General features: G+C 49.2%; 58 protein-coding genes (1 of these 58 running past the window's edge). 33 read left to right on the top strand and 25 right to left on the bottom strand.

Annotation, left to right across the window (positions count from 1 at the left end; all coding sequences use genetic code 11):
- Together MLAB_RS00285 and MLAB_RS00280 are read left to right on the top strand one after the other, a co-directional pair.
- On the top strand, positions 1–151 hold the final stretch of the coding sequence (locus tag MLAB_RS00285) for an aconitase X (RefSeq protein WP_011832435.1). Its footprint begins 1034 nt before the window's first position; the window shows 151 of its 1185 coding nt (coding positions 1035–1185); its start codon lies beyond the left edge, outside the window; the stop codon is at positions 149–151.
- Positions 152–844, top strand: a complete 693-nt coding sequence (locus tag MLAB_RS00280; protein WP_011832434.1) for a site-2 protease family protein — start codon at positions 152–154, stop codon at positions 842–844. It begins immediately after the preceding gene.
- On the opposite strand, the gene MLAB_RS00275 is transcribed toward MLAB_RS00280, so the two are convergent.
- Complete coding sequence (locus MLAB_RS00275) at positions 841–1800, bottom strand: biotin--[acetyl-CoA-carboxylase] ligase (protein WP_011832433.1); 960 nt, start codon at positions 1798–1800, stop codon at positions 841–843. The two genes, MLAB_RS00280 and MLAB_RS00275, sit on opposite strands and share 4 nt — an antisense overlap.
- Positions 1801–1806: 6 nt before the next feature.
- Complete coding sequence (locus MLAB_RS09785) at positions 1807–2577, bottom strand: hypothetical protein (protein WP_187146124.1); 771 nt, start codon at positions 2575–2577, stop codon at positions 1807–1809.
- 145 nt (positions 2578–2722) lie between these two features.
- Here MLAB_RS09785 and MLAB_RS00265 point away from each other — a divergent pair, with 145 nt between their 5' ends.
- From MLAB_RS00265 to MLAB_RS00240, 6 genes are all read left to right on the top strand, one after another.
- On the top strand, positions 2723–3610 hold the full coding sequence (locus tag MLAB_RS00265) for a type IV pilin (RefSeq protein WP_011832431.1): 888 nt from the start codon (positions 2723–2725) through the stop codon (positions 3608–3610).
- 102 nt (positions 3611–3712) lie between these two features.
- Complete coding sequence (locus tag MLAB_RS09315; RefSeq protein ID WP_011832430.1) at positions 3713–4600, top strand: type IV pilin; 888 nt, start codon at positions 3713–3715, stop codon at positions 4598–4600.
- A gap of 158 nt (positions 4601–4758) precedes the next feature.
- Positions 4759–5649 carry a thiamine pyrophosphate-dependent enzyme gene (locus tag MLAB_RS00255; RefSeq protein ID WP_011832429.1) on the top strand — a complete coding sequence of 297 codons (891 nt, stop codon included), beginning with the start codon at positions 4759–4761 and terminating at the stop codon, positions 5647–5649.
- Complete coding sequence (locus MLAB_RS00250) at positions 5646–6770, top strand: transketolase C-terminal domain-containing protein (protein WP_011832428.1); 1125 nt, start codon at positions 5646–5648, stop codon at positions 6768–6770. Before MLAB_RS00255 ends, MLAB_RS00250 begins: the two co-directional genes overlap by 4 nt.
- Complete coding sequence (locus MLAB_RS00245) at positions 6771–7301, top strand: 2-oxoacid:acceptor oxidoreductase family protein (protein WP_011832427.1); 531 nt, start codon at positions 6771–6773, stop codon at positions 7299–7301. It abuts the gene before it with no gap.
- Positions 7298–7552: a 4Fe-4S binding protein gene (locus MLAB_RS00240; RefSeq protein ID WP_011832426.1), complete on the top strand. Its 255-nt coding sequence runs from the start codon at positions 7298–7300 to the stop codon at positions 7550–7552. Before MLAB_RS00245 ends, MLAB_RS00240 begins: the two co-directional genes overlap by 4 nt.
- A gap of 22 nt (positions 7553–7574) precedes the next feature.
- Here the strand turns inward: MLAB_RS00240 and MLAB_RS00235 are convergent, their stop codons facing one another.
- From MLAB_RS00235 to MLAB_RS00210, 6 genes are all read right to left on the bottom strand, one after another.
- Positions 7575–8303 (bottom strand): AAA family ATPase, encoded by a 729-nt coding sequence (locus MLAB_RS00235; RefSeq protein ID WP_011832425.1) that lies wholly within the window; start codon positions 8301–8303, stop codon positions 7575–7577.
- Positions 8304–8369: 66 nt separating this feature from the next.
- Complete coding sequence (locus MLAB_RS00230) at positions 8370–8993, bottom strand: ABC transporter ATP-binding protein (protein ID WP_011832424.1); 624 nt, start codon at positions 8991–8993, stop codon at positions 8370–8372.
- Positions 8987–9910, bottom strand: a complete 924-nt coding sequence (locus tag MLAB_RS00225) for an ABC transporter ATP-binding protein (RefSeq protein WP_011832423.1) — start codon at positions 9908–9910, stop codon at positions 8987–8989. The genes MLAB_RS00230 and MLAB_RS00225 overlap by 7 nt, the downstream gene beginning before the upstream one ends.
- Positions 9907–10716, bottom strand: coding sequence for an ABC transporter permease (locus MLAB_RS00220; protein WP_011832422.1), 810 nt, complete (start codon positions 10714–10716; stop codon positions 9907–9909). Before MLAB_RS00220 ends, MLAB_RS00225 begins: the two co-directional genes overlap by 4 nt.
- Positions 10713–11669 carry an ABC transporter permease gene (locus tag MLAB_RS00215; RefSeq protein WP_011832421.1) on the bottom strand — a complete coding sequence of 319 codons (957 nt, stop codon included), beginning with the start codon at positions 11667–11669 and terminating at the stop codon, positions 10713–10715. Before MLAB_RS00215 ends, MLAB_RS00220 begins: the two co-directional genes overlap by 4 nt.
- Positions 11670–11720: 51 nt before the next feature.
- A complete protein-coding gene (locus MLAB_RS00210; protein WP_011832420.1) occupies positions 11721–13310 on the bottom strand; it encodes an ABC transporter substrate-binding protein in 1590 nt (529 codons plus the stop codon).
- Between the two features lie 153 nt (positions 13311–13463).
- On the opposite strand from MLAB_RS00210, the gene MLAB_RS00205 reads away from it, so the two are divergent.
- The 3 genes from MLAB_RS00205 to MLAB_RS00195 all read left to right on the top strand — a co-directional run bounded on the left by MLAB_RS00205 (position 13464) and on the right by MLAB_RS00195 (position 15935).
- Positions 13464–14288 carry a class I SAM-dependent methyltransferase gene (locus MLAB_RS00205; protein WP_011832419.1) on the top strand — a complete coding sequence of 275 codons (825 nt, stop codon included), beginning with the start codon at positions 13464–13466 and terminating at the stop codon, positions 14286–14288.
- Positions 14289–14350: 62 nt separating this feature from the next.
- Positions 14351–15640: an aspartate--tRNA(Asn) ligase gene (gene aspS / locus MLAB_RS00200; protein WP_011832418.1), complete on the top strand. Its 1290-nt coding sequence runs from the start codon at positions 14351–14353 to the stop codon at positions 15638–15640.
- 10 nt (positions 15641–15650) lie between these two features.
- Entirely contained in the window at positions 15651–15935 is a 285-nt protein-coding gene (locus tag MLAB_RS00195; protein WP_011832417.1) for a Dabb family protein, read from the top strand.
- A gap of 4 nt (positions 15936–15939) precedes the next feature.
- Here MLAB_RS00195 and MLAB_RS00190 read toward each other — a convergent pair whose 3' ends face one another.
- Together MLAB_RS00190 and MLAB_RS00185 are read right to left on the bottom strand one after the other, a co-directional pair.
- Complete coding sequence (locus MLAB_RS00190) at positions 15940–16146, bottom strand: helix-turn-helix transcriptional regulator (protein WP_011832416.1); 207 nt, start codon at positions 16144–16146, stop codon at positions 15940–15942.
- Positions 16146–16565 carry a hypothetical protein gene (locus MLAB_RS00185; RefSeq protein ID WP_011832415.1) on the bottom strand — a complete coding sequence of 140 codons (420 nt, stop codon included), beginning with the start codon at positions 16563–16565 and terminating at the stop codon, positions 16146–16148. The genes MLAB_RS00190 and MLAB_RS00185 overlap by 1 nt, the downstream gene beginning before the upstream one ends.
- A 118-nt stretch (positions 16566–16683) precedes the next feature.
- On the opposite strand from MLAB_RS00185, the gene MLAB_RS09780 reads away from it, so the two are divergent.
- A complete protein-coding gene (locus tag MLAB_RS09780) occupies positions 16684–16821 on the top strand; it encodes a hypothetical protein (protein WP_187146123.1) in 138 nt (45 codons plus the stop codon).
- An 83-nt stretch (positions 16822–16904) separates the two neighbouring features.
- On the opposite strand, the gene MLAB_RS00180 is transcribed toward MLAB_RS09780, so the two are convergent.
- Positions 16905–17357, bottom strand: coding sequence for a pyridoxamine 5'-phosphate oxidase family protein (locus MLAB_RS00180; RefSeq protein WP_245525968.1), 453 nt, complete (start codon positions 17355–17357; stop codon positions 16905–16907).
- A gap of 138 nt (positions 17358–17495) precedes the next feature.
- Here MLAB_RS00180 and MLAB_RS00175 point away from each other — a divergent pair, with 138 nt between their 5' ends.
- From MLAB_RS00175 to MLAB_RS00155, 5 genes are all read left to right on the top strand, one after another.
- The gene (locus tag MLAB_RS00175) at positions 17496–18389 is read left to right on the top strand and encodes a methionine synthase (protein ID WP_011832413.1); all 894 of its coding nucleotides are present in this window, start codon (positions 17496–17498) and stop codon (positions 18387–18389) included.
- A 269-nt stretch (positions 18390–18658) separates the two neighbouring features.
- On the top strand, positions 18659–20890 hold the full coding sequence (locus MLAB_RS00170; RefSeq protein WP_011832412.1) for an ATP-binding protein: 2232 nt from the start codon (positions 18659–18661) through the stop codon (positions 20888–20890).
- 108 nt (positions 20891–20998) lie between these two features.
- Positions 20999–21604: a sugar O-acetyltransferase gene (locus MLAB_RS00165; protein WP_011832411.1), complete on the top strand. Its 606-nt coding sequence runs from the start codon at positions 20999–21001 to the stop codon at positions 21602–21604.
- A gap of 63 nt (positions 21605–21667) precedes the next feature.
- Entirely contained in the window at positions 21668–22027 is a 360-nt protein-coding gene (locus tag MLAB_RS00160) for a hypothetical protein (protein WP_011832410.1), read from the top strand.
- A 133-nt stretch (positions 22028–22160) separates the two neighbouring features.
- Complete coding sequence (locus MLAB_RS00155; protein ID WP_011832409.1) at positions 22161–22448, top strand: HNH endonuclease; 288 nt, start codon at positions 22161–22163, stop codon at positions 22446–22448.
- Between the two features lie 5 nt (positions 22449–22453).
- On the opposite strand, the gene MLAB_RS00150 is transcribed toward MLAB_RS00155, so the two are convergent.
- Positions 22454–22660: a hypothetical protein gene (locus tag MLAB_RS00150; protein WP_048061926.1), complete on the bottom strand. Its 207-nt coding sequence runs from the start codon at positions 22658–22660 to the stop codon at positions 22454–22456.
- 649 nt (positions 22661–23309) lie between these two features.
- Between MLAB_RS00150 and MLAB_RS00145 the strand changes: the two genes are divergently transcribed.
- A complete protein-coding gene (locus MLAB_RS00145) occupies positions 23310–23948 on the top strand; it encodes a hypothetical protein (protein ID WP_011832408.1) in 639 nt (212 codons plus the stop codon).
- A gap of 193 nt (positions 23949–24141) precedes the next feature.
- Here the strand turns inward: MLAB_RS00145 and MLAB_RS00140 are convergent, their stop codons facing one another.
- From MLAB_RS00140 to MLAB_RS00125, 4 genes are all read right to left on the bottom strand, one after another.
- A complete protein-coding gene (locus MLAB_RS00140; RefSeq protein WP_011832407.1) occupies positions 24142–24879 on the bottom strand; it encodes a metal-dependent hydrolase in 738 nt (245 codons plus the stop codon).
- A gap of 521 nt (positions 24880–25400) precedes the next feature.
- On the bottom strand, positions 25401–26168 hold the full coding sequence (locus MLAB_RS00135; RefSeq protein WP_011832406.1) for an energy-coupling factor transporter transmembrane component T family protein: 768 nt from the start codon (positions 26166–26168) through the stop codon (positions 25401–25403).
- A gap of 1 nt (position 26169) precedes the next feature.
- Entirely contained in the window at positions 26170–28113 is a 1944-nt protein-coding gene (locus MLAB_RS00130; protein WP_011832405.1) for an ABC transporter ATP-binding protein, read from the bottom strand.
- A gap of 11 nt (positions 28114–28124) precedes the next feature.
- The gene (locus tag MLAB_RS00125) at positions 28125–29618 is read right to left on the bottom strand and encodes a class I adenylate-forming enzyme family protein (RefSeq protein WP_011832404.1); all 1494 of its coding nucleotides are present in this window, start codon (positions 29616–29618) and stop codon (positions 28125–28127) included.
- Between the two features lie 144 nt (positions 29619–29762).
- On the opposite strand from MLAB_RS00125, the gene MLAB_RS00120 reads away from it, so the two are divergent.
- Both MLAB_RS00120 and MLAB_RS00115 read left to right on the top strand, forming a co-directional pair.
- A complete protein-coding gene (locus MLAB_RS00120) occupies positions 29763–30443 on the top strand; it encodes a hypothetical protein (protein ID WP_011832403.1) in 681 nt (226 codons plus the stop codon).
- A complete protein-coding gene (locus MLAB_RS00115; protein WP_011832402.1) occupies positions 30433–31932 on the top strand; it encodes a hypothetical protein in 1500 nt (499 codons plus the stop codon). Before MLAB_RS00120 ends, MLAB_RS00115 begins: the two co-directional genes overlap by 11 nt.
- A gap of 165 nt (positions 31933–32097) precedes the next feature.
- Here MLAB_RS00115 and npdG read toward each other — a convergent pair whose 3' ends face one another.
- Positions 32098–32775, bottom strand: coding sequence for an NADPH-dependent F420 reductase (npdG, locus tag MLAB_RS00110; RefSeq protein WP_011832401.1), 678 nt, complete (start codon positions 32773–32775; stop codon positions 32098–32100).
- Between the two features lie 260 nt (positions 32776–33035).
- Here npdG and MLAB_RS00105 point away from each other — a divergent pair, with 260 nt between their 5' ends.
- A complete protein-coding gene (locus MLAB_RS00105) occupies positions 33036–34184 on the top strand; it encodes an ATP-grasp domain-containing protein (protein WP_011832400.1) in 1149 nt (382 codons plus the stop codon).
- Between the two features lie 86 nt (positions 34185–34270).
- Positions 34271–35752: a RecQ family ATP-dependent DNA helicase gene (locus tag MLAB_RS00100; protein ID WP_011832399.1), complete on the top strand. Its 1482-nt coding sequence runs from the start codon at positions 34271–34273 to the stop codon at positions 35750–35752.
- 1 nt (position 35753) lies between these two features.
- Here MLAB_RS00100 and ilvC read toward each other — a convergent pair whose 3' ends face one another.
- The gene (gene ilvC / locus MLAB_RS00095; protein WP_048061925.1) at positions 35754–36731 is read right to left on the bottom strand and encodes a ketol-acid reductoisomerase; all 978 of its coding nucleotides are present in this window, start codon (positions 36729–36731) and stop codon (positions 35754–35756) included.
- 127 nt (positions 36732–36858) lie between these two features.
- On the opposite strand from ilvC, the gene mptA reads away from it, so the two are divergent.
- The 9 genes from mptA to MLAB_RS00050 all read left to right on the top strand — a co-directional run bounded on the left by mptA (position 36859) and on the right by MLAB_RS00050 (position 46806).
- The gene (gene mptA / locus MLAB_RS00090; RefSeq protein ID WP_011832397.1) at positions 36859–37794 is read left to right on the top strand and encodes a GTP cyclohydrolase MptA; all 936 of its coding nucleotides are present in this window, start codon (positions 36859–36861) and stop codon (positions 37792–37794) included.
- A 191-nt stretch (positions 37795–37985) separates the two neighbouring features.
- A complete protein-coding gene (locus tag MLAB_RS00085; RefSeq protein WP_011832396.1) occupies positions 37986–39830 on the top strand; it encodes a hypothetical protein in 1845 nt (614 codons plus the stop codon).
- Positions 39827–40852: a nickel insertion protein gene (larC, locus tag MLAB_RS00080; protein WP_011832395.1), complete on the top strand. Its 1026-nt coding sequence runs from the start codon at positions 39827–39829 to the stop codon at positions 40850–40852. The genes MLAB_RS00085 and larC overlap by 4 nt, the downstream gene beginning before the upstream one ends.
- A 423-nt stretch (positions 40853–41275) precedes the next feature.
- Complete coding sequence (gene frhA / locus MLAB_RS00075) at positions 41276–42643, top strand: coenzyme F420 hydrogenase subunit alpha (protein ID WP_011832394.1); 1368 nt, start codon at positions 41276–41278, stop codon at positions 42641–42643.
- 9 nt (positions 42644–42652) lie between these two features.
- Positions 42653–43135 carry a coenzyme F420-reducing hydrogenase, FrhD protein gene (gene frhD / locus MLAB_RS00070; RefSeq protein WP_011832393.1) on the top strand — a complete coding sequence of 161 codons (483 nt, stop codon included), beginning with the start codon at positions 42653–42655 and terminating at the stop codon, positions 43133–43135.
- A 150-nt stretch (positions 43136–43285) separates the two neighbouring features.
- On the top strand, positions 43286–44050 hold the full coding sequence (frhG, locus tag MLAB_RS00065; RefSeq protein ID WP_222702369.1) for a coenzyme F420 hydrogenase subunit gamma: 765 nt from the start codon (positions 43286–43288) through the stop codon (positions 44048–44050).
- 20 nt (positions 44051–44070) lie between these two features.
- Entirely contained in the window at positions 44071–44943 is an 873-nt protein-coding gene (gene frhB / locus MLAB_RS00060; RefSeq protein ID WP_011832391.1) for a coenzyme F420 hydrogenase subunit beta, read from the top strand.
- A gap of 124 nt (positions 44944–45067) precedes the next feature.
- The gene (locus MLAB_RS00055) at positions 45068–45877 is read left to right on the top strand and encodes a hypothetical protein (protein WP_048061924.1); all 810 of its coding nucleotides are present in this window, start codon (positions 45068–45070) and stop codon (positions 45875–45877) included.
- A 116-nt stretch (positions 45878–45993) separates the two neighbouring features.
- Positions 45994–46806, top strand: coding sequence for a MerR family transcriptional regulator (locus MLAB_RS00050; RefSeq protein ID WP_011832389.1), 813 nt, complete (start codon positions 45994–45996; stop codon positions 46804–46806).
- A 79-nt stretch (positions 46807–46885) separates the two neighbouring features.
- Here the strand turns inward: MLAB_RS00050 and MLAB_RS00045 are convergent, their stop codons facing one another.
- Positions 46886–48139 (bottom strand): DUF1015 domain-containing protein, encoded by a 1254-nt coding sequence (locus MLAB_RS00045; protein WP_011832388.1) that lies wholly within the window; start codon positions 48137–48139, stop codon positions 46886–46888.
- A gap of 39 nt (positions 48140–48178) precedes the next feature.
- On the opposite strand from MLAB_RS00045, the gene rimI reads away from it, so the two are divergent.
- Positions 48179–48661, top strand: a complete 483-nt coding sequence (gene rimI / locus MLAB_RS00040) for a ribosomal protein S18-alanine N-acetyltransferase (RefSeq protein WP_011832387.1) — start codon at positions 48179–48181, stop codon at positions 48659–48661.
- 251 nt (positions 48662–48912) lie between these two features.
- Here the strand turns inward: rimI and MLAB_RS00035 are convergent, their stop codons facing one another.
- A complete protein-coding gene (locus MLAB_RS00035; RefSeq protein WP_011832386.1) occupies positions 48913–49347 on the bottom strand; it encodes a DUF3795 domain-containing protein in 435 nt (144 codons plus the stop codon).
- A 136-nt stretch (positions 49348–49483) separates the two neighbouring features.
- On the opposite strand from MLAB_RS00035, the gene MLAB_RS00030 reads away from it, so the two are divergent.
- Positions 49484–49813 carry a cupin domain-containing protein gene (locus MLAB_RS00030; protein ID WP_011832385.1) on the top strand — a complete coding sequence of 110 codons (330 nt, stop codon included), beginning with the start codon at positions 49484–49486 and terminating at the stop codon, positions 49811–49813.
- Positions 49814–49905: 92 nt separating this feature from the next.
- Here MLAB_RS00030 and MLAB_RS00025 read toward each other — a convergent pair whose 3' ends face one another.
- The 5 genes from MLAB_RS00025 to MLAB_RS00005 all read right to left on the bottom strand — a co-directional run bounded on the left by MLAB_RS00025 (position 49906) and on the right by MLAB_RS00005 (position 56523).
- A complete protein-coding gene (locus MLAB_RS00025; protein ID WP_011832384.1) occupies positions 49906–51990 on the bottom strand; it encodes a sodium-translocating pyrophosphatase in 2085 nt (694 codons plus the stop codon).
- 111 nt (positions 51991–52101) lie between these two features.
- Entirely contained in the window at positions 52102–53517 is a 1416-nt protein-coding gene (locus MLAB_RS00020) for a DNA-directed DNA polymerase II small subunit (protein ID WP_011832383.1), read from the bottom strand.
- A gap of 57 nt (positions 53518–53574) precedes the next feature.
- Positions 53575–54738 (bottom strand): aminotransferase class I/II-fold pyridoxal phosphate-dependent enzyme, encoded by a 1164-nt coding sequence (locus tag MLAB_RS00015; RefSeq protein ID WP_011832382.1) that lies wholly within the window; start codon positions 54736–54738, stop codon positions 53575–53577.
- 13 nt (positions 54739–54751) lie between these two features.
- On the bottom strand, positions 54752–55243 hold the full coding sequence (locus MLAB_RS00010) for an Lrp/AsnC family transcriptional regulator (RefSeq protein ID WP_011832381.1): 492 nt from the start codon (positions 55241–55243) through the stop codon (positions 54752–54754).
- Between the two features lie 2 nt (positions 55244–55245).
- Positions 55246–56523, bottom strand: coding sequence for an ORC1-type DNA replication protein (locus MLAB_RS00005; protein WP_011832380.1), 1278 nt, complete (start codon positions 56521–56523; stop codon positions 55246–55248).
- Positions 56524–57053: the final 530 nt, after the last annotated feature.

Genomic DNA, 57053 nt, shown 5'->3' with positions numbered 1-57053 from the left:
CACCTGCATGGTCGTCTCGCCGCTGATGGACAGAGCCGGAGTCGTCATGACGAACTCCGGAAAAGCATTCACGTATCTCCCGGGAATGTGCAAAGCGACGCCGCTTTTAGGCACTCTCGAGGATTGTGTCCGTGCAGGATGTGGTGAATAAATGAGTCTCTTAGATAAAATCTCCCCGTTTGAAAGAAAAGATCTTCTGATCGCCTGGCTTGTCCTCGGTGTTGCCTTTACGTTAGGCATCAACGGCGGATTTGCATTACTTACCGACTATCAAAATATAACCGTAGAAGGACTTCTGATAACCTTCCTCGTATCGCTGATCGCGGTCGGACTTTCCTTCGTGCTTCACGAACTTGCCCACAAATTCACCGCCATGAGGTTCGGTTACTGGGCAGAATTCAGAAAAAGCACGCAGATGCTGATCATCGCCGTTGTCGTTGCGGCCATCACGGGAATCGTATTTGCCGCACCCGGAGCAACACTCATCAACACGGCCGGTCGCGAGATGACCAAAAAAGAGAACGGACTCATCTCCATCGCCGGACCTCTGACGAATCTGGTCCTGATCATCCCGTTTATCATCATCATGATCATCGGATTCATGATGTCGCCTTCGACAGGAATCGTCCTCTTCACTCTCCCGGGATTTTTGTTCTATCTGGGATTGATCGGCTTCCAGGTCAATGCGATGCTAGCATTCTTCAACATGCTGCCGGTCGGGCCGCTTGACGGAAAAAAGATTATGAAATGGAACCCAGTCGTCTTCGGCGTTGTTATCGCCGTATCGCTTGTTCTGCTCTATCTCGCACTCGTGCCGACCGTGATTCTCTCGCTTTTTGTCTAAATGCGAACGCTGACCTCACCCGAGGTCAGTGTCCTGATTTTTCCGTCGGCTTCGACAACCAGCCCGCCTTTGTCGTCGATGTCAACTGCTTTTGCAGAGTGCCAGACATTTTTCTCGAGAAACATGATCTCTTTTCCAAGAATAAGAGATCTCTCACGGTACTCCCCGATGAAACTCTTCTCAGGAAGAGCGGCAAACATATCCAGCAGATGATTGATCAAAACTGCGGCAAACGCATTTCTCGTGAGCGGGAAATCCTTTGGAAACAGCGGACCCGCGATATCTTTTAGATCCTCCGGGAACTCTGAGGTTTTGAAGTTCACACCGACTCCGACGATCACCGACTCGAGCATTCCCGATTCGATATTGCTGACCGCCTCGGTCCCGATCCCGCAGATCTTTTTCCCGTTCAAAAATATATCGTTGACCCATTTGATTTTCGGATCAAGATCGGAAACGGATTCGATCGATCTGCAGACGGCAACGCCCGCCGCAGTCGTGATCATTACCGCGTCCGAAAAGGAGATCCCAAGCCGGGCGATGATACTCAGATAGATCCCTGTGCCTTTGGGGGAGTAAAAAGATTTTCCGTATCTCCCTCTGCCGGCAGTCTGCTCCTCTGCAAGGATCACGGTTCCGTGTTTTGCTCCGGCGGCGGCCAGAACTTTTGCGTCGATGTTCGTCGATTCAGTCGAAGTCTTGACGATGACGACCGTATCGGCATACTTCGGCAGAAGTCTGGAGCGAATGCCTTCAGCCGAGAGGACATCTGAGTTTTCCAGAAGATATCCTTTGTTGGATACTGCTGTGATATTATAGCCTTCACTCTGCAGTGTCCGAATCGCTTTCCATACAGCAGTTCTCGAGACCGAAAGCTCGGAAGCGATGTATTCCCCCGATACATACGCACCGGGATTTTTTTCCAGGATGCCAAGCACCAGGGTTTTTGTTGTCATTTTTCCTCAGACTGACTGAACCTTAACCCCGCTTGATGAGAGGAAGAGGGAAATAAGGAACTCCGGCAGCTGCCGATCGCTCGAGATCAGCATTCTGAACGCTGCTTGATTGTCGTTAGTGTTGCCGAGATACGTGAGGGCCACCTCATACTGTACCTTCATTACCGTTACTTTTCCCCAGAAGATGGTCAACGTACCGGTCTGATCTGGAACATTGGTCACCGTATTGACCTCAAGCGGATAGGTCACGCCGCCAAGGGAGATCATCATAGAGCCGCCTGATGAAGGAGAGAGAGCAATGACTTTGTAGCCGCCGATGTTCAGTTCTTTATCAAGCGGAATCCAGACATTGTAGGTCGTATCATACCCGTAGCTTTTATCCGTTCCTGCGGTTATCGTCACATCGGCAGAGATGAGAACGACACCTGCAAAAATAATGATCAGCAGGAGAATGATCCCGAATATCTTCAGACCTTTGTGGGATTTTGCCGGCTTTTTCTCATCAGGGCCAATGGATTTGGCTTCTCTTGCTTTTCGTTCCTTCTCAGCCTTGACCAGTTCCTCTGCTTTCTTAAGTTCTTCAGCTTTTTTAGCCTCTTCAGCCTGTCTGATCTCCTCTGCTTTCCTTAGCTCCTCGGCCTTCTTGGCCTCTTCGGCCAGTCGTATTTCCTCGGCTTTTTTGAGTTCTTCAGCCTTCTTGGCCTCCTGAGATTTACGAATCTCTTCAGCACGCAGAAGGATTTCCTCATCGGTCAATTCACCCGGAACATCCGTCATAATAAAGATTCTTGGGGTGGAGGAGATGATAATACTTTTTCTTGGGATCTTTTGGATGATTTTATCCTCATTAACCAAGAATATCATCCGGGTTTTGCCTTCAGGTATTGATTAATATAGTATAAAGATTCTGTATATCATTAGTATGATACTTCCTGGTTCGCAGAAGAATGATGCCGTCTCTCCTGTCATCGGGACGATTTTTCTCATAGCCCTCACAATCGTTCTTATCGGCGTTGTGGGAGCGGCAATGATGAGTTACGGCCTGCCGGAACCAGCACCAATTCTTGGAATATCAATAGGTCAGCAGGGAAATATCATTACGGTTACTCATCTGAACGGAGACGTTCTCCCGGCAGGCAGCTATAAGATCTTCATTGGGAGTGTGGATAAAACAGCCGCGTTCGGCGGGAACGTGGATTTTGGTCCGGGTATAACACTTAGCTGGGATTCAGGAACGGAGGCAGTCGATACGGTGTCGGTAGTATATACGAGTGATAAAGGAGTTTCGACGCTTCTGGCAGAGAAAAAGATCGGGAAAGCGGGAAGCGGAGGAGGGGGTAGTGGTAGCGGAGGGGGAGGCAGCGGGATTGCTTCATTCGAAGATACCTATACGATTATTACGAAAGTAGACTGGCAGACATTTCTTGATAACGTAAATGCAAGCATAAGCGGCCTTTCATTGGGTCACGGCATTGTGTATGTTGATAACGGTGAATACTGGGTTTCTCTTGATAACAAGCGTGTGTCTAAAGCAGAGGCTGCGACGAATCCATCTATCCAGGAATATATGGACATCTATCGTGACAACAGATTGGTAATGATCGATCTGTCGAAAAAGATGTACACGGAGGACGATATGGATCCAACGGATTTTAGCAAACCATGGAAATCAACGCCCTATCCAACAATCGGCTCTCTATACGAATATGGAGGAGCGTTATATATGGATGCAATTGTTGTTTCCAACATAATTAAACCATCACGTGATCCAAGTACAGCTGATTGGATTCAAATTGCAGATGTAAAATAATCCTGAAATTTTTCTCTTTTTGTGCTGAAATCAGACCTCGTTTTTGGATTTATCCCTACACAAAGGTAGATAAATAGAGGGGAATATATAAATGAAGTACATATGCTGCGTAATGTTCTTTCAAAAAACGAAGGAGTGTCCCCTGTTATCGGAACGATATTGCTCGTTGCTCTGACAGTTGTTCTTGTCGGCATTATCGGAGCGGTTTTGATGGGATTTGGTATGCCCGAGCCGGCGCCAATCGTTGGCATATCGATCGGAAGTCAGGGAAATACCATCACAGTTACCCAGCTGAACGGGGCCGTGCTTCCGGCAGGGAGCTATACGATCCTTGTCGACGGTGTTGACAAGACGGCAGAGTTTGGAGGGGATGTGGATTTTGGTCCGGGTATTACGCTTAGCTGGGATTCCGGATCGGAGGCGGTTGGAACGGTGTCAGTAGTTTATACTAGTGATAAGGGAGTATCAACACTTCTTGCGGAAAAGAAAATCGGAAAAGCGGGAGGGGGAGGAGGAAATATTAAGATAATTGAAATTGGGGGTGAAAGTTTTAATCTTTCCAATGAATGGGGCGATGAATGGACGAATATTGTAGCTCAGGCAAAAAATCTGACATATCCAGAAGCAAGCATACCCATAGCTCCCTATAAAGTCTATTACGACAGTGGAAATTACTGGTGGGTTCGAAACAGCGGCCTCAGTTTGACAAAAGCCGAGGCTGATTTAGATCCATCATTAGATACATTTACTGCATCACACGTAGGCGAGCTAATAAAAATTAAGCGTGACCGGCTTCTTACATACGATGACACGGAATTTGCGTGGGCTGGAACGGTGAAATTCCTCAATGCCGTCAAACCGGTGAACACTGGAACTCTGTTTACCAATGGACCAAACCTTTACGTTTGGGCACACGATGATGATGCTGAGTACTTCGGTCCGGGATATCTCAGAGCTTGGCAATGGGCAGAGATAGGAAATAAAATCTGATACATTTATTTTCAATCATCCAAACCCATTTTCTCAAACCAATATAATAACGTCATTTTGAAGATCTTTTTTCCGGTATTCGCGACGGCGGCATGCTACTCATTAGCATCTCGATTCGCAAGCCTCATTATAAATCGTGACAAATACATAAAGAACCCATGACGGAAATTCCCAAAGAAGAGATGCTTTTAAAGTGTCCATCCACCTGTGCTGGATGCGGCTCGTTACTTGCACTCCGCTATATCCTCAAGGCTGCAGGCAAAGATACGGTCCTCGTGATCCCTGCCTGCTGCAACAGTGTGATCCAGGGTGTCTATCCCTACATGCTTCACACGGTGCCCGTCTATAACATCGCATTTGCGGCCGCAGCGGCCTGTGCTTCCGGTATGAGCGAAGCTCTCCGCGCAAAAGGTGAAAAAACCAACGTCATCGTCTATGCAGGAGACGGAGGCACAGCCGACATCGGTATCCAGGCACTGTCCGGGGCCCTGGAACGCGGCGAGGACTTCCTCTATATCTGCTACGACAACGAAGCATACGGAAATACCGGAATGCAGAGATCAGGCGCGACCCCGCTTGGAGCAATAACCACTACTACCCCGAACGGAAAAACCGTCAACAAGAAAGATCTTGACAGGATCGTCGAGGCCCATAACCTTCCCTACCAGGCAACGGCCTGCTCCTCGTACCCCGCCGACATCTACAACAAAGTGAAAAAAGCCCTTTCGATCCCGGGACCGAAGTTCATCCACATCCTTGCACCCTGCCCGCCGGGCTGGAGGATCCCCTCGGAAAAGACCGTCGAGATCGGAAAGATGGCAGTTAAATCCGGCATCTGGGTCCTCTGGGAAAAAGAGTACGACAAATTCACGGTGAGTGCCCCATCACGTGCCGCCATGAAACGGCCGGCACCCGTAAGTGACTACCTCAAAGCCCAGGGACGATTCAGAAAAGTCGATGAAAAAACAGCCGCAGTCATCCAGGCAAACGTCGACAAAAACCTGAAGAAAATTGCTCTCGAAGCCGCACAATCGGAGGAAACAGAATGAGCGAACTTGTAATGTCCACCGGTAACAAAGCCGTAGCTTCAGCCGTAAAAATGGCAAAGCCGCTCGTCGTTGCCGCATATCCCATCACCCCCCAGACCGAGATCATCGAAAGCATCGCCGACTACGTCGAGTCCGGCGATCTCAAAGCACGCTACATCCCGGTCGAGTCGGAACACTCCGCCATGACCGCCTGTATCGGTGCTTCCATCACGGGGGTCAGAGTTTTCACCGCGACAAGCTCACACGGTCTTCTCTACATGCATGAGATGCTCCACTGGGCAGCAGGCGCACGCCTGCCGATCGTGATGGGGCAGGTCAACAGAACTCTTGCTCCCGGATGGAACATCTGGGCGGAGCACACGGATGCTCTTTCGCAGAGGGATACCGGCTGGCTTCAGGTCTACGTCTCGACCGTGCAGGAAGCATACGACGCTACCTTGATGGCATTCAGGATCGCCGAAGACAACCGCGTTCTTCTGCCGGTCATGATCAACATGGACGGATTCCTGCTCTCCCACATCATGCAGCCGTTCGAGATGACCGAACCGGGAGACTTCATCCCGCCGCTGGAACTCCCGCATAAAATCGATGTCAACAATCCGAAAGGCTACGGCGCAATGAGCCCGGCAAACGTCCACTACCAGTTCAGATTCGACATGGAAAAAGCCATGCGTGAATCACGAAACGTCATCGACGAAACCGAGGCAGAGTTTGCAAAACGCTTCGGCAGAAGCTATGCCCCGGTTGAGGAATACTTCTGCGACGATGCTGATGTTATTCTCATCGCAATGGGAACGCTCGGCAAAGAAGCCGAGGTCGCCGTTGATCTCCTGAGAAAAGAGGGAGTGAAAGCCGGAGTCATGCGGATCCGCTGGTTCAGACCCTTCCCGCTGAATATGAACATCAAAGGAAAAGACCTCGTCGTGATCGACCGTGACTACTCGTTCGGCTTCGGCGGCGTTGTTGCCGGAGAGATCCAGGCAAGATATCCGGATGCAAAAATCGCGAGCGTCATTGCCGGCCTCGGCGGCCAGGAAGTTACCTTTGAAGATATGGCAGAGTTCGTCCGCAGCCGCAAGATCGGAACAGAATACTGGTTCGGTATCAAGGAGGAAGAGTAAATGTACGAGATTCGTATTCACTCACGCGGCGGCCAGGGCGGAGTAACGGCGGCCAGAATGATGGCCACCGCCGCCGTGAAAGACGGAAAATTCGCAACGGCATGCCCGTTCTACGGTGCCGAACGCCGCGGCGCTCCGATCGTTTCATTCGTTCGAATCGACGATGCACCGGTGAGAATTTACTCCCAGATCAACAAACCCGATATGATCGTCATCCTTGATCCGACCGTCATGGACACGGTAAATGTCTTAGACGGTTTGAAAGAGGGAGGGTCGATCTTCATCAACACGCATGACGATGTTGATTTCCCTGCAGGCTTCAAGGTCTACAAAGCGGATCTTACCGGGATCGCGCTCCGCGAAAACCTCGTGGTCGCCGGAAGTCCGATCGTGAACACGCCAGTGATCGGAGCTCTCGCAAAACTCGGCCTCTTCAGCCGGGAGTCGGGAGTGAAGGCGATCACCGAGACGTTTGCCGATCCAAGAAACACTGCGGCTGCAAAAGCGGCTTATGAGGAGGTCATCGTATGAGCAGAATGCCGAAAATAACCATCAGCGTCCCCCATGAGGGAGGAGCCGGTCTTACCGGGACGTGGAGAACGTTCCGTCCGATCGTGGACAGGGAAACCTGCAATCACTGCGGGATCTGTGCGATGTTCTGCCCCGACGCGGTCATCGATCCGGATACACTCGAGATCGATCTTGTTTACTGCAAAGGCTGCGGCATTTGTTCCAACGAATGCCCGAAAAAGTGTATAAAAATGGTCAGAGAAGAACACTGACCTTTTTCTTTTTTTCTTTGTTTTAATCCTCGAACAGTGCATCGAGCATATGTTTCGGATCATCCAGAAAGCGTTTGGTGATTTGGTATGATTCGGTCTTATCATACGTCGTTTTCAAAATAGCCTCCGGCGTTATCTCGAAAATATCAGCACCGGGATACGTTATCAGGATCGGAGAATGGGTCGCGATCAGAAACTGGGAGTGCTCCTCTTCGACCAGCCGTTTGATCTCCAGCATCAGCGTCATCTGCCGCATGGGAGAAAGGGCTGATTCCGGTTCATCGAGGATATACAGACCGTTCCCTCTAAACCGGTTCTGCACAAGTGCCAGCAGACTTTCGCCGTGAGACTGATCGTGCAGGGATTTGCCCCCGTACCCGTCGAGATTGAGCTGCAGATCCGTCACCTGTGATGCCACATTGTAAAAACTCTCTGCCCGATAGAAAAATCCGTCCTTCTCCCGGCCGCGACGCGATAATGTCAGGTATGAATGCAGATTCGACTCGGTAGATTTCGTGGCAAACGAAAAGTTCCGGGACCCGCCTTCCGCATTGAACCCTGCTGAAATGGCGATGGCCTCCAGCAGAGTTGATTTGCCCGAGCCGTTTTCACCCACAAAAAACGTCACCGGAGACTCGAACGACAGCTCGCCCATATGTTCAAGATTCCGCACGACCGGCAGATCTGCAAGATACGAGGTGTCGTCAAAATGTTTCAGCATGATCTTATGCAGATAAACAGTCCCGGACATGGTAGTATTAATAGAATCGGCAGTACGAAATATCAATCTGCCCTTCAATATGGGTTGAGAAAATCATCACAGGTGGATCACCCGGTCCGCCATGAATTCAACAACCGACGGATCGTGCGAGATAAACACGTAGGATATGCCGTTTTCCTTCTGGATTTTTTTAAGCAGGTGCAGGATCTGGGCCTGGACCGAGACATCGAGCGCCGAGGTTGGTTCGTCCAGAATCATCACCTTCGGGTGAACGAGCATGCCCCGGACGATCGCGACCCTCTGAGCCTGCCCTCCAGAGATCTGGTCGGGATAGCGGGATAAAATTTCGGTCTGCAGCCCGGCATTCTGGAAATGCTCCGAAAGAAGATCGCGGCGCTTTGATTTAGGTACACCCTGCAGACTCAGCACGGAAGATAACGACTGATAGATCGTTCGAACCGGGTTGAAGGACCCAGCCGGATCCTGAAAGATCATCTGGATCTCTGGGGTGGGACCGGTCAGTTCTTTTCCGGCATATTTCACGAAACCGGTATTTGGGCGTTCGAGTCCTGCAAGGATCCTGGCACAGGTACTTTTTCCGGATCCCGAAAGACCGGTAAGCCCGACGGTCTCGCCGGCCGCGATCTCCATAGAGAGATCGTTTAGTGCCGCAAACTTCCCATATGATTTTGAAATATGATCGGCTTCTAAAATCAGCATCGGCGGCACCTCACTCCGTCAATCAGATCAGGGATTTCCGTTCTGCACGTTTCGTCAGCAAACACACAACGCGGATGAAAGACGCAGCCATTCGGCAGATCGCTGAGTGCTGGAGAGATTCCCGGGATCGGCACGAACCCGTTCTTTGGAAGACTGCCGAGAAGACCACGGGTATACGGATGCTTCGGTGATGATAAAACGGACTTAGTCTCCCCCTCTTCGACGATCATGCCGCAGTACATAACGGCAATGCGGTTCGAAAGACGGGAGGCTACATCCATATCATGCGTGATCAAAAGAAGACCAGTGCTTTTTCCGGCAGTGACCGTGGAAAGCATCGCTTCAAGATCCGTGACATTTGCGGCGTCAAGTCCTTTGGTCGGCTCATCGGCGATCACCAGATTCGGATGAAGAAGGGAGACCGCGGCAAACACGATCCGCTGACACATCCCTCCGGAACACATCCAGGGATAGGAGGACATAACCCGGTCTGCGTCCAGACCAAGACTCTGCAGGACACCTTTCGCCCGAAGCTCCGCATCCTTTTCCGAACAGAGTCCATGCATCACCTGCGGTGAGATCAGCTGTTTTCCAATCTTCATCACCGGATTGAGAGCTCTTTCCGGGCTCTGAAAAACCATCCCGATCTCCTGACCCCGAATATGATCCATCTCATTTTCAGAGAGATGCAGAAGATCCTGCCCCTGATACGAGATGCGGCCAAGAACCTCGGTCCCGGGGGGGAGGAGACGTAAGACCGCCTGGGCAACCACGGACTTCCCGCACCCGGACTCGCCGACGATCGCAAGACACTCTCCCGGTGCAAGCGAGAGAGAGAGATTTCGGACAGCGGGAATTTTTCCGTTCGGTCCCGGGAAGGAGACGGACAGGTCACTGATCTCGAGCATGTTTTTCATAACTGCATCACCTCGCGAACACCGCGTTCATGGATGAAGGCAAGACTCGTGATCGCCAGAACTCCGAGAATGATGCATAATGCCGGAGGGAGCCACCAGTACCACATGCCGCGAAGGAACCCGCTGTAGGTAAAGGCGTCCGAGATCATGCCTCCCCACGAAACCGTTTGTGGATCGGAAAGCCCAAGAAACGCGAGAGATGCCTCCGAGATCATCGCCGCCGCCGTAACCAGAACGAACTTCGGCACGATCACCGGAAAAACCACGGGTAATATCTCTTTGAACATGATCCGGCAATCCGAAAATCCCAGACACCGAGCGGCGAGAATATACTCGGACGACCGGATCTGAATAACTTTCGAACGCACGACCCGGGCGATCGATTCCCAGGACAAAAGCCCCAGAACGAAGATCAGAACCCATGGACTCGGGCCGAGATATGCGGCGAGAATAATCACCAGAGGGATCTTCGGGAGAATAAGAACGATATCCGTCGTTCCCATCAAAAACTCATCCAGGACTCCTCTTCTCCAGCCGGCAAGAAGACCAAAACCGGTTCCCACACACACGGCAAGAAGACCGGAGGCGAATCCGATCGTCAGCGTCCATCTGGCTGCATAGATCAGGAGGGAGAAGATGTCCTTTCCCATATTGTCGGTTCCAAGAAGATGTTCGGCACTCGGTGCCTGATAGGTAGCAGTTCGATCGCTGATCGAGTACGGAGCAAACATCCCCGGAAAGATCGCAACGATCAAGAATATCAGGATCAGAAGACCCGGAAGGATATACCGCCGGTCGAACTTCACTGATCGTCACCCCGTTTCACCCGCGGATCGATGATCCCGTAGAGAATGTCGGCGATCAGATTCGCACAGATCGCCATGAGAGCGATCACCAGAAACAGTCCGGAAAGCACCGGATAATCCAGATTCAGGACCGCCGTGTACATGACTCTTCCAAGACCATTGAGTGAGAAAATGATCTCGATAAAAAGCGCGCCGGATAAAATGAAGCCGAAGTCGATCGCAAAATGGGTAAGGATCGGCAGGATCGCATTCTTCATCACATGACCGTAGATGATTTTTCTTCGGGGAACGCCGAGACTTTTTGCAAACTGCGGATACAGCTGGTTTTTTTCCGTCAGAACGGACCCCCGCATGATGATCATGTTTCTCGCAAATACGAACAAGGCGAGCGTCAAAACGGGAAGCGCCATATGATAGCACACGCTGAAAAGATCCGGGGTCTCGTAAAATCCTTTGTAGGGGAACCAGCCGAGCTGGTACACGAACACCGAGAAAAAGATCAGACCGAGTAAATACGGCGGAATGCAGGACACGAAGACTCCAAATCCGGTCATGACCTTCGCACGTTTTTTCTCAGTCATCCACCCAGCCCAGGTACCGGCGATGATCCCAAACGTATAGCCGATCAGCATGGAAACTCCCGTGAGAAGAAGCGTCCAGGGAAGGCGGTCCCAGATCAGATCGGCCACATTCTGATGCCTTGTATAGGAATATCCCAGATTCCCCGTGAAAAGGTCCCCGATATAGATCTGGAACTGCTCGAAAAGCGGGCGGTCAAGGCCAAGTTTGACCGTGACCGTATCGAGAATCTCCTGAGTCAGATACACGTCCTCTCCGACTAGGCACTGGACCGGGTCGCCGGGCATGCAGCGGGGAAGAAGAAACACGAGCAGAACAACTATCAGCAGGCATACGGCATAGCGGACGATTTTTCTGGCAAGGATCTTATTCATACGTTTTTCGAAGTATGTATACTATTTGTCACAAAAGTAAAAAAAGGGAGATTAATTGGCCGGGTGAATCGAGAGGAGATTGATCTCGTTCAGGATTCCCGTTGCCTTGGAGATGTACCAGCCGTCGATCTCCGTATTGATCGGCGTCACATCCGTGCACCAGTAGAGAGCGATGCCTGGCATGTTGTCTGCATAATAGTCCTGAAGAGTGGAGATCAGGGCTTTCAGTTCGTCTCCATCCGGAGTTGTTGCGATTTTCGCACAGAGTTCAAGGAATGCCGGGTCGTCAACGTTCTGGAGTTTGCCGGCACCTACGGTGTTCGAGGCGAAGTATCCGGTTGCCCAGCCTGAATCCATCATCATGCCTTTGGCGGTGATTCCATTGTAGGCGATGTCGTATGCATGGGCATCCTTTAATTCGATCCAGGCGTTCAGATCGGAGGCGAATTTATACTCAACTTTCAGCCCGGCCTTTTCGAGGTACTCTTTGATGAGTTCTCCCGCGACTTTGTCACGAGTCAGGAGGGTGACGGTTAAAGCATTGCCGTTTTTGTCCTCGCGAATTCCATCCCCGTTTACATCTTTGTAACCTGCCGCATCAAGCATCAGTTTGGCGGTTGCGAGATTGTAGATGTTGGCCGTGGTATTCTTATAATACGGAACCCCGTTTGGAATGAAGCCGGAGTTTGCCGAGAGAGCATATCCCGAAGCACCGATCTCGACGAGTTCGTCATAATTCAGCGCATAGGCGATCGCTTTGCGGAACTCAAGATCGCTTCCGACATCGGAAGAGATCGTATTGAATCCAACATACGTCATCTTTAAGGACGGAGTTTCGACCGTGGTGAATTTTTTCGAGGAGTCAAGAAGCGCAACGGACGATGTGGGGAACGAGGCGCCGTACTTCCAGTAGGTGTCGCATTCATTCCCAAGCATGGCTAAAATCGCGGCATCTTCGGTCGCGAACCAGTGAAGCTCGACGGTTCCATAGTAAGGAGCATCTCCTTTCCACTTCGGGTTCACCGCAAGGACAAGGGTCGCCGAGTTGATATCGACCGACTTTACGTAGTATGCGGCAGAGCCGACATAGGGTCCTGCATTGACGTACTCTTCGGGATTATCGATCGATTCCCAGATATGCTTTGGAACGATGTTGATCGCAACAAGATCGCCGCACAGACGGTACACCGGATCGGCAAGACTGATGGTAACGACATTCCCGCTTGTCGTGATCGTGGCATTCTTTATCCACGACGGGGCCGTGGTGACCTTTTCAGATGTATATTCAAGAGAGAATTTGACATCCTCGGGGGTAAGCGCCGTTCCGTCGCTCCACTGATAATTCGGATCCAGGGTAAAGGTCCAGGTTTTTCCATCGGAAGAAACGGTCCAGCTCTTTGCCACTGCCCCGACATAGTCTCCGTTTTCATCGACCTGAATCAGGGGGGGCGTGGCGACACGCGTCATCTGGGCAAAGTTGTAGTTCCCGAAGTACGAGGCTTCGGTGATCTCGTTGGGCGTAGCGATTTTCAGCACTGCATCCTGATTGGTCTGTGAAGATGCGATACACCCGCTGGAAAAAACAATGAAAAGCGTGAGGAGAAGAACTCCTGCAACGGCAAAGTACTTTTTCGTATGCATAGTAACTACTCTTTTCTTTGTATTGATTCTATTAATATGTTAGTTTTAAAATTTGATGCACTTTAAATATTATAGTTATTAAAATTAGTATTACAAATTGGATGCGGAAAAAATATCAGTTCCCGCTTCCAAGAAAATTATCTTAGGAGAAATATGAACGACGCAGACAGTGAATGGCAGGAAATCACCAATAAGCAGAAGAACACGGCGAAATACAGGACCAGTGCGGAATTTTTCTCGAGCCAGATAATCGTCGACAAGATGATGCAGAATCTGAAAAACGGCGGAATGGCACGGGTAAACGACCAGCTTACGGCCATGGAAATACCATCCGGTGCATCGGTTCTGGATATAGGGGCTGGACCCGGGACACTCGCCGTGCCTTTAGCCAAAAACGGATGCCGGGTGACCGTGGTCGAACCCTCAAAACCGATGAAGCAGGCAATGGACGAATACAGGAAATTTTTACAGGTGGATGCCGATATCGGCGTGATCCCGGCGGTCTGGGAAGATGTTGAGGCGGAAAATCTCGACAAATATGATTACGTGATCTCGTCGTTTGCGCTGAGCGTGCCGAATCTGAAAGAGGCTCTTGGAAAGATGGATCGGACGGCAGCAAAAGAGGTGCATATCTTCTGGTTTGTAAACGACACCACCTGGGATGTGACCTACAGCAGTCTGTGGGAAAGCCTGCACGGGGAAAAGTACTGGCCGAAACCGAAGGCCGATGTGGTTTGGCACTGTCTGTACCAGATGGGGATCTACGCAGATATCGCAGTCTATCCTATGAAGGACGAACGGGGATATCCAGATCTGGCCTCAGCAGTCAATGATTACGCGGACCGAATGGATGCACACGAGGAGTGGCAGAAAGGGATCATCACCGGGTATCTGGATTCCATCCTTGTGAAGAGAGAAAACGGCAGCCTGGCTTTCCCGGACGAAGGGAAGTATGCCCATATCTCCTGGCGGGTGTGACCGAAGATTCCGACAACGGACAAACACTAATCTATCTCCACCGCAAATACTATAGAGATTTTATGCGCATACCAATAAAAGACGTGACCCCTGAAATTGGGCATGCACGCATTGCAGGCTGGGTCCACGAAGAACGTGACCTTGGAGGACTCACCTTCCTTCTCGTTCGCGACAGAACCGGGATCCTTCAGGTCACCATTCCGAAAAAGAAAGTCACCCCCGAAGTACTCGCCGCCGTCAAAGAGGCGACCCGCGAGTCCGTCATCGAATGCGAAGGCGTTGTCAAAGCAACCGAAAAAGCACCCGGTGGACGCGAACTCGTCCCCGACATGCTCCGCGTCGTTTCCCGTGCCGAGACCCCTCTTCCGCTCGACGTCTCGGAAAAAGTCCCCGCAGAACTCGACACCAGGCTCGACAACCGGTACCTCGATCTTAGAAAACCCCGCATCAACGCTATTTTCCAGATAAGAAACGCCTGTCTTCGCGCCATCAGCGAATACCTCTGGGACAACGGATTCACCCAGGTCCAGACCCCAAAGATCGTAGCTGCCGCAACTGAAGGAGGAACCGAACTCTTCCCGCTCGCCTACTTCGACAAAGAGGCATTCTTAAATCAGTCTCCCCAGCTCTACAAACAGATGCTGATGAGCGCCGGGTTCGACAGGGTCTTCGAGATCGGTGCGATCTTCCGTGCAGAGGAACACAACACCGTTCGTCACTTAAACGAAGCCACTTCGATCGATATCGAGATGTCCTTTGCAAATGAAGAGGACGCGATGCATGTACTCGAAAACGTCGTAGCTTCGGCATATCAATACGTCGCCGACCACTGCGGCGATGCTCTTGCAACGCTCGGCATCACCGATTTCAAGGTCCCGACCGTTCCGTTCCCGCGTATCACCTACAAAGAAGCAATCGAAATCTCCACCGCCGGCGGCGAACCGCTCGTTTTCGGCGACGATCTTTCGACCGCTGCCGAGAGGATCGTCGGAGAGAAGATGGGCACGATGTACTTCATCACCGAATGGCCGACCTCCACGAGACCGTTCTACACCATGCCGTTCGAAGACCGCCCCGAGGTCTGTCGTGCATTCGATATGATGCACCCGAGAATGGAGCTGACTTCCGGCGCACAGCGTTGCCATATCCACTCACTTCTCGTCGAACAGATCAAAGCAAAAGGTCTCAACCCCGACGCGTTCGAGTTCTACTTAAATCCGTTCAGATACGGTATGCCGCCCCACGCAGGCTGGGGACTTGGTGCCGAACGCCTGGTCATGACCATGCTCGATCTCCAGAATATCAGGGAAGCCGTTCTCTTCCCGCGGGACCGACACAGAGTCAGTCCATAACCCTTTTTTTATGATAAAACATCTCGTTCTCTTCAAACTCAAAGACCCGGCATGTGCCGAAGAAACACGCAATATCCTCCTTTCGATGAAAGGCGTTGTTGAACAGATCAGGGAAATCGAGGTCGGTATCGATTATGCCCACACCGAGCGGTCCTTCGATGTCGCGCTTTCGGTCATCGTGGATGATGAAGATGCCCTTCGCGGTTATGCCGAGCATCCCTATCACGCAGGCCCGGTCAAAAAATATGTGAGAAGCGTGAGCGAAAAAAGTGTGACTGCAGATTATTACATCTGATTATTCAGATCCCATCCTCTTTTCCGAAAAGGAACACCTCTTCGATTTGACACTCGAATACGAGGGAAAGTTTGTGCGCGAGAAGGACCGATGGATTATACTGGCCCTTCTCAAGGGAGATGATTGTTCTCGAGGATACGGAGATGATCTCGGCAAGTTCCGCCTGGGTCATGCCCCGGGCAGCCCGCAGTTCTTTAATCCGGTTTTCCATTAGAGCCTCTTGTCGTAATATATCTGTGAGCCGATGGAGAGAGCGGCGAGCAGAACGACAAGCCCGCAGGCCGCAAGCGTCACATATAATTCAACGCCGATAAGAGCCGTGGCAAGCGTCAGAAAACACAATACCGGCGTAAAGATCCGGACAGTGTTCCAGCCGGCACGTTCCCGGATACGGATATTGCGCTCGTCATTCATCTCGATCTCCTGTATTTTCCGGATCTCGGGCGTCTCGACCGATTTTACGACGGATTTTCCAATCAGATTTCCTCCGGAGAGGGCAATTAACGCGGCACCAACTCCATAGCAGGCACCATTCAACGTAGTACTTCCCGTAAATACAAAGACAGCGAGAAGGATCAGAACGATTCCAGCGGCAAGGCCCGCGAAGGAAATGAGTATTTCCTTTTTCATACTACATTATGTGAAGTTTATTTCATATGAAGTTTTCTTCACATTGAGGTCAAGGAGTGGCAGGGATATTATTAACAGGGAATAACTCTAAATAGAACCAGCCAAACGAGGTACATGTATGCCGACAAGTAAGAAACAGCTGGAAAAATTGAACAAAGTAAAGAAGGCAAAGGCTGAAGAACTCTCGAAGCTTGCAGAATCCGGCAGCAAAGACGCCAAAAAGAAGCTCAAGAAACTCGAGAAAAAACTCAAATAATCGATTGGTCGTCCCATACGGCCAAATGAGGCGTATGGGAGACCATCTTTTTTGAATGAATGCGTGATTTTGAAAATTGGAGATCATGCGTTTTTCAGCGCAACGATCTCCTTTACATCAACCAGTTTCCAAACCATTGTTCGTTCTTCGCCGACGATCTTCTCAGGGGACTCGGTGGGTGAGTGACCCAGGGCATAGAGACTGTTTTCCGAGATTTTTTTGTCTGAGATAAGCTGGACGAAGTGACTTTTTACCGCACGTTTCCTTTCATCGTCCGTCACCTCGGAAAGTTTGCCGAGCAGCGTCACGAACTTGTAGGTCGACATATCCGGAGCGACATTTTCTATCTCGACGGATACGGCCGGATTCTGGGAGAACAGCTCCATCTTTTTACCGTAGCGTGTCGAGAGGAAGTAGAGGTTTTTCTCGTCAAAGACGTAGAGGAAGGGTGCGATGTAGGGATATTCTTTCCCTAGGAAGGCAATCCGCGATACGACGTTGTCACGGATAAGTGAGTCGTATTCGCTTTTTTGCATCTTCGGAATTTTTAATGGTGCGGACATTGGTGATCAAGCAATAGATTCTCATACGAAAAAATAAACTCTTGGTTTGCGGCAGAAGAGATGGTCCCCGATCCAGAGGATTTTTATCTTCACGGGACGACCTAATTTATCATGGATCTCCCCTGTATTATGCCGACAACGGTCGTCGGATCGTTCCCTTGTGTGAAAGGAACGGGAATTTCGTCTTTAATCGACCCGTACAAAAAAGCAGTGCAGTTTGCCGTAGCCGAACAGATACGGGCAGGGGTGGATATTATTTCGGACGGACAGGTGAGAGCCGATATGGTCCAGGCATTCGTATCCAAGCTGCCGGGGATCTCGGATAAGACCGTTCTTGGAAAGATCGGAGCGGCGGACAAACCGATCACGGTCGGCGATACAAAGTATGCTCTGACGAAGACGAAATACGTGAAAGGGATCCTGACAGGACCCTGTACACTCGCCTACGCTCTGCATGTGGATACACCGATCTACCGGAATAAAGAAGAGGTGGTGATGGATCTCGCCGCCGCTCTGCACCAAGAAGCGAAGTATCTTGCAGAGACGGGCGTCGCGATCATTCAGGTGGATGAGCCGATCCTTTCAACGGGGGCGATTTCGGTGGATACGGCACGGGAGGCTCTCAAAATAATCTTCGCCGGGATCAAGACCCCGTCCTGCATTCATACGTGTGGGATGCTCGGGGAGATCGCAGATTCCTGGACGAAGCTTCCGGTGGATATTCTGGATTTCGAGTATGCGGTGTCGATGGAGAATCTGTCGGTCCTCTCGAAGAGGGATCTTGCCGGGAAAAAGATCGGCTGCGGGTGCGTGAAGAGTTCCGATCCGCACATCGAGTCGGTAAAGGAGATCGAGGAGCGGATCACTGCCTGCGTGGATGCGTTTGGGGCAGAAAATATTCTGATCGATCCGGACTGCGGTCTTCGGATGCATACGCCTGAGACGGCGTTCGAGAAGCTTGCACGGATGTGCGAAGCGACGAAGAACGTGCGGGAAAGACTCTAAAAACAACTATTTTACAATATTATATTAGCTATTATGGCAAAAACGATTCTATTCATCAGACAATTATTTCCATAATATTTCTTGTTTATAAAAAACTATTTTTCGACGATATTCGTCATGATCGTATCATACATGAAGGATTGATTTGAATAATATTCTTGGAATAGCTTTATCGTATAGAAAATTAATGGTATCAATCGAGTATTATTTGATTTTAGTCTTCTGAAATTATTTTCATTTTGGAAATGTTATACTGACAGGTAACTTCTATGATATCAGAAATATACATCAAGGATCTTGCGACCTATACTGGTGAAGGGGGATGCATGCTCCCCAAAAAAATCAATATGATCTATGGAGGGAATGGATCTGGAAAAAGTACTCTCGCTAAATATCTCAAGGATTGCTCAATATCAATAAATAGTAAAATTATCTGGGAAAATAATCGAAAAATACCTGTTTTAATTTACAACAAAGAATTTATTGAAGCTAATTTTAATAGAGATGATCCTATTAAAGGGATTTTCACCTTGGGAGTGGAATCAAAAGAAGCGCGGGAATTTATTGCAAAAAAACAGGGCGAGATAGATGATCATAAGAAGAAAATTGATGGTTGCAATAAGAATATTGAGGATTTAAATACTAGAAAACAGAAAAAAGTGGAAATATTTTATGAACGTTGCTGGAGGGAAGAAAAAAAATATGGCGAGACGTATAGTAAAGCATTAGTTGGAACTAGAGGAAGTAAAACAACATTTGCAATAAAATGCTTGGAAGAATCCGAAAATTTTGATGAGAATAATGTTAGTTCGTTGGATGACATCAAATCGAGATATATAGCAGCGTTCGATAATGATAATAAAAGAGAATATGGCACCATCAACAAAATTGACGTTAAAGATATTTCAGATATTGAAAAATGTCCATTATTAATGGAAGTAATCACTGGGACTTCAGATTCAGAAATCGGAGAACTAATTGAATATTTAAATAATAGTGATTGGGTGAGAGAGGGAGTAAGTTATGCTGAGAAATCTAATGGAAAATGCCCATATTGTCAACGTACACTTGACTCTTCAATTCAAAAAGAAATAAAGTCATTTTTTGATAAGGCATTTGATAATAAGTATAATGCTCTCAAGAACATGAAAGAAGATTATATATCTCATATTTCATCATGTCTCGAAAAATTAGATAGCATAATAGATAGCCCAATTCCGGGTTTAGATTATAACGATATCGAGAAAAACAGGGAGGCACTTTCTATAATATTTAAATCAAACAAAATAATCATTGAAAATAAAATTACATTTCCATCAAAATCAGTGGAAATTGAAAGTGTGATTCCTTTAATTAACAATATCAATGATAATATTGACAATATAAATGTATCAATTAATAAAAATAATGCTATTATACATGATCTGAAAAATGAGAAAGAGCATTGTAAAAAATTAATCTGGCAATATCTTGTTAATGAACTTATAGATCCAATTACCGAATATAAGAAGGAAATGAGTGGATTTGAAAAAGGAAAGGCTAGTTTAACTAAGAATATTGATGGGCATCAAGAGCGCATAAAAAATATCAAGAAAGAGATTTCAGAGAAACAAAAAAACCTCATAAATGTGACGAAGACGGTTGATGATATTGAGGATATATTAACGAAAGTTGGCTTTAGTGGCTTCAAATTAGATGTAAATCCTGATGATGAATATAAGAATACGTATCGGATAATTCGACCAAACGGAGAGAATGCTCATGATACATTGAGCGACGGGGAAAGAAACTTTATCACTTTTTTGTATTTTTATTATCTTATTCAAGGTCAAAGTGACCCAAATAATCTTGAAAATGACAAAATAGTGATTGTTGATGACCCTATTTCAAGTTTAGATAGTGGAGTTCTCTTTATTGTAAGTACTTTGGTGAGGAATCTGTTTGAATACTGTAAAAATGATAATCATGGAATTCGGCAAGTGTTTGTCTTAACTCATAATGTCTATTTCCACAAAGAAGTAGCATATAGATTAGAAATAGATTATCCCAATATAGCTGGTTTTTGGATGGTAAAAAAAGCACAGAACATATCTAAAATAGAGAATAAAGATAAGGATCCAATAGAAAATTCATATACATTACTTTGGTCTGAGATACAAGATACATCGAACATCAGTCCTGCAATTCAAAATACTTTGCGAAGAATATTGGAATCATACTTTAAAATAATAGGAAATGTAGACTATCATAAAGTTATAGATCAATTTGAAGGAACTGATAAAATAATTTGTAAATCCCTCTTATCGTATCTTAATGCCGGTTCTCACGGGATTTTTGATGATTTTGATATCTGTCCGGATTCTGAATCTGTTCAGAGATATCTAGAAATATTTAAACAAATATTTGTAAAGTTAAATCAAATTGACCATTATAATATGATGATGGAAAAATCAACTTCAACGATATCCAGTGAAACTACAACTGAAGTGACATCTTCATAGAATTATCTCAGAAATGTAGTATATCCAATGGATTCAGCCAATGTATGTACAGACCTAAAACGGGATATGAGTAGATTTATAGGCCATACAGGAGGAGGTTTTATTTAAATGACGGAAGAGGAGAGGATATTTGCAGGCCGGCTCTTTGACGCACGTTCAAAGGAACTTCGCGATTTGAAGCATAAGGCCCATGTTCTCTGTCAGAAATTCAATGCTTTGGACGAGTACGATGAGGGCCGTCTGCCGATCATCAGAGAGTTTATCGGAAGAATCGGTGAGAATTATTATTTCCAGGGACCGATCCAGTTCAATTACGGCTGTCATACGTTTATCGGGGAGAATTTCTTTGCGAATTTCAATACGACGATCATGGACGACGGCCGGATTTTTATCGGGGACAATGTGATGTTCGGCCCGAATGTTTCTCTGATGGCGACCTCACATCCGCTGATCCCAACGGAGCGGACAGCTATGCGGTATGAGGACGGACATGTTTCGATGTCCGAATACGCAGAAGAGATCTATATCGGGAATAATGTCTGGCTCGCATGCAATGTTGTTGTGCTGGGCGGCGTGCATATCGGGGATAATGCGGTGATCGGGGCCGGAAGCGTTGTAACGAAGGATGTTCCGGAAAATTTTGTTGCTTTCGGGAATCCGTGTAAGCCGGTCAGACGGATCACGGAGAAGGATTCGAAAATGAATCTGCTGTGAGTGGGCAGAGAATTGACTGATTGAGCCAGAGCGATTATATATTTCCGGAACGAAAGACCCATCATGCAGAAATCAAAAGCGCTTCTGTGGATTACCGTGATCCTTATCATCTCTGTGACCGGCATATGGGTAATTCTCGAACCGTTTAGTGATCTAAGCGAGGCGTTTACAATGCGCCCCATTGCGGAGGATGAACTGCCGCATTATGCTGTTCTCATGAATCTGACGGAGGAGGATTTTGCGGCCCATCCAAGTCTCTATGAGTGTATGGGAAAATATGTGCATATCTATGAGCGCCCCCTTGATTATTTTAAGTTTTCAGGGGTCACCTCTCTGGAGGGGCAGGAAATTTACGGGAAGTACGGCGGGAAGATCCTTTTCTGGAACGGGACCTATTATCAGTTCCTGTTTCTTACGAGCTGAGATAGAGGAGAGGAGATAAGAGGAAAACTCGTTTGCGGGTCAAAACCCCGCATAACCCCGAGATTTTCCAAAATAGCGTTCAGGGATAGTTTTATCGTGACGGAGATACCTATCCCTAGGTATTGGAGGGAAGATGACCTTTACTGAAGATGTAGTAAGAAATGCGTTTGAGAAAGTGAACGGATATTGTCAGATCTGCGGGAAGAAACTGATCTATGCAAACAGGGGAAATGCGGTAGGACGGGGAGGCTGGGATGCCAAGCACATTAAACCTGTGAGCGATGGGGGAAAAGATGAGGTTCGAAACTGTATGATTTTGTGTATGGATTGTCTGGAAAAACCGGAATCCTCGACGCCGGAAAAGACCTCAACAGAGAACGTCGATATTTTGAGTTTTCGCGAGAGAAGAAAGTTATTGTAAATTTTTTACTGTTTTATTTCATCGTTTTCCTTCGTGCCGTTACGTTTTTTGAGAAGAAGGAATACGCCGGTGATGAGAAATCCCAATCCGAATAGTGCAAAGAGGTCGAACTCGAGAGACCAGGGGGTGAATATCGCCGTGCCAACGCCGCAGATCAATGCAAGAATGAGGGATTCTACGCCGGATATTTTCGGGAGGTAACGGTTTGACATTGTTTATGCATGATCATATTACTATATATGTATTTTGAGTTTGATGAGAGGGGTGGTGTCACGTTGGTTTCTGGAAAATGTGACACTTCTTTTTTGGAGGGAATTTGGTGTCAGGTTTTGAAAAATGATGGTGACACCAAAAAACTGCTTATTGCAGCTTGATTTTAAAAAAATACGGGATATAACGGATTTATTTCTGCATGTCAGGTTTTTTTTCGAAACTCTCAATAGTATAGTACTTAGGGGTGAAATGAGGTATCTGAGAATTTTCCCAGGGTTTTGAAAAAAATGTGACACCGATGTTTTGGAGGGATCGATCCCTACCGGGAGTAAAGTTTCCAGGGAGCACATTTTTTTCAAAACCCTGGGAAAATTTTTAAAACCTCTCTCTAAGCCTTAATACTACAATATTGAGAGTTTCGGGAAAAATGTGCACCCTCTTCAAAAACCACTAATATACGCTTATTTTTCAAAAAAGAGCGAGAATTAAAGCAGAATCAGGGAGCACGTAGGTTTTTGAGACCTGCACCCAATACACGAACAAAAAACGAGGGAGCAGGTTGGACCTGCACCCTGATTTTTCAGCAGACCCGGCTATTCGTGTTCCACGAGACGTATGTTTATCATACGCTAAGACGAGGAGAAGTGTATGGCGATTACGAGTATTATGATCGGTGACGTCCTCATCGATATGAGCATAGTCAGCATAGGTTTGACGATCATAGGGATCCTGATCTCAATAACCGTGGCCGTTCTGCTGTCCAGATTCCAGAAACGGTCGATCGCGGAGATGCTGAACATCCAGGACAATCTGGCAAATACCGAGTCGGCGCTGAATGCCATGATGAATCCAGAACTTCAGGCATATCGGGATCTGGCTCCGGTGATTTCTCATTGCTATTCGACGGCATTACTGCTGCATCCGGATAAGGAGCTGAAAGACGGGCCTCCGGCGAGCGACGCAAAAGCACGAAACAAATGGCATCGGGAAAGATCGGATGATCTTTTGAAAAAAGCCCATACGATACAGTATATGACGGAGGCAAACGTCTCCTTCATCCCGGAAAAGGTCCTGCAGAGTCTAAATACTTTTATCGACGTCTGCATGAACCAGGCATTCGATTACGCGTTGGCATATATCCCGGACAAGGAGGAAAAGGAAGACAGCGAAGCGTCTGGTCAATGGAGGGAGAGATGCTATGAGAGAAATGCCGAGATCAAGGAAGCTTTCGAGGCGTTTCAAAGCGATCTGAAAGCGAGAATGGATGAGCTGAAGAAGGGGGAGTGAGTCGGGATAGATGAAGTTATTTAACCGCGAATCTCCGCGAATTCTCGCGAATCGCATTTTTCTTGCGTCGTCGTGCTCTGCTCCGGCTTATCGCCTGCGCAGGAATCGCACGCCGTCTGGAAAAATGCTGGGGAAAAACCCGCGTGCGGGTTTTTCTGTTATTCATCTCACCATTCATAAAATATATCAGCAATTACGAATTAGTTTCTATCTTACCACCAGAATATAGAAAGATAATATACCAGAGAAAGAAACTAATGACCGTTGTTATGATAATGAGTACAAATGGGGATAAATCATAAATAAACGCTACTGAAGCAAAGATGGGCAAATTATGTAAGGCAAAAAAACATACACAACCTACACCAAGCAATGCAAATATTTTACCATACATTTGGGGTCGGTTTTCTTCCCTTCGACTAGAACAGGTATTAATTTCTCCATATAATCGCACATTTTTGTAAGGGGCAAACAAACGAACTCCAGTCCATGTACAACAATCTTCAAAAAGATGGAAGAATGCCCCAACATATATGCCTCCCGACGCTACAAGAATAGGAAGGTCCCATAATCCAAGGAAATAAATGATCAAATTGATAGGAATAATTACAATAGAGATACATAATAGAGCCCCGGGGAAACTATGCAATATCCCACGGTGGGTGTGTAATTCCCGATTATAGTTTGGCTTAACCGACTTGAAAACCCAAGCAGTCGTTTTGTATGCTTTTTTCGTGGCGATACCAAAAGTCCGCATGGCGTCACTTTTATATTCATACGGAGAGATACTTCCATCGACATCAGGCAAAATAGCCCCAATCCCTATTCCTACGATAAATGCAACGAAATATATAGGATATGTAACAATAATTGGAGACATTATCAAAAAACCCCATGCTAAACTAATATACATGTGGTCAATGCCTTTCATGAGCTCACCTAGAAGGGGAATTTCTTAAATCTATTTTTGTTTCTAATACTTGTGGCGAGATTTTTACCCATGTATAAATCCACGAAACCACCACTTTTTCGTCCATCACCATTGGACATATGCCTACACATACCTAAAATAGTTTGACAATTTGGTTGACTTTTCCGTACCATATGTATCTCTATTCTTTTTATTACCATAAAGTTATGTGAAATCTTTTGATTTACTTCAACTCATACCCAAAAATACAGAATAACCTTTAAGAAAAACCCGCACGCGGGTTTTTCCCCAGCATTTTTCAAGACGGCGTGCGATTCCTGCGTAGGCGATAAGCCGGAGCAGAGCACGACGACGCAAGAAAAATGCGATTCGCGAGAATTCGCGGAGATTCGCGGTTAAATAACTTCATCTATCCACACTCATCCCACTTCCCTCTATCAGTGATGAATGATTCAATGATCTCGTAGAATAGGACCAGAGAAGATTTTCTAAAAAATAAAAAAAGAATTGTTAAGTTCTTCTTACAGGAAGAACGTCACATACACGATGCCTGCAAGGATTGCCGCAACGACCAGAACCGTCACGAAATCCGCCGCATGGTAGACCATCTTTCTCCGGTGCTCTGACGCTTTCCGGTATCCACGCATATCGATCGTCAGACCAAGCGTATCCGCCTTTGCGAGTGAATTCAGCATCAACGGAAGCATAACCGGGCCGAGCTGCTTCAGCTTCCCGATGACCCCGCCTCCCGGGAAATACCCGCGGGAAAGCTGAGCCTCATTGATCCTGACACCCTCTCTCTGCAAAGTCGGGATAAACCGGATCGCAATCAGGAACATCAGTGCGTAATCGCCCGGGATCCTGAGCGTGTAGAGAGCATTCACCAGATCACGCGGCTGGGTCGAGATAACCAGCAGCTGGAACGAGAAGATCAGCACCGCAAACCGGAGAGCCATCTGCACCGCGAACAGGATCGCGCCCGTCGTCACCGGGAACATCCCGTTCGGCAGAAGCGTAAACAGCACATCGCCCGACGCACTCGTAAGCACCGTCAAAACGACCAGAGCAAGACCCAGAATGATCAGCAGAGGGACCTGACGGATAAGCGGCTTGAAAAGCCCGCCGATCGCCGCGAACGCCAGCACGAAAATGACCATCCCGCCAAGAAGCAGCGGATTCGACGTGAAGATCGCCGCAAACATCATACCGACCGCGAAGAAGATCTTCGTCATCGGCGACAACCGGTGAACGAACCGGTTCCCCGGGATATACTGCATAATGTCTTCCATTTCACTCACCTCCGCGGATCGCGGTTATTTTACCCGTTTCCATCTCGATGATCCGATCCGCATATTTGCCGGCAAGTACGGGGTCGTGCGTCACCATAAGAATCGTCTTACCCTCATTCCGCATTCCGGTCAGAACACGCATGATCTCATACGACTCCTTCGGGTCGAGACCCGTCGTCGGCTCATCCATGATAACGATCTCCTGGCCTGTCGCGAGAACGCAGGCAAGAGCAAGCTTCTGGCGTTCGCCGCGGCTTAAATGACGGGGATTCATCTTGGCTTTGCCGGCAAGGCCCACGGCCGCAAGAGAGACCGCCGGCGAGGCATCGGACTTCCCGATGTTCTTCAGACCGAACTGGATCTCCTTCTCGCAGGTGTTTTCAAACAGCATCGTGTCCGGGTTCTGGAACACCAGACCGACATGCTTTGCGATCTCCGGGATCGAACGGGACGAAATGTCCTCGCCTTTCAGCAGGACCGATCCCGTATCCGGGCGGAGAAGACCGTTCAGGTGTTTGACGAGCGTCGTCTTGCCCGATCCGTTCTCACCCAGGATCGCCGCGATCTCGCCTTTGTAAAAGGAGACCGAGACATCGTCCAGAGCAAGGACCTCGGGGAATTTGTGCGTGACGTGGGCTGCCTCCAGCACGACTTCGTGGGTCGGGGCGGTCTTTTCGAGTGCCGGGTAGTTGGTGTTCTCGGGTTTTGGAACGCCGTCGTAGACGATTTTCCCATCGTTCATCGTGATCATCCGGGTGGCATAGCCGATCGTCTCATCGATCATGTGCTCGATCAAAACGATCGTGTGGCCCTTCGCCGTCATGCCCTTCAGCAGGTTGTACACCTGGCGTCTGGCGTTTTTGTCCAGCTCGGAGGTCGCCTCGTCCAGAACAAGGAGAGGGGTCTCGCGGGAAAGGGCCGCGGCCATCGCAACACGCTGTTTCTGACCGCCGGAGAGATTGTGCGGGGCACGGTCCGTTATATGGCCCGTACAGGTGATCTTGTAGATCTCGTCGAGTTTCTTTCTGACCTCGTCCTCGGGAAGGTCCCGGGTCTCCAGACCGGTGAGGATCTCCTCCTCGACCGTGGTGAAGATCAGCTGGGCATCGGCATCGTCAAACACCATGCCGACCTTGGAAGAGAGATCGGTCACGTCTTTGTATTCGTCGGCGTATTTTCCATAAAGAGAGATGTTTCCAACAACGGTCCCGCCGTATGCGTGAACGAGGACACCGGAAATCGCACGGGCAAGTGTGGTTTTTCCGGCTCCGGAAGGTCCGTTGATCACAACGAACTCGCCCGGATTTATTTTGAGCGAAACGTTGTCGAGGGCCGGGGTGTCTGCCGCCTGGTAGGTGAACGTAAGCTTATCCAAGGCGACCGAATCGCTCGGCGCTGCCTCGGTGTGGGTAGTTTCGATGACGGTCTTCGTCTTCTGCATGACCGAAGTTGCCGGCATGGCGATGATCTGGGCGATGATGACGTTCACGATCATGGCGCTCATCACGATCGGGATCAGGGCGATCGCGAAAGCCGCGACAGTTGCGACGGTCGTTTCGGTCGTGAAGAACATCACGAAGCAGGTGACGATGATGAAGGTAAAACCGCTCGCAGGGGTGGCGATCGCGGTTGAAATTGCCGGAGCGAGGCGGGTATGATCCTTGACGAGTTTATACACCGCCAAACAGACCACAGCACCGACCGGCTCCGAGATCAGGTTTCCCAAAGGAAAGATCGAATGCGAGAAAACCGCACAAATAATTCCGGCTACAACGCCTATCCCGAGAGCTTCTTTGAACTTCGGGACGACGAGGATGATCGCAAGGCAGTAGAATGCGATCGTCAGATTCGCGACGATCGCGCCCGGTACGAATAAGGAGATGTATCGGGCAATTGCCCCGGCGGCAAGTAAAATGCCGACGAGTGCTATATCACGTGATTTCATGATGGGTATTTTTATGAGTATTGTTCGCGAAGTTCCCGTCTCAGGAGCTTCCAGCCGTTTACCCGGGGGAGGGCGTCCACCGTTATTATCCTGCGGGGGACTTTATATCCCGCAAGACGCTCTTTCGCAAATGCGCGAAGAGAGCCTTCTTTATCAGAGCTGTCCCAGCCCTTCCGCCAAACGACGGCGGCTACTGGCATCTCGCCCCGATGTTCGTCCGGGATCCCGAAGACCGCGATCTCGTCGACGCCTTCGTGACCGATGAGGGCCTCTTCGACCTCGGTCGGGTAGATCTTCCAGCCGGACATGACGATCATGTCCTTTTTCCGGTCGGTGAGGAAAAGCCGAAGATCTTTATCGAGATATCCGACATCTCCGGTGAGGAACCAGCCGTCATCAAGGAACGAAGCGGCGGTCTCTTTGGGCATGTTCCAGTAACCTTTGGCGACCGCCGGACCGCGAAGCGCGATCTCGCCGGGCATGTCGATGGGCATCTCGATCGAGGAGTCGAGCTCGTCAACGATCTTGACTTCCGAGAAGCAGACCGGATGACCCACGCTCTGGAACCGGTCGGCAGATGCATAATCTTCGGGACGGATCACTGTTCCCGTACCGATGACGACAGTCTCTGAAAGACCGTAGGCATTGATTACCGGGATGTTGTACCGGTAATAGAATTTTTTCCAGATATCGTGGTGGAGAGGACCGCCACCGGAGATGATCTCCCTGACGGTGGTAAGACTATCTTCGGTTCCCTCCGGTGCTTCGGTGAGCGAGTGGATCACCGGCGGCATGCCGGCGAGAACGGTCACTTTGTGCTCTTTGCAGAGATCGAGGTATTTTTGATACTCGTACCTCTCCATCATAACAAAGAGAGCTCCCGCCCGCATCGCGGCGATCCCCCAGGAGAGGCCCACATGACCCATCGGATAGATGCCGAGATAGACGTCGTCCTGTTTGAAGGTCAAAACATCGCAGATGTTGTGGATTGAGGCAAGCCAGTTTCCATGGGTGAGCATCGCTCCTTTGGGTTTGCCCGTGGTCCCGGACGTATACTGGAGCTGACAGAGATCATCATATTCCGTATGTTCCGGCAGGAGACGGGGCTCCCCGCGCAGAGATTCGATGTCTCCCGGCACATAGGTCTTGACCGGAAGCTTCCGGGCGGCAGACACGCCGTCGGCATCCGTGATGAAGATCTTCGCACCGGAGTTTTCCACCATATAGGCAAGTTCGCTTGGTGTATAGACGCGGTTTGTTGGAACGGCAACACAGCCGATCCTCCAGACGGCGAAGTAGGAGACGAGGTATTCGGGGCTGCTGTTCATATAGAGGAGGATACGGTCGCCTTTCACGGCACCAAGCGAGAGGAGATCGCGGCCGATCGCAGAACTTATCGAAAGTATTTCGGCAGAGGTGTATGACGTGTTTCTTTCCGGACAGAAAAAGACCGGTTTTTCCAGACGGCAGGAGTTTGCATCAAGGAAGGTTGTTATATTCAACATCATTTATCACAACAATATACGTTAATGTATAATTGTGTGCATTATAGGTATAAATATGCTCCCAATTGATTGGAAGACCGGTGCCGCCGTGGAGTGAGGCAAGAAAACATCTATCTGAATGTACGTAAATATATTGACTTATTTATGGCAGAAATACCAGAAGGAATACCCGCACCTCTGCAGTGTTCCGGCGTAATCGCCCCTCAGATCGATGAGGCGCGGGCGCGGGAACTCGCCCGCGAGTGGCTGGAGTCGGACACCAATCCGTTCATCCCCGAAGACAAAATCAGATTCGGGAAAGCCGTCATGCTCTACTACCCCTTCTGGAGATACGTCAGGGAGGACGGATGCACGGATGTGACGGTCTACCGGCCGGCCTGCGGGACGCTCCTTTCGGGTCTGCAGAATATGCATAGAGATGATAACGAGATCGTCCCGATTCCGGATGAGGCGAATATCCTGCCTGCCACCATTCAATCCTTTGTATATTACCCCGAGCTGCACGGTATCGCCCGCTCTGAGGATCTGATTGGAATCCCGCTTTGGCTGATCAGCTACAAAGTGAAAAAATCCATTTATATGGTCGAGGTGGACGCGGCATCCGGCAAAATCTACGAAGAGTGGCACCCAATCAAAGAGCCGGTCAACTGGAGAAAGACCGCACTGATCGCCTCCATACCGTTAATGATCCTCTCCCTAATTGCCGTCTACTTTAGTCCTTGGCTGTTTCTTCTGGTGGCAGCAGTTCTCATCTTTTTCCTGTATCAAAGCGAGATGCTCGGTATGATAAACCTCAAGCGCAGGGAGGGAAAAGATGGGGCTTGAGCGTTCGGTAGAGGATCAGGTCGCCGAGTCCTATTATAAAGCGAAGATCACCAGAGGCGTCGCCGACCGGACGTTTCGGACCTGGTTTTCAAAAGGGATCAAAGCCCCCGATCTTGCGAAGTGTGCCGAAGTCAGCGAAATGTACCTGATCTATCTGCCGTTCTGGAGGTTCGTGGCCCAGGGAAAAGCCGTCGCCTGCGGATACTCCGAATACACCGAACAGACCGGCAATGTGATCAGGAACATCTTCGAGGAACTGATCGACGACGAGTTCATCTGGACGGAGTGTGCCTGCGATACCGGAAAATACGGCATCGAAAAACTCTGGCTTGACCCAGGAGGGGAGGTTCCTTACGTAAGAGGGTCGGTCGTTTCGATGGAGCCGGGAGGATCCGCGATCGAGGCAAGCAAACGGGGAAGAGAAGCGGTCCATGAAATGATCAAGATCGCTGTCGAAAAACGAATCGATAGGATCACGCTGAAAAAGTCGTTTCTGATTCCAAAAGTGTTCGAACTGGTGTATGCCCCTGTCTGGATAGCGCATTACTCCTATAAGGGAGGCCACTATACGGCGATCGTGGATGCCGTGCGCGGCGAGGTTTTAGGCGGGACAAGCCCGATCAATCTGACCGCACGCACCCGGATGATGATCCTCTCCCTCGCTCTTGGAGGGATCATGATCGGTTCATCGGTCGCCATGCTCATTCATACAGGGCCGTATCAGCTGGCCGAGATGTTCCAGATCATCCTGCTTCTGCTGGGTATTGCCATGTGCATGGCGGGATATCCGGCATTCAAAGAGGGGAGGACCTTCGTCGCCACGGGAACGATGACGCATGTTGCGTCGCTTCGCCCCGCAGTAAGAGTGCCCAAACAGCTGACCGATCAGGAGATTCTGAACCATGACTCAACGATCCTGCAGTGCCCGCTCTGCGGGGAAGAAGTGGAGCAGCCTTGGGGAGAGGTTATCACCCCCTGCAAGAAATGCTCCCACCTGCTGGATATCACCGCAAATACGGTCAAAACAGTGCCCTACGATGTTGCCAAACCCGATCTTCTGGCAAAAGTAGCGATGGAGGGAGTGAAAGCCGACTTCATTCCATTCTGGCGGTTCGACGTGGACCTGGAAGTGACCGACAAGCTCACCGGCGGGGATACGACCACCGGCCTTCCCGATATTTCCGGTAAACGCAGCTATTATATTTGTGCGGCCGATATCCCGCGGTATCTTGCCGAGCCCTGGGAGATCGATATGACGATTCGAAACCCCGAGATCGTCGAAGTCGTTGCCGGTTATGAAGGGAATTATATGCCGATCCTGATCAACAATAACACGGCACGGGAACTCACGGAATTTCTGTATCTCCGCTACGAGACGGAAAAGCCGGGTATCCTGCAGGTCCTCAGATACAACTTCACGGTGGAAAACTCGCGGATCGTCTATATCCCGTATTATAAAGAAGAGACATCATACATTCCGGGGATCTGATACCGCGTCTGGACACTGATCTAAAAAACCGGATGTTTGACAGACCCGGGGTGCGGGAAAAAGAAAATATCCATTTGCCCCCGCCTCATTTATGGGAGACCGTTCAGATGTGAGAGGGCTTACTGTACGGTCATTACACCCAAAAGGCATTGTCGAATATTTTCGTTATTTGAAGTATACACCTACATCCTTGAGACCATTTCTCATGGCGATCGTGATGACGAGCGGAGTGATCCCTTCAACGACTTTGGTCATCGCAAGAGGTCCGGCATCAAGCGGCTTCAGTTTGGAAACACTGCCGACAAGTTCCATAACGGTCTTTTTTGCTTCAGCATCATCACCACAGACGGCGACGCTGTAATCCAGAGCTTCGTCGAGTTCCATCCATTTGTTGGCTGCAACATTGTTGAATGCTGCGATGAGTTTGGTTGAAGCCGGAAGCATCTTCTGGATAGCGAGTGCTGCGGAACCTTCTGCCGGTGCATCCGGAAGGAAGTATTTCTCTTTCGGGTTTCTTATCATCGGGTTGATAAGGGAGATGACGATCTTGTTTTCAAAGACGGATTTGCCGATGGATTCGATCGTACTCTGAACTCTCTCGAAAGGTAACGAGATAATGATAACATCTGCGCAGCACACATCCGCATTCGTCGTGCCTGAACAGGTCGTTGCCGTGCATTTTCGCTCGTTCAAAGCACATACAACACCATCTGCTGCAACGCAGGCCTTTTCCGACTCACGTGAACCGATGATCACATCGAATTTCTCGCCAAGACAGATCCGTCTTGCAAGACCCTCCCCGATGTTTCCAGTTCCTCCAATAATTCCCACTGTTTTTTTCATAATAATAATCCTATTTACTTGTTTTTCGATGGGATTCCCTCCGGCAATGCAGAAAATAAAACCCGAATCGACAATTTACTCTTACTCGTTATCGCATATACCATTTTTGTCCACAAATAGAGGGACAAGGCCGCAAAAACAGGAATATTGCCGGATATTGTATAAGTAAATATTTACCGGCTCAACTAGCAATACTACATGTAGTAGTCTGCTTTACAGCAAATTCGTATAAATTCAAATAATTTATCGAGGGTGATTCTATGATAATTTTGGAAAAACCATATGTTTCCGACTTTCTGCTAGAATATCTCGCAGCAAACAAAGTTCCCGTACTAAAAAACGAATACGCAGTCTCCAACAGCAGAGGAAATGCCCTGCATTTCATAGAGAGCCACGAGGCTGTAGAAAGATATCATGACGGCGAACGGATCTACACCGTATCGGAAAACGCCCTTGACTGGATTTATGTAAACCTGCCTGCAAGCGAACTTGTCCGTAAGATCGGCATCCTCAAAGACAAGGCGCTGTTTCGTAAAACCGTATCCAGCCTCTACCCGAATTTGTTTTTCAAAGAGGTAACGCTGGACGAACTGCGAAACGGCGATCATACGCACATTCCATATCCGGTCATTCTGAAACCTTCCGTCGGATTTTTCAGCGTCGGCGTCTATGCGCTTTTCAATGAGGAAGATCTGAAAAACGCGGTCTTAGACATCGAGAAAAATATCCAAAAATGGGCGGCCGATTTCCCGGAAACCGTGATCGGGTCAACCTTCCTTCTCGAGCAGTACATCAGGGGTACGGAGTATGCGATCGACGCGTATTACGACACAGAAGGAAAACCCGTCATACTCAACATCTTTACCCATCGGTTTGCCTCTGAGTCCGATGTAAGAGACCGTATCTACTATACGTCAGCAGAAATCATCGGGCAGTATCTTGAGCCGTTTACCCGCTTTCTCGAACGGATCAATACTCAACTGAACATAACCGATTTTCCGATGCATATCGAAGTCAGAGTAACAGAAGACGACGTCATCCCAATCGAATTCAATCCTTTGCGGTTCGCCGGCTCCTGTTCAACCGATATTGCATATTATGCTTACGGCATAAACACGGTCGACTGCTATCTGAATCAGATCAAGCCGGATTTTGCTGAAATTCTCGCCAGAAAATCCGGTAAAATTTACAGTATGATCCTGGTCGACAAGAGTGGAAAAGAGATAGACAGCGGCCGATTCGACTACAGCAGACTCTACGATGAGTTTGAACATGTCCTGGACATCCGAAAAATCGAGGCTCCTGAAATGGGATTGTTTGCTTTTCTGTTTACGGAGACAAACGTCGGGAACGAACAGGAACTTGACAGGGCCCTGGTTTCCGACTTTTCCGAGTACCTGCTCGAATAATCCTGGTCCGGCAGCGAACGGTGTCTAAAGGAAAAGTGAATACCCCGCCGGTGCCAAAGTTAAGGAAAGGGCACCCCAAAAAATTCATGACGAAAGGGATACAGCAGACACTGGAAAAATACTTCCACCACCAGACGTTCCGTCCTAACCAGCAGGAGATCATCGAAAAGATCGTCAGCGGGAGGGACGTTCTCGCAGTGATGGCGACCGGCGGGGGAAAATCCCTCTGTTACCAGCTCCCGGCCCTGATGCTTGACGGGATGACGATCGTCATCTCTCCCCTGATTGCTCTAATGAAAGATCAAGTGGACTCGCTTTCGAATCAGGGGGTGACGGTCGAGACCTTAAACAGTCTGCAAACCTACGACGAACGACGAAGAGTCGAGCAGGATATGCGTGACGGAAAAGTCAGGATCCTGTACGTCTCGCCGGAACGGGCAGTGACTCCGGCATTTTTTGCGACGCTTTCCGGCTGCAAGGTGGCGCTTTTTGCCGTAGACGAGGCACACTGCATCTCGATGTGGGGTCATCAGTTCAGGCCCGAATATCGGGAGATCAAACATCTGAGGGACAAGTTCCCGGGTGTTCCGATCGCCGCTTTTACCGCCACGGCTACTCTTCGGGTACGCGAAGATATCGTAAACGAACTGAGACTGAACGATCCCGCTGAATTCATCGGAAGTTTCGACCGGAGAAATCTCCGGTACTCGGTATTTGCTGAGCCGAATGCCCAGGTACGGATGCAGAAAATTATCAGTTACGTCACCGCCCACAAAGATGATCCGGGGATCATCTACTGCTTCTCGCGGGCGAGTACCGAAGAACTGGCGGAGCGCCTTCGAAAGGTGCATATCATGGCAAATCCGTATCATGCCGGCCTGCCGACCCCGGAACGGAGCCGGGTGCAGGAAGGATTTCTCAATAACTCAATCAGGGTGATCTGTGCAACGGTGGCGTTCGGGATGGGGATCGATAAACCTGACGTCAGATATGTGATCCATGCCCATATGCCAAAAGACATCGAGTCCTACTATCAGGAGACGGGACGGGCAGGGAGAGACGGAAAAGCCGGGGAGTGCCTGCTGTTCTATTCGGGCGGCGACCGGCGCAAGATAGAAAATATGCTCGAACGTGAGTTCACCGATAAGAAAAAATCCGAGATCGCCCGGGAGAAGCTGGACCAGATGTATGCCTACTGCACGGCCAAATCGTGCCGAAGACAGCTGCTCCTTTCCTACTTCGACGAAGAAATACAGCCCTGCGGGAACTGCGATACCTGCGGGGACAAAAAAATAAAGCAGAGCAAGCCGGCGGGCAGTCTCACGAAGATGATCCTTACAGGAGTGCAGGATGTGGACGGGATTCTAACGACGCCCGAGTTCATCTCGTTCCTTCTCGGTCTCGAACGGGCAAAGACGGTAAAACTTCAGCTGAACACGCATCCGTTGTTCGGTGCGGCGAACGGAAGGGAGAGAGAAGAGATCGAAAAGGAAGTCAGCAGTCTTCTCAAATCCGGCAGGCTCCGTCTTGAAGGAAAAACCGTTCGAAAACTGTGCTCAGGAAATTGATCTAGGTAAGCAGTCCCCGAAATTCCGCACCGGTCGTCTCGATATCGCTATTTTTCACCTGATCAACAAGACCTGCATATTTTTTACTCCCGGCACGTTTCTCAGCCATCCATTCTTTCGCAAACTCCCCGCTCTGAATCTCATTTAAGATCGTGGTCATCTGTTTTCTTGAATCGTCACCAATGACCCGGGCGCCCCGGGTGATCCCCCCGTAGCCTGCGGTTTTTGAAACGAAGTCGTGCATCTTTGAAAATCCGCCTTCGTATATTAGATCGACAACCAGCTTCACTTCATGAGCGCACTCGGAAAAGGCAAGTTCCGGAGGATAGCCGGCTTTCACAAGAGTATCATACGCCGCAAAAATCAATGCCGGAAGACCGCCGCAGATGACTGCCTGTTCTCCAAAGAGATCCGTCTCCGTTTCATCTCTGAATGTGGAGGCGAGAACTGCTGAGCGTGAAGAGCCGATACCTGCCGCAAACCCGAGGGCCAGATTTAATGCGCGCCCCGTATGATCCTGATGAACTGCAATGAGGGAGGGAACACCCGACCCGTCCTCGTAAAGTTTTCGAACCATCGGACCGACCCCTTTTGGGGCGACCAGAACGACATCCGTGAATTTCGGCGGAACTATAAAGCCGTAATGAATATTGAACCCGTGAGCAAAAACCAGACACTGGCCCTCTTTTAAAAACGGAGCGATATCTTTTAGATAAATATCCGCAGCGGATTCATCCGGGAAAAAAACCGCAAGAATATCGGAGCGCATGACCGCATCTCGGACGGACATGACCGAAAAGCCGTCGGAAACGGCTAAATCAAAGCTTTTTCCTGGACGGTTCCCGACGATGACGGAGATCCCGCTGTCACGAAGATTTCTGGCCTGGGAACGCCCCTGAGAGCCATATCCAAGCACAGCGACGCATTTTTCAGAAATAAATCCGATATCTTCATCAGTCACGGAGTATTTTTGCATCATATATGCTGGTGTATTTGGAATCCGAATACGTATAAAATTATATACCCTCATCCCCATACACATAGTTACACGTTGACGTGCCTTAAATCGAAAACGGCATACTAACGAAAAAAGGACACGATATATAATGTCATTACCAGATGTGCAGTCCACCGCCCCGGATGTGAGAATCAGCCTAACGCGTGTTGGTGTGAAAAATGTCAGAAAACTTGTCGAGGTCGGCAGACCCGGAAAGACCCGGCCGGCGATCTTTATATCAGAGTTTGATGTATTCGTTGATCTTCCAAGCAGTCTGAAAGGAGCAAATCTTTCCAGAAACTTCGAAGTGATCGACGAGGTGCTCCAGCAGGCAACGAGCGGTGATGTCAAAGGTATTGAGGATGTGTGCGGGATCGTTTCACGAAAACTTCTCGACCATCATGAATATGCTGACCGCACGGAAGTTTTTATGAGAAGTTTCTACATGATGAACCGGGAGACACCCGTCTCGAAGACGTCATGTCAGGAAGTCATCAATGTCTACGCACATGCGGTAGCCCAGAGAACGAACGGCAAACCGATGGTCAGGAAAAGTGTCGGAGCTGAAGTTACCGGTATCACCGCATGTCCGTGCGCTCAAAACATCATGAAGGATCACGCGATGCATGTGATGGAACAACTCGAGATTCCCGAGGATAAGATCTCGGCATTCTTCAACGAGATCCCGATGGCAAGCCACAACCAGCGCGGACGCGGCTTCCTCTGTGTTGAGACGGACGGCGATATCATCGTCCCGCTCGAAAAGATCGTAACGGTTCTCAAAGAATCGATGAGCGCAAAGATCTACGAACTCCTGAAGCGCGGCGATGAGAGCTATGTCGTGATGGCGGCCCACAAGAACGCCAGATTCGTCGAAGACTGTGTTCGCGAGATGGCACGCAGAGTGGTCTCCACATTTGGTGACCTTCCTGGGGACACCCACATCACGATCCGGCAGACCAATGAGGAAAGCATCCATCAGCATGACGCTTACGCGGAGAGAAAGGCAACCCTTGCCGAACTTCGCGATGAGCTCAGCATATAATCACTTTTTTTTAATCTGTTCATCCGTCTTTGTACTTAATGAAATTATTTTCATAACCAGCAGAGATAAAGTATCTGAAAATGACCTCTTTTCACCATAATAATAAAGATAAATTTATTTACTTATGACCTATTGTGAAATGTATATATGGTTTGAACATCTAACTCTCACAAAATCAGAGGTGGAATTTCATGACCAACGACACGAAGCAAAAAATCATTTACGCCGCATCCATGGCGGCAACATTTCAACCCGACTCATTATCCAACGATAAACTGGAGGCTGCCACAAAAGGCCACGGTGCTCTGGTAATTCCCGTCTATGCAGCTGCAAACTCTATCGCAGAAGACATTTTCGGTTCGCTTTCGGGAAAGCAACCAAATTCAGCGGAGAAAATGACGGTGCTGGACGCAGCACTTGGTGAACTCCCGCTGGACACCGTCATAGAAAAAGCTGTGAGAGCGGCGGCAAATGCCGGATCTGCTCCGGAAAATACCGCGTTGATCGTTGCCGCGCTCGCTTACTTTGCAGGGTCGGCCGCACGGTCCGGTGTCCCTCTCGGAAACAGAAAACTTGGTGCTATGGCAAGAATGCATGCGGGAGGCGCCAGAACAAGCGCTATTGCCTTAGTAACCGGAAAATCCACACACAGGATCCAGGCATTTCCCGCCTACATGGCAATCTACAAAGCTCTTGAAGAGAAAAAGCTCACCAGTGTCGACGGCTCGCTCCTTCCGGGATTCATCTCCGGCGGAACGATCTATGGTCACTCTGCACTTGGAGAAGACTACAACATTCCAGAGCTTGCCTACAACGCCGCACAGGTTGGAACAAAGGCAATGCTGAATGCGATGGCCGGAGCCGGCGTCACGCCGCTTGCCCTTTGGCCGGCATTGATCGGTTCGGCGGTGACGATGGAAATCGTACATCCTGACGCAATTCTCGGAGAGGAATTTGGCAAATTCGGTGCTGTTAACTCCTCGTATATGGCAGGAAAAGGTGCCCGCGATGCGGCAAAGCTCCCGGAAAAACTGCATATTCGCGGCACGCACGAGGAATATGACACGGCAACACTCTTAGGAGATTTTGGTCTCATTCTCAAAGATGTGGGTGGACCCTCTGTTATCGGGTCCATGGCATTTTCGGAGATCTTTGCCGGATTTGAAGAAGCGGCAATGATCGGCGCAGGATTTTCCGGAGGGCCGGTCAATGCTCCTCTGGGTCATGTGATTGGAGATATTGTTCCCGCTCTTCGCTTGTTAATGCAGAACGGAGGCGATGTGTTTGCGGCGGCGGACGTCATCAGGGAATACAAGATGAACTCATTCATCGACCCGGAGTTGGCCATTTGCAGTTTGAACACCATCGCACGGAAAGCCGAGCAGGTGTCACGAGGAAAAATCACGAATGTGTGTATCTTAGCATCCGAAGGGGTCCGTGACAGAGCAATCTACCGTCGTGCAGACAAGACCTACGAGATGATGAGCAGTGGAAAATCTTTAGCCGATGCTGCAAAACTCTTGGATGAAGAACGCAAAGCATACGTCGAGAAGAGAGGATCGACAATCCTTTCAGGATTCACCGGTCATGCTATTGAACTGAAATTCACGGAACTCAAACCCCATGGAAGACGGACGGATAAGTTCACCGAACGTTACTGGGGTTTTGATTCATATGTTTCCTATGATATAAAAATCGACGGAAAGCCATATCATGTAGAGAATTTAAGCGGAAAAGAGGTTCCCGCTTTTGCGCTGGACGGTAAAAACAGAGATAATCCGGATTGGGGCATGGCCCTGCAGTGCGGCGCAATCCTCGCGCAGGAACTGCAGTACATCGGGCACACGATCATCAATGTCACGGTCCCGGCGGCCGTCGGCAGTCTCTTCGGTCTGGAGGCAAAAGCAGCGGCAAAAGAGGCTGAAGACGGGGCATATCTCACGCGGTCGATTCCAGGTGCAAAAGAAAAGGCAACTGAAGTTGCAAAACTCTCCCAGCTGATCTATGCAAAGATGGAAGAGCCGTTTCCAGAATGAGAACGTTATACATTGATCCGAGAATCGGAGGAATCAGCGGAGCTTCCTTAACGGCGGCTCTTTCTGATCTTGGCGATGTCGAAGATGTGAGAAAAACCGCTGCTGAGGTTTTGTCGCGATGGACGGGACAGGACCCCGATTTCGTGATGGGCGAATTGGGTTTGTCGAGCAAAGCTGAGGAGAAAGCACATGTCATTATTTCGGATCTGGAATCCGTATTCGAAAAATATGTTGAGGAAAAATCTTCTCATAATCGGGCAGTCACGGAAGTTTTGTGTCCTCTCGCATTACTTGATGCGATGGATCTTCTGTCAGCTCCGATTTATTCCGTGCCTCCCGCTCTTGGAAACTGCCGGCCGGAGACGATGGAGATCTGTGCCCGGCATCGAATGCCGGTAGTCGAAAGTCCAGCCGGGTTTGAACGAACCACACCTTCGGGTGCGGCTCTTCTGGCAAATCTTGCAGTATTTCGGCAGTCGATCCCATCGATGACACCGGTAAAAACCGGATATGCAAAAGAGTACGGGCTTTTGGTTGTCGAGGGGGAGATCTCTGATCTAACAGAGGAGAGGATCATCATTCTTGAGACAAACATTGACGATGTCTCCGGAGAGATCATCGGATATGCCGTTGAGCAGCTTTTAGCTGCCGGGGCAGTCGATGTGTTCGTTACGCAGGGGTTCGGCAAAAAACACCGGCCGGTATTTGTTTTATCCGTGATCACGAGTCTTGAAAAGTACCAGAATCTCGTAGAGATTTTAATGGAGGAAACAGGAACGCTCGGCGTGCGGGTCAAAGAAGAGCCGAGGATCGTGGCGGACCGTGTCAGAAAGCCATATCAGTTTATGATTTTCGGCGAAGTGTTTTCTGTACGGGTGAAAGTGTCAAAACATTGCGGACGCATCATTTCAGCAAAACCCGAGTTTGAAGATATGAAAAAAGCTGCACAAAAATTGAATCTGCCTTTGAAAAATGTTATGGCAGAAGTGCAGAGACAGATTCCAAAGATGCTTGATAACTGAAGTCTCCATTTCGGGCTTCTTATCATTCATTTGAATTTTTTCGATTTTTGTGTGAATAACAACGTTTCATCTCTGAACCTACGTAAGAAAAAGAGAGTTGCTTTTTCATTATCATTGACCACAGGGAGAGCGCATGCTCAGTAAGTGAGGAATAAACCTCATATCAGCCGATTTTTCAAAATGGTATTAAATTTTTTTAATTAAGTACAACTTAATAAAAATATTTTATAAAAATATAATATTTTTCAAAATATATCAAAAAATTAGCATTTCAATTTCCAAAAAATAGGCAATCATTAATTAGCCCTGCAAGAAAAATTAAGATTAGCGTACTTCTGTACGTGTCATTAATCCAAAAGGACAATGGTAATATTCCTGTATAGCTGTTTGAAAACCTAAATAATTTAGGATGAGGCGAAAACATTGTCGAAAGTAGTAGAAATTTCCCCGACCACCAGACATGAAGGTCACTCCAAGCTCGTTTTAAAGGTAAACGATGAAGGCATCATCGAGCGCGGAGACTGGCTTTCTATCACACCGGTTCGTGGAGTAGAGAAACTTGCCATTGGTAAAACCTATGAGCAGGTCCCAAAGATCGCTTCCCGTGTGTGCGGTATCTGTCCGATTGCCCACACGCTTGCCGCAACTGAGGCAATGGAAGCATCGATGGGTGTTGAGATCCCAGACGACGCATACCTCCTGCGTATGATTTTACAGTGCGGTAACAGACTGCACTCTCATGCACTGCACGACATTCTTGCACTGCCTGACTTATATCTCCCAGGAACCGACATCAAGGTCAACCCCTTCAGCCCAGAAGAGCCGGTGAGATCTGTCGCAAAGCGTATTCAGACCCTTCGTATGATCGGTCAGACCGTCGGCGAGATCGTCGGCGGCGAAGCAGTACACCCGTCCAACCCCCGTGTTGGAGGTATGTACAAAAACATTACTCCCCGTGCAAAAGCTAAGATCTACGATCTTGCAAAGCAGGGACTCCAGCTTGCACGTGAACAGATGGAGTTCATGATTGCTCTGGAAGAGAACTACATGAAACGTGACTGGGCAGAAATGTGCGGCCGCGAAGTTGCCATTCCAAAAGAACTTGGTTACCACAACCAGGGCTACATGGCAGCAGCTCCGATGTACGGCAGCTCTTCCCTTGACGAGAACCCCGAGTGGGATCCTGCACGCTGGCTTGAAGTCAGACCATGGGACTGGTATATGGGCGAAGAAGAGATCACTCTCGAAGACCCTACATACCCGGTCGGCGGAACCACCAAAGCAGGCACGAAAGCTTGGCCGCAGATGCAGGCATGCACCGGCGTACCTCTGTACGACGGACAGCCTGTTGAGGTTGGTCCCCGTGCACGTCTTGTAAAATACCAGAACTACAACCGCAAAGGTGCAATGGGATTAAACATTGCCCGTGCGATGGAGTATATGGACTGTATGTACAAGATGATTGAGGCAGTTGATGCAATTGACACCAGCGCCTCAGTTTGTGCAGATGTTATCCCTCAGGGTGACGGCGAAATCGGATGGGCAGCAAACGAAGCACCGCGTGGCTGTGATGTGCACCTTGCAAAGGTACGCAACGGCAAAGTCGAATGGTTCTCCATGCTTGTCCCGACCACCTGGAACTTCCCGGTCTGCAGCCGTGCACTTACCGGCGCACCCTGGGAACTTGCAGAAGTTATCGTCCGTGCATACGACCCCTGTGTTTCCTGCGCAACCCACATGATTGTGCTGGATGAAAACAACAAGCTCGTTGCACAGAAGCTCCTTGAGTAAGTATATACCATGGATGGACTGTTTCCAGAAATAATAATCGCCGGTGTCGGTAACGAACTCTTTGGCGACGACGGATTTGGTCCCGTTGTGATCAGAGCTTTAGCTGACTACGAACTTCCCGACAATGTAAAAGCAATGGATGTAGGCCTTGGCGGCCCTCACCTCATCTTTTCGATGCTGGATCCAGAAGTCACAAAAAAACTGATCATTGTGGATGCAATGGACTTCGGGGGAAAACCCGGAGACGTCACGAAAATCCCCGCCGATCTTCTTCCTGAAGGCAGAGGAGAACGTTACATGGATGCCCATTCCGGAAATCTGCTCGATCCGATCGGCAGACTGAAAGGAAAAATGGATATTGTTATTATCGGGTGCCAGCCCGGGTATATTCCTGCTCCGGATTCAGAGGACTTTGCCCTCGAATTAAGTCCGGAAGTCCAAGGAGCTGTTCCCAAAACTGTAACTGTCATCTTACAGGAATTAGAGAGCTGAAAAATGGGATTATTAGATAAACTCAAAGGCTTACTGTTCGGTAATGAGGCTGTCAGCGAGGGAAAACAGGACGCAAAGCCTGGTGCAACACCAGCTGACATAATGGTCGAACAAAAGCCAATTATTACAAAACCAAAGGAGGAGAAGCCAGTGGCTGACAAGATTACTGTAGGACACGTACACATGAGCGGTTGTACCGGATGTCTCGTGTCCCTTGCAGATAACTACGAAGGATTACTTACAATCCTCGACAAATACGCTGACCTCGTCTACTGTCTGACTCTCGCCGATGTGCGCCACATCCCAAAAATGGATGTCGCATTAGTCGAGGGTTCCGTCTGTATCAACGACGAGTGCTCAATGGAAGAGATTTTAGAAACCCGTGAGAATGCAGCAATTGTTGTAGCTCTCGGAGGCTGTGCCTGCTACGGAAACACTACCCGTTTCTGCCGCGGCGGACAGCAGAACCAACCCCAGCATGAGGGTTTCCTGCCAATCGGCGACCTGATCAAGGTCGATGTGTACATCCCGGCATGTGCACCGACACCGCAGCAGATCAGAAACGTCTGTCTTATGGCATACCTGTTACTCAAAGGAAACGACGAGCAGAAGGCACTTGCAACCGCATACCTTACCCCTCTCATGAACCTTGCAGCAGCAGGAACCGAAGCATGCGGCTGCGACCTGATGACCGAAGTCATCAACCAGGGTCTCTGCTGCGGATGCGGCAGCTGCGCAGCAGCCTGCCCGGTCCGTGCAGTCACGATCCAGTACGGCAGACCGCAGATTGAGCGCGACCTCTGTATCAAATGTGGAGCATGCTACGCACAGTGCCCGAGAAGCTTCTTCAGCTTCGACGTCTGTGGACAGTATGAAGCAATCACTAACCTCATTGGAGAGGTTATGAAACCCTGAGGGTCCTGGAGGCGAAAAAAATGGAATATCTTGGACAATACAAGGCAGTCTACAAAGCCAAAGCCGGCTGTGAAGACATTCTCGCAAAGTCCCAGGACGGAGGAATCGTCACAGCAATGTTTGCCTACGCACTTGAGACAGGCATTATTGACGGAGCAATCGTCGCAGGACCAGGAGCAGAGCCGTACAAGCCTGAACCGATGATCGCCACAACGGTCGAAGAACTCTTCGCAAGCCGTGGAACCAAATACTCAGTCTCACCGAACCTTGCACTGATCAAAGAGGCAACCCGCAGCTATGGTCTTGACAAGATCGGTATCGTCGGAACCCCATGCCAGATCCAGGCAGTGCGCAAAGCACAGCTCTACCCAATCGGTCTGCGTGACGTCCCCGACAAGATCGCTCTTGCACTCGGTATCTTCTGTATGGAAAACTTCCCCTACCAGGGACTCTTCCAGATGGTCGAAGACCACTGTGCAACCAAGATCGACAATGTCACCAAGATGGACATCGGAAAGGGCAAATTCTCCGTCTACACCGAGCGCGGTGTAAACTCGCAGATCCCCTTAAAGGTTACTCACAAGTATGAGCAGCCCGGATGCCACGTCTGTCTCGACTATGTCGCAAACATGGCAGATATCTCAACCGGTTCCGTTGGAACTCCGGACGGATGGTCAACCGTCTTCGTCCGCTCCGCAGCCGGTGAGGCAGCCTTCAACAAGGCAGTCGAAGCAGGCTGGATCATTGCCGAGTCAATGGACGGCGTCAAGCCGGGTCTTGAACTCGTCGAGAAGCTTGCAACCGAGAAGATCACCAAAAACCAGAAGTACCTTGAGCACAGAGCCCACAAGGAGCACGCAGCTCTCAAACCACTCCGTAACCCCTACATCTAAACAGTGTATAATGGATTACGACATGTACCCATCCTCTCGGGTACACTTTTTTTGAGGAAAATTTTTCCCTAGGGCAAACCCCAAACGAACATCTTTTCATCTCTCAAGGATGTACCTCTTTATCATGAGCGATACCTCCGCACCTGCGCCGAAAAAAAGAACGGTAAAATCCAAAAAGGATAAAACACCTGAACCAAAACCGGTAAAAATCCCGGAGACTGATCTCCCGGCAGAAGAGACGACCGCTCAGTCCAACGAACAGCCGGCCGATACACACAAACCGGTTCCCGAGCAGTTTTTGACGGATCTTGGATCGCTTGCAGAAATTCTTGAGGCGAATCCCACCATCCTTGAACCCATCCGAGAGGTCTTCGAATACCATCTTGTCGACCCGATCGACCGGAAAACCTTCCCGAAACTCGTCAATGCCATGTCGATGCTCCTTGGGGCAAATGCGACAATGGTCCTCATGACGGCCTGTCATGTCAACTCAGCGGCATTTTTCGATGATTTGCTGCATGCGATCAAAGAAGAAAAACAAAAAAGTGCCGTCTGGATCATCCAGCATCTAACATCCCTCTATGGGAACCGTGTCCAGCAGGCATACACACTCTCTGCCGGCACGATGGATGAAGACTGGCACATGATCGATGTCAACACCTATAAGCGGGAAGGCGACACGCCGCTTTGGATACTCAGCCTTGAACTCGTGCTCTACAACGGAACGGAAACCAAAATCACGATGACGCCTGACTCCGTCTTCCAACTGGTCGAGATACTTTCTGCCGAACTCGCAAAAAATATCCCAAAGGAAAATGTGGACGAAGGACTCATCACCAAATGCGAAAAGAACTTCACCGCATTTTATGAAAAGTTCTACAAAGGCAAAGATGAAGAGAGAAATGAGGACGAACACCCGCCAGGGTATGCGTGAAAGCGCTTGATTGTCCTTTTTGGAAAAAACAACGTATAAGGCTTGCAACTCTCCTGTTGCCGGAGAGTAGATACAGAATTTATCAGACAAATAAAACGTATGTTGGGGGAGAAATAATGTTTCGGATCGGCGAGTTTTCGAAGATGAGCAAGACCACCGTTAAGACTCTGCGGTATTATGACGAGATCGGCATCCTTGAACCGGAAAAGGTCGATCTTGCACGCTACCGTTACTACACAACCGGTCAGCTTGTCAAACTCCACTACATCCAGTCTCTTCAGCAGGCAGGCCTATCTCTGGACGAGATTAAAAAAATAATCTCCGGAGAGGATGCCGCAGAAATTCTGGAAAAAAGAAGAGAGGGACTCGAGACGGAACTTCGGGAAAAAACCGACCAGCTCTCCCGAATCGATTTCATTCTACAAGGAAAAGAGGAGGAGTATTTTATGAATTATCAGGCAACCATCAAAGAAATTCCCGAGTGTATCGTCTACTCGAAAAAAATGACGATCCCAAACTACGATGCCTACTTTACCGAGATCCCGGCAATCGGTGCTGAATGTGCCGCAGCAAACCCGGATATCAAATGCACGGTTCCCGGATACTGCTTTGTCATATATCTCGATGGAGAATACCGGGAAAAAGACATTAATGTCGAGTATTGCGAAGCGGTTGATAAATTCGGCAAGGAAGTCGGCGACATCAAATTCAAAAAGATGCCGGCCATCACCGCAGTATCCGTAATGCACAAAGGACCGTACAGTACTCTCCGTGAAGCATACGCATTCATATTCAAATGGATCGAAGAGAATGGATATACGGTCACGGATAATCCGAGAGAGAGTTACATCGACGGGATCTGGAACCAGAAAACCGAAGATGACTGGCTCACCGAGATTCAGGTCCCGGTGATGAAGAAAGAGAACTGAACCGATCTACTTCGAATCGAAAGCAGAGCGGGAGGGCAGAAGTTCCTGCCCATTATCTATTTTTCAGACCCGCTGAACATCAGCGGATCTCGTGGATGACCATGCCTGAGAGCAGTTTCGGCTCGAACCAGGTCGATTTCGGGGGCATGATGAGTCCCGCATCGGCTACATCGATCACCTGCTGGGCAGTGACCGGCTGCATAATGAATGCTGCCGAGTATTCACCGTTGTCGACATCTCTGATGACATCAGCAAGAGGAGCGATGCCGCCAACAAAGGAGATACGCGGATCGCCGCGGGGATCGAAGATCGCAAGCATATCGTCCAGAACAAGCTCCTGCAGAACCGAAACATCGAGCCTTGAAATGGCATCGGCCGCGGGATCAACCGGGCGGGTCAGTTCATACCATTGGCTTTCAAGATAGAGGTGGATGATATGCATAGATCCGTCGTTCTTGACGGGAATCATATTTTTGGATGTGTCAACTTTCTTTAACGGCGTCACGGTAAATCTGAGAGCGAGATCGCCTAAGAACTGATCGGCATTCATGCCGGCGAGATCCCTGACGAGACGGTGATATCCGTAGATCCGGACCGAGTCGTGCGCAAAGAGAACACTCATGAACTTTTCCGCATCGGGAGTTGCACGGCCCTCGGAAGCTCTTCTTTCCAGAACGTTGGCCGAGGACTTCGCCCGGTGATGACCGTCGGCGATGTAGAGGTTGGCAATTCCTGCAAAAAGGCCGGTGATCTTTTCAACGTCAGCGGGATCCGCCACCCGGAAGATCTGATGGAGATTGCCTCCGGCAGAAATATATTCGCCGTCGGGCGTATGGGCAGCGGCGATGCTGACCAGGGTTTCATGGATGAGGCCCGAGTCCTTATAGAGTAAAAAGACCTGACCCGTGTGGGCGGACACCGCATCGATATGACGGGTCCTGTCCTCTTCTTTGTCGTAGCGTGTTAGCTCGTGTTTTTTTATCGTATCATTGTTGTATTCCTCTACCGAGACACAGGAGACGAGCCCGGTGAACAGTTCGCCGCCAAGCGTTATCTGATAGATGTAGAATGAGGGGGTATCATCTTCCTCGAAAAGTCCCTCTGCCTTCATCTTTTCAAACATTTCTGCGGCCCTCGCATACACACGGTCGTCATGCGGGTCGATATCCATCATTTCCGCGTCGGGACGAATGACACGGAGAAGAGAACGTTCATTTTTTTCTATTTCAGCAGCAGCCTCTTCGGCGCTGATGACATCGTATGGAACGGACGGCACGCTGCGGTATGCATCCGGAGCGGGGCGAAGACCGGTGAAGGGATATACACTAACCATTATGCTATATTGGTTAGCGCCCAATAGTAAAAATAGCAAATGGTAACCTTTAGAGGAGTGGGCGGGACTGCCGCCGGCTGTCTGATCAGAAAAGCAACGATCGAAGATATACCGGATATATACCGGATTGAACTCCTATGCTTTCCCGATCCCTGGGACTATAAAGCAATGCTTGAGATGATGACGGTTTTTCTGACCTCGTTTTATGTAGCAGAAGCGGAAGGGAGGATAGTCGGATTTTCAGCAGGGGCAATTGAAGAGACCGATCAGGAAAAATACGGCCATATCTGTAATATTGCTGTCTCTCCGGATATGCGGGGATTTGGCATAGGCAGACTTCTGCTCCGTAAACTGGAACGGGATTTTTTTCTGGAGGGGTGCTCTGGCTGCAGCCTTGAGGTTCGGGTAAGTAATAATTCTGCGAAGGAATTTTACAAAAAAATCGGGTATGAGGATGTCATTTTATTTGGAGAGTATTACAAGGACGGGGAAGACGCCGTTGTGATGATGCGCTGGTTCTAAATGTCTTCGAAAAATACGTTTAAGACGGAAGACCTCGGATAAGAAATTATCATGATGCAAACCCACTTCAAAAAGCGGAGTGATATTCGAACTGCCAAGGCCGGGAACGAAGAGTATCCACCAGGCCCGGCTGATCGGAGTATGACTATCGTTAAGGACAGACGTTACGGGTTTATCCCCCACCCCAGATTCAAAAAGAGAAGAGCGTACTGAGGATCGATATCCCCAAGGCTCTTGGGATTTCTTTTTCTCTATTTTTCACCTTTGTACACAAAGCCGTCGGCCATGCGTTCATCCTGAAGCTTCCCCCATGCCTCCACGCCCTTTTCACGATACAGTTCATTGTCGTGTTTTACGATAGGGCATCCTTTCAAGAATTCGGTGAAATGCACGCACGGATAATTTTCACATACCGCACACATCTCTATCCCTTTCTCTTTTGCACAAATCCGGATCGCACAGCCGGGGTTTCCGCTGCCTTCGCGGCATGAAGTGCAGGTTCCATTCTCAGCCATGTCTTTCAAAAACGGCCAGAAACCGTCGCCTCCGGGAATCATATGGATGATTTCCTCAAACCCGGCTGATTTCATTTCGTTGTACAAAACTTTGGCAGCAGGCGTAATTTTCGCTCTTACTGCGCAGTTTTCGCAGTAAAGACCGCAATAACAGCTGTATTTTGTATCCATAAGATCACATCCCGCATTGTCTGCCGGATTACTATAAAACTATAGTAATATTCGGTATTTCAAATTTTCCGAAAAAATACAATTCCAAATTGTCTTGATTGGAGAGTTTATATGATTGAGACACCGATAAGAAATCATGAAAGAGAACAAAGATCTGATTGGAAATCCTCTGCCGTTGAAGGATCTCACCGATTATCAGGAGGGGTCGGTCGTATCCCGGATGGTTATCAATAAAAAAGCCGGTACGGTTACGGCATTTGCCTTTGAAAAAGGCGAAGGACTTTCCGAACATTCAGCTCCGTATGATGCCCTCGTTATTGTTCTCGAGGGAGAGGCCGAGATTCCCATCGGCGGTGTACCGCATTTGGTCAAAGAAGGGGATATGCTGATCATGCCGGCAAAAATCCCGCATGCAGTTCACCCTCTGTCCAGATTTAAAATGCTGCTCGTGATGATTCACGAGTGAAAAAAATTCATTTTTTATTTTTAAAAAATCCTGCTGCTCATCCTACTTTCAGATTTCAAGCGATTTAAAAAAAAGAATTTTTTTGATGAAGCTTACAGCAGGAGAAGGACCGGTACGAATACCAGTGAGATCATTGCCATAAGTTTGATCAGAATGTTGATCGAAGGTCCGGACGTGTCTTTGAACGGGTCACCGACAGTGTCACCAACAACAGCTGCTTTGTGAGCGTTAGAGCCTTTTCCGCCGAAGTTACCGAGTTCGATATACTTCTTTGCGTTGTCCCATGCTCCACCGGCATTTGCCATAGTGACTGCAAGGAGGAAACCGCAAACAAGGGATCCGACTAAGAGACCGCCGAGAGCCAGCGGACCGAGGATGAAACCAACTGCAAGAGGTGCAACGATTGCGAGAAGACCCGGAAGGATCATCTTTTTGATAGCTGCTTTGGTAGCGATCGAGACAGCGGACGTGTAGTCCGGCTCTGCGGTACCTTCCATCAGGCCTTTGATCTCTTTGAACTGACGGCGGACTTCAACGACGATCTTCTGTGCTGCATCACCGACTGCTGTCATGGTAAGAGCAGAGAAGAGGAACGGAAGCATACCGCCGATAAGAATACCGATGAAGACTTTCGTGTTCAGGATATCGATTGCATCGATGCCGACTGCAAGAGCGTAGGCGCTGAACAGTGCGAGACCGGTAAGAGCGGCCGAACCGATTGCAAATCCTTTACCGATTGCTGCGGTCGTGTTTCCGACTGCATCAAGCGTATCGGTGATATCACGGACTGAGTGATCCTGGTGGGACATCTCGGCGATACCGCCTGCGTTGTCCGCGACCGGGCCGTATGCATCAACTGCAAGGGAGATACCAAGGGTGGACAGCATACCTACTGCTGCAATACCGATACCGTACATGCCGGCAAACTGGTATGCAATGTAGATGGCGACTGCGATGATAAGAACCGGCCAGATGGTCGACTCCATACCTTTTGCAAATCCGCTGATGATATCAGTGGCTGCACCAGTCTGACAGGATTTTGCGATGCCTAAGGTCGGCTTGTAGTCGAACGAAGTGTAGTACTCCGTGATCAGACCGATCAGGAAACCTGCAACAAGACCTGCGATGGTTGCAAACCAGATTCCCATACCAAGCGGGGCTGCAAACATGAATCCCATACCGATCTGACCGTATAAAAGGATACTCGTTACACAGTATGTCGAGATGATGGAGATGATGATTGCAACAACAAGACCGGTATTGAATGCTTTGTGGATTGCGGAACTCTCATTCTTCTTTGTGCGAACGAAGAGCGTTCCAACGGCTGCTGCAATGATACCGAATGCTGCGATGAGCATCGGGAGGAGAATAAGGTTTAATGCTGCGATAGTTTCGCCGAAGAGTTCAGATGCAAATGCTGCACCTGCAACACCAAGCGCCATGGATGCGATGATCGAACCGACGTAGGATTCGAAAAGGTCGGCACCCATACCAGCAACATCACCGACATTGTCACCAACATTGTCGGCAATGACTGCCGGGTTTCTCGGGTCGTCTTCGGGAATGCCTGCTTCGACTTTGCCGACAAGGTCAGCACCGACATCGGCAGCTTTGGTAAAGATACCGCCGCCGACACGGGCGAAGAGAGCCACTGACGAGGCACCAAAACCAAAGGAGGCAAGAATGGAAACTACGATGTTAACATTGTCGACACTGCCGAATCCGCCGTTGATCATTACAAGGAGAATGAACACGATGGACAGACCAAGAAGACCGAGACCGACCACGGACATACCCATGACCGAGCCGCTTGCAAAGGAGACTTTCACAGCGTCCGCGATTCCGCGTTTTGCTGCATTGGTTGTTCTTACGTTTGCTTTTGTTGCGCTGTGCATTCCGATATATCCTGCAGTTGCCGAAAGAGCTGCACCAATGACGTAACAAAGGGCTGCCCACGGGGAAATGAGGATAGCGAGAATGACTGCAATAACGACGACAAAAGCTCCGATTGCACGATACTGACGATTCAGAAAGACCATTGCGCCAAGGTGAATGGCTGCAGCGATCTTCTGCATCTTCTCATCGCCCGATCCCTCTTTCTTCACGATAGAGAAGGAATAAAGGGCAAAGAGAAGGCCTAAAACGGCACATATTGGAGCGAGATAGATCAAATCCATAGGTATAGAAAACCTCCATAAAATTGGGATGGTTTCTCCTTATATTAATGGGTGGAGGAGCTAATAATACTAATCCCTTGCCGGAACGAAGAAAGAGAGAGGGAAAATCAGTTAAAGAAAACAGAGTTTTTCATAGCTTAGCGTCGCAAGATCCACGACAACCGCCTCGGCCGGGGTCGGGGTTATATTCATCTGTTTCTGGAAGGAGGTCTGAGACTGCCAGGTCCCGGCATTTATCCCGAGGACCCCCCGGTATGAAATGACATCGCTTATGTGAACGTGCCCGGTATGGATGATGTCCGGCACGTCGCGAATGACGAGGGCGTCTTTATCCGTGGAGAGAAGAGGTGTCCTCTGACCGTAGATCGGACCAAGATGCCTGCGTTTGAGCATGGCCTCCATGATCTCGCCGACTTTCGTATAGGAGGCTCCCGGAATGAACTTGATCAGATCATCGATGCTTCTTCCATGGTACATAAGTACGTTGACCGACTGGATGTTGACGAGGGCAGGATTTTCAACGAAGGTAACGTTAGATGGGAAATTTCCGCGAAACTCTTCGGGAAGAGCCGGCTGGGGTTCGGCTCCCCGGACGGCATCGTGGTTGCCGGGAGAGATGACGATTTTCAGCCAATCCGGCAGGGCGGCCATAAGATCACCGACATGATCGTACTGTTCATAAATAGTTTTGATATCCAGCTCCTTGTCCTGATCAGGATAGATACCAATCCCGTCCACCACATCCCCGGCGATAAGGAGATACCCGATATCTTCGCGTGTCTGCATCCATTCTGAAAACTTCTCCCATGCATCAGGCAAAAACGTATTGCTGCCCACATGGATATCTGAAATAAACACGGCCTTGCCCTGTTCTTTCGAGGGAGAAGGGACATTCGTCAGCGGGATATCCGGCCGAAACAGCATGTCGGAAAAAACCATCTGGGTCTTTCCCATACTGTCGCGGGCGAGCTGACCTTTCACGCCGATGACCTCATCAGGGATGATAGCCTCGGCCTCGGCGAATCCATCACGGTTTCTATTGAAAAGCACTTTGATACAGCCGGTCGAATCCTCGACCTCAACGATCCGATGACCTTTGGCACTTGTCGAGATCGAACTCACCATACCCACAAGACCGATCTGCTGATCCGTAAACCGGTTGCCTGTCCTGACAAGAGCTTCGATCGGGATCGGACTGACTCGGCCCCGCATCATAGCGGCAAGAGAATCATACCGGTCGCGAAACATCGTGTAAGAGGATTCCGGATCCGGGAGGGGGACCGAACTCCCCGCCCGCCCGAAAAGGATCTCGGGCGTCCTGCTGACCCCTACATTGAGTTTGTCGGTCCGAAGAGGGATCATCGCAGGCACCTCCTTTGGAGTAACGACCGTCACTCCTTTGGGAAGGGAGGCGATGATCCCTTCAATGACCCCGGTTCCGCCGCATTCGCTGATATAATTCACAACCTGATGATTCACCAAAAATCCGGCATCAGCAAACCGGGTAACAATCTCGCGCTTATCCATAAAAAAATGGTTCAGGTTAAATTAACTTTCCACTCGAAATGAAGGGGTTATTATAGTTCACGAAAGTGACTCGACAAATACCCCGATTCTGCGCACGGCCTCGGTGAGTTTTGCACGATCCACCGCATAACAGGTACGGATATGACCAACGCCGCTTTCGCCGAATGCACTGCCCGGAACGACAGCCACCTGCTGCTCGGTTAAGAGACGCTCGGCAAACTCCTCGTCGGAAAGACCGGTGCCTTCGATCGACGGGAACGCATAAAACGCTCCCTTGGGAAGATGGCAGGGCAGACCGACATCGTTGAGACCCTTAACGAACAGGTTTCTTCTGATCCGGTACTCGGCAACCATCTGGTTCTTTGCCTCCTCGGCGTTCTTAAGTGCCTCGATCGCAGCAAACTGGGACGAGGTCGGGGCCGACATCATCACATACTGGTGGATCTTGAGTGCGGCATCGCAGATCTCCTTTGGCGCACACAGATATCCAAGCCGCCATCCGGTCATCGCATATGCCTTGGAAAAACCGTTCAGCGTGATCGTCCGGTCCCAAAGGCCGTCGATCGACGCCGCCGAGACATGGGAACCTTCGTAGGTCAGTTCCGAGTAGACCTCATCCGAGATCAGCAGAAGATCGTGATCGATGATGATATCGGCGATAGCTTTCAGATCGTCTTTGCCCATGACACCCCCGGTCGGATTGTTCGGGAAGTTGATGATCAGCGTTTTGCTGTTCGGCGTGATCTTTTCCATCAGTGCGTCGGGCGTGACCTTGAACTGATCCTTCGCATCGCAGGGAAGGGAGACGGGTTTTCCGCCTGCCATAAGCACTTCGGATTTGTAGGAAACAAAACAAGGATCAACAACGATCACTTCATCGCCGGGATTCACGACGGTTCGAACGGCAACATCGAAACCTTCCGATACGCCGGTCGTCACGATGATCTCGCTTGGAGAGTACGGGGTATGATACCGCTGCTCCAGATCCTTGGACAAAGCGGAACAGAGATCGGGCAGACCACGGTTCGACGTGTACATCGTCAGCCCTTTCTCGATGGATGTGATGGCAGCTTTGGAAACGTTCCAGGGGGTATCGAAATCCGGTTCCCCGACGCCCAGACTGATAACCTTATCGTTATCCATCGTGAGGACGAGATCGAAGAACTTTCTGATGCCCGAGGGAGGGATCTCGGCAGCTACCTTTGATACAAAATTACGCATGATGATCCCGGCCTTAGAACGTAATAAGCTGTCTGTCGCGGCTTCCCGGACGGGCCATCTCTACACCCTGTTCCTTATACGTCCGCATAACGATCTGGGTCATCGTTTCCCTGATGCCGTCGATCGATGCGATCTGCTCGGCGACGAACCGGGAGATCTCTGCCATGGACTGTCCGGTAATGGTGACCTGGAAATCATAGCTGCCCGTAAGGAGTCTGATACTCTCGACCTGCGGGAAGCGGGAAAGTTTCTCGGCAATACCATCATACCCCAGACCTTTTTCCGGGGTGACTTTCAGTGAGAGAATAACGGAGACCTCATCGACACCCATTGCCGAGTAGTCGATGACTGCCGTACACCGGCGGAGGATACCTGCCTGGTAGAGGCTGGTGATCCTTTTAGTCACATCGCTCTCGGTCACTTCCAGCATGACAGCAAGATCACTTACAGGGATCCTGCTGTTTTTCTGGAGTTCCTTTAGGATTATGGTGTCTTTTTGATCCATATTTAATCACCTTTTTCATGACTTTTCAACAGAGGATGCAGAATACCGCATTCCTGAAACCGTGAATCATTCATGATCACAGTACGTATGTCATTGGTCGGACTCTTAAAATAAATTTCTGTCGTCCGGCCGTGCCTTCCATGGGAAACGACACGGGTCGTGATGATTCCAAGCATGTTGAGTTCGTTGATGAGATCGGAAACGCGGCGGTGGCTCAGCGCTTCGGTGTCGAGTTCGGCCGCAACTTCGCGGTATACGTTGATGACCGAGCCGCTTGTGAACACTTTCTGGCCGGAAGCGGCCATGAGGAGCATGGAGCAGAGAACGATCTTACTCTGTGAGGGAAGGGTTTTTACGCATTCGCTCATCGTATCGGTTTCGATATTTTCCTGAGCGCTGTTGACATGCTTTACCATGACGTGCTCGGCGCCTTCGCGTTCGGCAAGTTCGCCGGAGACGCGTAAGAGATCGAGCGCTCTGCGTGCGTCGCCGTGTTCCTGAGCTGCACGTGCGGCACAAAGACCGATCACTTCATCGGAAACGACGTCCGGGAAAAAGGCCATCTCGGCCCGCTGATGAAGGATGTCCCTGAGCTGATCCGCGTTGTACGGCGGGAAAACAAGCTCTTCCTCTGAGAGGGAAGATAAGACACGCGGATCGAGAAAGTCCTTGAATGTCAGATCGTTCGAGATGCCTATAATACAGACGCGTGACGAAAAGAGGTCACTGTTGATGCGCGTTAAATTATAGAGTGTGTCATCTCCGCTTTTTTTGACCAGCTTGTCGATTTCGTCCAGAACGATGATCTGGAGACCGCCTGCCTGTTCCAGAACGTTCTTGAGTTCCGAGTACACCTGATCGGTGTGCCATCCGGTTGCCGGGATGGTGTTTTTGATTTTGTCGCTTGCTTTCAGATCATGACCGCTGACATGGTTTGCGATCTGGGCAAGGACGCGGTACTGGGTATCGATGGTCTCGCAGTTGAGATGGACAAGTCTGCATGGAGAGAACTCCGAGCTTTCGTTTTCGAGTTCGGTGCCGACAAACTTGACCGTTGCAGTTTTGCCGGTTCCGGTTTTTCCGTAAATGAGAATGTTCGAAGGAGTTGCTCCCTGAAGTGCCGGAGCGAGGATCTCTGCGATGGAATCGATCTGATCCATACGATGCGGGAGTTCTTTTGGGCTGTAACTATGCCTTAAAACCTCGCGATTTTGAAAAATTTTGTTAGGATTGATATATTTTTTAAAGAGACCGGTAGATTTGTAGGGTTCGCTATCCATCGTGATTCCATCCTTGCAAAGTTATTATGTTTTTTTTCCTGATAATGTACCACTACTGCGAGTGGAGTGAAAATCAAAGATATTGGTACGTTTCGAGTGGAGATAATTTGATAACCTGTTGTTTGGATAGAAGAATCTCGTTTGATGAGTTTGCGTGTGCAAAAACGCCCCCACCCCTTTGTTGCGAGTGGAACTTTGTTGGGGAGGGGGAGGGTTGAGGGAGGGTTTTTTTTGGTTTTGTTTAAATACTTTATATATTCAAAGGCTTTAGAGGGGGAAAAAAGTTAGTTGCTTATAAAATTTTTGTTTTTGTTTGTTCTTGGTTATTCCTAACTGATTCTAATTGTTGTACAAAAAAAGTATTTTGTTTTGTCTCTAACAAAAGAAAATCTTTATATGTTAAAAAATGAAACTATTTATGATTACAAAAATACATAAATGAAAAATGTATTTTTCAGCAATACAAAAATATCATTTCCACTCGCAACAAAGGGGTGGGGGACTTCTTTTGCAAATATTCATCAAACACT

Source organism: Methanocorpusculum labreanum Z (assembly GCF_000015765.1).
In the GTDB taxonomy this organism is placed as follows: domain Archaea; phylum Halobacteriota; class Methanomicrobia; order Methanomicrobiales; family Methanocorpusculaceae; genus Methanocorpusculum; species Methanocorpusculum labreanum.
Note: the sequence above shows the minus strand (reverse complement) of the source record. Positions and strands in the feature narration are given on the sequence as shown.

What these genes read in the sequence shown, in the direction of transcription:
- MLAB_RS00280 (WP_011832434.1), top strand. Translation starts at nt 152, where the DNA reads ATGAGTCTCTTAGATAAAATCTCCCCGTTTGAAAGAAAAGATCTTCTG.
- MLAB_RS00275 (WP_011832433.1), bottom strand. Translation starts at nt 1,800, where the DNA reads ATGACAACAAAAACCCTGGTGCTTGGCATCCTGGAAAAAAATCCCGGT.
- MLAB_RS09785 (WP_187146124.1), bottom strand. Translation starts at nt 2,577, where the DNA reads ATGACGGATGTTCCGGGTGAATTGACCGATGAGGAAATCCTTCTGCGT.
- MLAB_RS00265 (WP_011832431.1), top strand. Translation starts at nt 2,723, where the DNA reads ATGATACTTCCTGGTTCGCAGAAGAATGATGCCGTCTCTCCTGTCATC.
- MLAB_RS09315 (WP_011832430.1), top strand. Translation starts at nt 3,713, where the DNA reads ATGCTGCGTAATGTTCTTTCAAAAAACGAAGGAGTGTCCCCTGTTATC.
- MLAB_RS00255 (WP_011832429.1), top strand. Translation starts at nt 4,759, where the DNA reads ATGACGGAAATTCCCAAAGAAGAGATGCTTTTAAAGTGTCCATCCACC.
- MLAB_RS00250 (WP_011832428.1), top strand. Translation starts at nt 5,646, where the DNA reads ATGAGCGAACTTGTAATGTCCACCGGTAACAAAGCCGTAGCTTCAGCC.
- MLAB_RS00245 (WP_011832427.1), top strand. Translation starts at nt 6,771, where the DNA reads ATGTACGAGATTCGTATTCACTCACGCGGCGGCCAGGGCGGAGTAACG.
- MLAB_RS00240 (WP_011832426.1), top strand. Translation starts at nt 7,298, where the DNA reads ATGAGCAGAATGCCGAAAATAACCATCAGCGTCCCCCATGAGGGAGGA.
- MLAB_RS00235 (WP_011832425.1), bottom strand. Translation starts at nt 8,303, where the DNA reads ATGTCCGGGACTGTTTATCTGCATAAGATCATGCTGAAACATTTTGAC.
- MLAB_RS00230 (WP_011832424.1), bottom strand. Translation starts at nt 8,993, where the DNA reads ATGCTGATTTTAGAAGCCGATCATATTTCAAAATCATATGGGAAGTTT.
- MLAB_RS00225 (WP_011832423.1), bottom strand. Translation starts at nt 9,910, where the DNA reads ATGAAAAACATGCTCGAGATCAGTGACCTGTCCGTCTCCTTCCCGGGA.
- MLAB_RS00215 (WP_011832421.1), bottom strand. Translation starts at nt 11,669, where the DNA reads ATGAATAAGATCCTTGCCAGAAAAATCGTCCGCTATGCCGTATGCCTG.
- MLAB_RS00210 (WP_011832420.1), bottom strand. Translation starts at nt 13,310, where the DNA reads ATGCATACGAAAAAGTACTTTGCCGTTGCAGGAGTTCTTCTCCTCACG.
- MLAB_RS00205 (WP_011832419.1), top strand. Translation starts at nt 13,464, where the DNA reads ATGAACGACGCAGACAGTGAATGGCAGGAAATCACCAATAAGCAGAAG.
- aspS (WP_011832418.1), top strand. Translation starts at nt 14,351, where the DNA reads ATGCGCATACCAATAAAAGACGTGACCCCTGAAATTGGGCATGCACGC.
- MLAB_RS00195 (WP_011832417.1), top strand. Translation starts at nt 15,651, where the DNA reads ATGATAAAACATCTCGTTCTCTTCAAACTCAAAGACCCGGCATGTGCC.
- MLAB_RS00190 (WP_011832416.1), bottom strand. Translation starts at nt 16,146, where the DNA reads ATGGAAAACCGGATTAAAGAACTGCGGGCTGCCCGGGGCATGACCCAG.
- MLAB_RS00185 (WP_011832415.1), bottom strand. Translation starts at nt 16,565, where the DNA reads ATGAAAAAGGAAATACTCATTTCCTTCGCGGGCCTTGCCGCTGGAATC.
- MLAB_RS09780 (WP_187146123.1), top strand. Translation starts at nt 16,684, where the DNA reads ATGCCGACAAGTAAGAAACAGCTGGAAAAATTGAACAAAGTAAAGAAG.
- MLAB_RS00180 (WP_245525968.1), bottom strand. Translation starts at nt 17,357, where the DNA reads ATGCAAAAAAGCGAATACGACTCACTTATCCGTGACAACGTCGTATCG.
- MLAB_RS00175 (WP_011832413.1), top strand. Translation starts at nt 17,496, where the DNA reads ATGGATCTCCCCTGTATTATGCCGACAACGGTCGTCGGATCGTTCCCT.
- MLAB_RS00170 (WP_011832412.1), top strand. Translation starts at nt 18,659, where the DNA reads ATGATATCAGAAATATACATCAAGGATCTTGCGACCTATACTGGTGAA.
- MLAB_RS00165 (WP_011832411.1), top strand. Translation starts at nt 20,999, where the DNA reads ATGACGGAAGAGGAGAGGATATTTGCAGGCCGGCTCTTTGACGCACGT.
- MLAB_RS00160 (WP_011832410.1), top strand. Translation starts at nt 21,668, where the DNA reads ATGCAGAAATCAAAAGCGCTTCTGTGGATTACCGTGATCCTTATCATC.
- MLAB_RS00155 (WP_011832409.1), top strand. Translation starts at nt 22,161, where the DNA reads ATGACCTTTACTGAAGATGTAGTAAGAAATGCGTTTGAGAAAGTGAAC.
- MLAB_RS00150 (WP_048061926.1), bottom strand. Translation starts at nt 22,660, where the DNA reads ATGTCAAACCGTTACCTCCCGAAAATATCCGGCGTAGAATCCCTCATT.
- MLAB_RS00145 (WP_011832408.1), top strand. Translation starts at nt 23,310, where the DNA reads ATGGCGATTACGAGTATTATGATCGGTGACGTCCTCATCGATATGAGC.
- MLAB_RS00140 (WP_011832407.1), bottom strand. Translation starts at nt 24,879, where the DNA reads ATGAAAGGCATTGACCACATGTATATTAGTTTAGCATGGGGTTTTTTG.
- MLAB_RS00135 (WP_011832406.1), bottom strand. Translation starts at nt 26,168, where the DNA reads ATGGAAGACATTATGCAGTATATCCCGGGGAACCGGTTCGTTCACCGG.
- MLAB_RS00130 (WP_011832405.1), bottom strand. Translation starts at nt 28,113, where the DNA reads ATGAAATCACGTGATATAGCACTCGTCGGCATTTTACTTGCCGCCGGG.
- MLAB_RS00125 (WP_011832404.1), bottom strand. Translation starts at nt 29,618, where the DNA reads ATGTTGAATATAACAACCTTCCTTGATGCAAACTCCTGCCGTCTGGAA.
- MLAB_RS00120 (WP_011832403.1), top strand. Translation starts at nt 29,763, where the DNA reads ATGGCAGAAATACCAGAAGGAATACCCGCACCTCTGCAGTGTTCCGGC.
- MLAB_RS00115 (WP_011832402.1), top strand. Translation starts at nt 30,433, where the DNA reads ATGGGGCTTGAGCGTTCGGTAGAGGATCAGGTCGCCGAGTCCTATTAT.
- npdG (WP_011832401.1), bottom strand. Translation starts at nt 32,775, where the DNA reads ATGAAAAAAACAGTGGGAATTATTGGAGGAACTGGAAACATCGGGGAG.
- MLAB_RS00105 (WP_011832400.1), top strand. Translation starts at nt 33,036, where the DNA reads ATGATAATTTTGGAAAAACCATATGTTTCCGACTTTCTGCTAGAATAT.
- MLAB_RS00100 (WP_011832399.1), top strand. Translation starts at nt 34,271, where the DNA reads ATGACGAAAGGGATACAGCAGACACTGGAAAAATACTTCCACCACCAG.
- ilvC (WP_048061925.1), bottom strand. Translation starts at nt 36,731, where the DNA reads ATGATGCAAAAATACTCCGTGACTGATGAAGATATCGGATTTATTTCT.
- mptA (WP_011832397.1), top strand. Translation starts at nt 36,859, where the DNA reads ATGTCATTACCAGATGTGCAGTCCACCGCCCCGGATGTGAGAATCAGC.
- MLAB_RS00085 (WP_011832396.1), top strand. Translation starts at nt 37,986, where the DNA reads ATGACCAACGACACGAAGCAAAAAATCATTTACGCCGCATCCATGGCG.
- larC (WP_011832395.1), top strand. Translation starts at nt 39,827, where the DNA reads ATGAGAACGTTATACATTGATCCGAGAATCGGAGGAATCAGCGGAGCT.
- frhD (WP_011832393.1), top strand. Translation starts at nt 42,653, where the DNA reads ATGGATGGACTGTTTCCAGAAATAATAATCGCCGGTGTCGGTAACGAA.
- frhB (WP_011832391.1), top strand. Translation starts at nt 44,071, where the DNA reads ATGGAATATCTTGGACAATACAAGGCAGTCTACAAAGCCAAAGCCGGC.
- MLAB_RS00055 (WP_048061924.1), top strand. Translation starts at nt 45,068, where the DNA reads ATGAGCGATACCTCCGCACCTGCGCCGAAAAAAAGAACGGTAAAATCC.
- MLAB_RS00050 (WP_011832389.1), top strand. Translation starts at nt 45,994, where the DNA reads ATGTTTCGGATCGGCGAGTTTTCGAAGATGAGCAAGACCACCGTTAAG.
- MLAB_RS00045 (WP_011832388.1), bottom strand. Translation starts at nt 48,139, where the DNA reads ATGGTTAGTGTATATCCCTTCACCGGTCTTCGCCCCGCTCCGGATGCA.
- rimI (WP_011832387.1), top strand. Translation starts at nt 48,179, where the DNA reads ATGGTAACCTTTAGAGGAGTGGGCGGGACTGCCGCCGGCTGTCTGATC.
- MLAB_RS00035 (WP_011832386.1), bottom strand. Translation starts at nt 49,347, where the DNA reads ATGGATACAAAATACAGCTGTTATTGCGGTCTTTACTGCGAAAACTGC.
- MLAB_RS00030 (WP_011832385.1), top strand. Translation starts at nt 49,484, where the DNA reads ATGAAAGAGAACAAAGATCTGATTGGAAATCCTCTGCCGTTGAAGGAT.
- MLAB_RS00025 (WP_011832384.1), bottom strand. Translation starts at nt 51,990, where the DNA reads ATGGATTTGATCTATCTCGCTCCAATATGTGCCGTTTTAGGCCTTCTC.
- MLAB_RS00020 (WP_011832383.1), bottom strand. Translation starts at nt 53,517, where the DNA reads ATGGATAAGCGCGAGATTGTTACCCGGTTTGCTGATGCCGGATTTTTG.
- MLAB_RS00015 (WP_011832382.1), bottom strand. Translation starts at nt 54,738, where the DNA reads ATGCGTAATTTTGTATCAAAGGTAGCTGCCGAGATCCCTCCCTCGGGC.
- MLAB_RS00010 (WP_011832381.1), bottom strand. Translation starts at nt 55,243, where the DNA reads ATGGATCAAAAAGACACCATAATCCTAAAGGAACTCCAGAAAAACAGC.
- MLAB_RS00005 (WP_011832380.1), bottom strand. Translation starts at nt 56,523, where the DNA reads ATGGATAGCGAACCCTACAAATCTACCGGTCTCTTTAAAAAATATATC.